Annotated in this window: 57 protein-coding genes (2 of these 57 running past the window's edge); 30 read left to right on the plus strand and 27 right to left on the minus strand. The window is 57.9% G+C overall.

Features of this window, described 5'->3' with window-relative positions:
- Window positions 1-31, minus strand: the 5' end (the start) of a protein-coding gene (locus Q0Y21_RS03030; RefSeq protein WP_297791404.1) for an FAD-dependent oxidoreductase. The gene continues 2,540 nt to the left of window position 1, outside the view; only the first 31 of its 2,571 coding nucleotides appear in the window; it begins with the start codon at window positions 29-31; its stop codon lies beyond the left edge, outside the window.
- Between the two features lie 105 nt (window positions 32-136).
- Here Q0Y21_RS03030 and Q0Y21_RS03035 point away from each other — a divergent pair, with 105 nt between their 5' ends.
- From Q0Y21_RS03035 to Q0Y21_RS03045, 3 genes are all read left to right on the plus strand, one after another.
- Complete coding sequence (locus Q0Y21_RS03035) at window positions 137-1,867, plus strand: chloride channel protein (RefSeq protein WP_297791406.1); 1,731 nt, start codon at window positions 137-139, stop codon at window positions 1,865-1,867.
- Window positions 1,854-2,975: an ABC transporter substrate-binding protein gene (locus tag Q0Y21_RS03040; protein WP_297791407.1), complete on the plus strand. Its 1,122-nt coding sequence runs from the start codon at window positions 1,854-1,856 to the stop codon at window positions 2,973-2,975. The genes Q0Y21_RS03035 and Q0Y21_RS03040 overlap by 14 nt, the downstream gene beginning before the upstream one ends.
- A gap of 81 nt (window positions 2,976-3,056) precedes the next feature.
- A complete protein-coding gene (locus Q0Y21_RS03045; protein WP_297791409.1) occupies window positions 3,057-3,365 on the plus strand; it encodes a lipoprotein in 309 nt (102 codons plus the stop codon).
- 3 nt (window positions 3,366-3,368) lie between these two features.
- Here the strand turns inward: Q0Y21_RS03045 and Q0Y21_RS03050 are convergent, their stop codons facing one another.
- Entirely contained in the window at window positions 3,369-4,427 is a 1,059-nt protein-coding gene (locus tag Q0Y21_RS03050; protein WP_297791411.1) for a malate dehydrogenase, read from the minus strand.
- Between the two features lie 104 nt (window positions 4,428-4,531).
- Here Q0Y21_RS03050 and Q0Y21_RS03055 point away from each other — a divergent pair, with 104 nt between their 5' ends.
- Window positions 4,532-5,404: an AraC family transcriptional regulator gene (locus Q0Y21_RS03055; RefSeq protein ID WP_297791413.1), complete on the plus strand. Its 873-nt coding sequence runs from the start codon at window positions 4,532-4,534 to the stop codon at window positions 5,402-5,404.
- Here Q0Y21_RS03055 and Q0Y21_RS03060 read toward each other — a convergent pair.
- The gene (locus Q0Y21_RS03060) at window positions 5,366-5,953 is read right to left on the minus strand and encodes a LysE family translocator (protein ID WP_297792488.1); all 588 of its coding nucleotides are present in this window, start codon (window positions 5,951-5,953) and stop codon (window positions 5,366-5,368) included. The genes Q0Y21_RS03055 and Q0Y21_RS03060 overlap by 39 nt on opposite strands.
- A 231-nt stretch (window positions 5,954-6,184) precedes the next feature.
- On the opposite strand from Q0Y21_RS03060, the gene Q0Y21_RS03065 reads away from it, so the two are divergent.
- Window positions 6,185-6,820 (plus strand): DUF1326 domain-containing protein, encoded by a 636-nt coding sequence (locus Q0Y21_RS03065; RefSeq protein WP_297791415.1) that lies wholly within the window; start codon window positions 6,185-6,187, stop codon window positions 6,818-6,820.
- Window positions 6,821-6,844: 24 nt separating this feature from the next.
- On the opposite strand, the gene Q0Y21_RS03070 is transcribed toward Q0Y21_RS03065, so the two are convergent.
- Complete coding sequence (locus tag Q0Y21_RS03070) at window positions 6,845-7,297, minus strand: Lrp/AsnC ligand binding domain-containing protein (RefSeq protein WP_297791416.1); 453 nt, start codon at window positions 7,295-7,297, stop codon at window positions 6,845-6,847.
- Between the two features lie 159 nt (window positions 7,298-7,456).
- Between Q0Y21_RS03070 and Q0Y21_RS03075 the strand changes: the two genes are divergently transcribed.
- Both Q0Y21_RS03075 and putA read left to right on the plus strand, forming a co-directional pair.
- Entirely contained in the window at window positions 7,457-10,969 is a 3,513-nt protein-coding gene (locus Q0Y21_RS03075; protein ID WP_297791418.1) for an NAD-glutamate dehydrogenase domain-containing protein, read from the plus strand.
- Between the two features lie 170 nt (window positions 10,970-11,139).
- Entirely contained in the window at window positions 11,140-14,769 is a 3,630-nt protein-coding gene (putA, locus tag Q0Y21_RS03080) for a bifunctional proline dehydrogenase/L-glutamate gamma-semialdehyde dehydrogenase PutA (RefSeq protein WP_297791420.1), read from the plus strand.
- 63 nt (window positions 14,770-14,832) lie between these two features.
- Here the strand turns inward: putA and Q0Y21_RS03085 are convergent, their stop codons facing one another.
- The gene (locus Q0Y21_RS03085) at window positions 14,833-15,984 is read right to left on the minus strand and encodes a hypothetical protein (protein WP_297791422.1); all 1,152 of its coding nucleotides are present in this window, start codon (window positions 15,982-15,984) and stop codon (window positions 14,833-14,835) included.
- Between the two features lie 193 nt (window positions 15,985-16,177).
- Between Q0Y21_RS03085 and yeiP the strand changes: the two genes are divergently transcribed.
- The gene (gene yeiP / locus Q0Y21_RS03090; RefSeq protein ID WP_297791424.1) at window positions 16,178-16,744 is read left to right on the plus strand and encodes an elongation factor P-like protein YeiP; all 567 of its coding nucleotides are present in this window, start codon (window positions 16,178-16,180) and stop codon (window positions 16,742-16,744) included.
- Window positions 16,745-16,814: 70 nt separating this feature from the next.
- Window positions 16,815-17,174 (plus strand): thiol-disulfide oxidoreductase DCC family protein, encoded by a 360-nt coding sequence (locus tag Q0Y21_RS03095; protein WP_297791426.1) that lies wholly within the window; start codon window positions 16,815-16,817, stop codon window positions 17,172-17,174.
- Window positions 17,175-17,177: 3 nt separating this feature from the next.
- Here the strand turns inward: Q0Y21_RS03095 and Q0Y21_RS03100 are convergent, their stop codons facing one another.
- The gene (locus Q0Y21_RS03100; protein ID WP_297791428.1) at window positions 17,178-17,603 is read right to left on the minus strand and encodes a GFA family protein; all 426 of its coding nucleotides are present in this window, start codon (window positions 17,601-17,603) and stop codon (window positions 17,178-17,180) included.
- A gap of 196 nt (window positions 17,604-17,799) precedes the next feature.
- Between Q0Y21_RS03100 and Q0Y21_RS03105 the strand changes: the two genes are divergently transcribed.
- The gene (locus tag Q0Y21_RS03105; protein WP_297791430.1) at window positions 17,800-18,300 is read left to right on the plus strand and encodes an acyl-CoA thioesterase; all 501 of its coding nucleotides are present in this window, start codon (window positions 17,800-17,802) and stop codon (window positions 18,298-18,300) included.
- Here Q0Y21_RS03105 and Q0Y21_RS03110 read toward each other — a convergent pair.
- Window positions 18,294-18,866, minus strand: coding sequence for a DUF2845 domain-containing protein (locus Q0Y21_RS03110; protein WP_297791432.1), 573 nt, complete (start codon window positions 18,864-18,866; stop codon window positions 18,294-18,296). The two genes, Q0Y21_RS03105 and Q0Y21_RS03110, sit on opposite strands and share 7 nt — an antisense overlap.
- Window positions 18,844-19,548, minus strand: coding sequence for a lytic transglycosylase domain-containing protein (locus tag Q0Y21_RS03115; protein ID WP_297791434.1), 705 nt, complete (start codon window positions 19,546-19,548; stop codon window positions 18,844-18,846). The genes Q0Y21_RS03110 and Q0Y21_RS03115 overlap by 23 nt, the downstream gene beginning before the upstream one ends.
- 185 nt (window positions 19,549-19,733) lie before the next feature.
- Between Q0Y21_RS03115 and Q0Y21_RS03120 the strand changes: the two genes are divergently transcribed.
- On the plus strand, window positions 19,734-20,540 hold the full coding sequence (locus Q0Y21_RS03120) for an SDR family NAD(P)-dependent oxidoreductase (RefSeq protein ID WP_297791436.1): 807 nt from the start codon (window positions 19,734-19,736) through the stop codon (window positions 20,538-20,540).
- Window positions 20,541-20,542: 2 nt separating this feature from the next.
- On the opposite strand, the gene Q0Y21_RS03125 is transcribed toward Q0Y21_RS03120, so the two are convergent.
- Entirely contained in the window at window positions 20,543-21,244 is a 702-nt protein-coding gene (locus Q0Y21_RS03125) for a pseudouridine synthase (RefSeq protein WP_297791438.1), read from the minus strand.
- 152 nt (window positions 21,245-21,396) lie between these two features.
- Between Q0Y21_RS03125 and Q0Y21_RS03130 the strand changes: the two genes are divergently transcribed.
- Window positions 21,397-22,281: a DMT family transporter gene (locus Q0Y21_RS03130; RefSeq protein WP_297791440.1), complete on the plus strand. Its 885-nt coding sequence runs from the start codon at window positions 21,397-21,399 to the stop codon at window positions 22,279-22,281.
- Here Q0Y21_RS03130 and Q0Y21_RS03135 read toward each other — a convergent pair.
- Window positions 22,265-22,741, minus strand: coding sequence for a DUF4112 domain-containing protein (locus tag Q0Y21_RS03135; RefSeq protein ID WP_297791442.1), 477 nt, complete (start codon window positions 22,739-22,741; stop codon window positions 22,265-22,267). The two genes, Q0Y21_RS03130 and Q0Y21_RS03135, sit on opposite strands and share 17 nt — an antisense overlap.
- Before the next feature lie 85 nt (window positions 22,742-22,826).
- Here Q0Y21_RS03135 and Q0Y21_RS03140 point away from each other — a divergent pair, with 85 nt between their 5' ends.
- Window positions 22,827-23,507, plus strand: a complete 681-nt coding sequence (locus Q0Y21_RS03140; protein ID WP_297791445.1) for an NAD-dependent epimerase/dehydratase family protein — start codon at window positions 22,827-22,829, stop codon at window positions 23,505-23,507.
- 35 nt (window positions 23,508-23,542) lie between these two features.
- Here Q0Y21_RS03140 and Q0Y21_RS03145 read toward each other — a convergent pair whose 3' ends face one another.
- Both Q0Y21_RS03145 and Q0Y21_RS03150 read right to left on the minus strand, forming a co-directional pair.
- Window positions 23,543-25,213, minus strand: coding sequence for a GMC family oxidoreductase N-terminal domain-containing protein (locus Q0Y21_RS03145; protein WP_297791447.1), 1,671 nt, complete (start codon window positions 25,211-25,213; stop codon window positions 23,543-23,545).
- Between the two features lie 88 nt (window positions 25,214-25,301).
- On the minus strand, window positions 25,302-25,580 hold the full coding sequence (locus tag Q0Y21_RS03150; RefSeq protein WP_297791449.1) for a SelT/SelW/SelH family protein: 279 nt from the start codon (window positions 25,578-25,580) through the stop codon (window positions 25,302-25,304).
- Window positions 25,581-25,610: 30 nt separating this feature from the next.
- Here Q0Y21_RS03150 and Q0Y21_RS03155 point away from each other — a divergent pair, with 30 nt between their 5' ends.
- Both Q0Y21_RS03155 and Q0Y21_RS03160 read left to right on the plus strand, forming a co-directional pair.
- Window positions 25,611-26,396, plus strand: coding sequence for an ABC transporter substrate-binding protein (locus Q0Y21_RS03155; RefSeq protein ID WP_297791451.1), 786 nt, complete (start codon window positions 25,611-25,613; stop codon window positions 26,394-26,396).
- Window positions 26,397-26,526: 130 nt separating this feature from the next.
- On the plus strand, window positions 26,527-26,766 hold the full coding sequence (locus tag Q0Y21_RS03160; RefSeq protein WP_297791453.1) for a TIGR02647 family protein: 240 nt from the start codon (window positions 26,527-26,529) through the stop codon (window positions 26,764-26,766).
- A gap of 26 nt (window positions 26,767-26,792) precedes the next feature.
- Here Q0Y21_RS03160 and Q0Y21_RS03165 read toward each other — a convergent pair whose 3' ends face one another.
- On the minus strand, window positions 26,793-27,302 hold the full coding sequence (locus Q0Y21_RS03165; protein WP_297791455.1) for a DUF2244 domain-containing protein: 510 nt from the start codon (window positions 27,300-27,302) through the stop codon (window positions 26,793-26,795).
- A 120-nt stretch (window positions 27,303-27,422) separates the two neighbouring features.
- On the opposite strand from Q0Y21_RS03165, the gene mtgA reads away from it, so the two are divergent.
- Both mtgA and Q0Y21_RS03175 read left to right on the plus strand, forming a co-directional pair.
- On the plus strand, window positions 27,423-28,118 hold the full coding sequence (gene mtgA / locus Q0Y21_RS03170) for a monofunctional biosynthetic peptidoglycan transglycosylase (protein ID WP_297791457.1): 696 nt from the start codon (window positions 27,423-27,425) through the stop codon (window positions 28,116-28,118).
- Window positions 28,119-28,232: 114 nt separating this feature from the next.
- On the plus strand, window positions 28,233-29,114 hold the full coding sequence (locus tag Q0Y21_RS03175; RefSeq protein WP_297791459.1) for a chemotaxis protein: 882 nt from the start codon (window positions 28,233-28,235) through the stop codon (window positions 29,112-29,114).
- Here Q0Y21_RS03175 and Q0Y21_RS03180 read toward each other — a convergent pair.
- Window positions 29,111-30,745 (minus strand): L,D-transpeptidase family protein, encoded by a 1,635-nt coding sequence (locus tag Q0Y21_RS03180; protein ID WP_297792490.1) that lies wholly within the window; start codon window positions 30,743-30,745, stop codon window positions 29,111-29,113. The two genes, Q0Y21_RS03175 and Q0Y21_RS03180, sit on opposite strands and share 4 nt — an antisense overlap.
- 109 nt (window positions 30,746-30,854) lie before the next feature.
- Here Q0Y21_RS03180 and Q0Y21_RS03185 point away from each other — a divergent pair, with 109 nt between their 5' ends.
- A complete protein-coding gene (locus Q0Y21_RS03185; RefSeq protein WP_297791461.1) occupies window positions 30,855-31,049 on the plus strand; it encodes a hypothetical protein in 195 nt (64 codons plus the stop codon).
- A gap of 42 nt (window positions 31,050-31,091) precedes the next feature.
- Here Q0Y21_RS03185 and Q0Y21_RS03190 read toward each other — a convergent pair whose 3' ends face one another.
- A complete protein-coding gene (locus Q0Y21_RS03190) occupies window positions 31,092-31,757 on the minus strand; it encodes a hypothetical protein (RefSeq protein ID WP_297791463.1) in 666 nt (221 codons plus the stop codon).
- A gap of 207 nt (window positions 31,758-31,964) precedes the next feature.
- Here Q0Y21_RS03190 and Q0Y21_RS03195 point away from each other — a divergent pair, with 207 nt between their 5' ends.
- Window positions 31,965-32,630, plus strand: coding sequence for a protein-L-isoaspartate(D-aspartate) O-methyltransferase (locus Q0Y21_RS03195; RefSeq protein ID WP_297791465.1), 666 nt, complete (start codon window positions 31,965-31,967; stop codon window positions 32,628-32,630).
- Between the two features lie 3 nt (window positions 32,631-32,633).
- On the opposite strand, the gene Q0Y21_RS03200 is transcribed toward Q0Y21_RS03195, so the two are convergent.
- Together Q0Y21_RS03200 and Q0Y21_RS03205 are read right to left on the minus strand one after the other, a co-directional pair.
- Window positions 32,634-33,440, minus strand: a complete 807-nt coding sequence (locus Q0Y21_RS03200; protein WP_297791467.1) for a DUF1338 domain-containing protein — start codon at window positions 33,438-33,440, stop codon at window positions 32,634-32,636.
- Window positions 33,430-34,524: an arginine N-succinyltransferase gene (locus Q0Y21_RS03205; RefSeq protein WP_297791469.1), complete on the minus strand. Its 1,095-nt coding sequence runs from the start codon at window positions 34,522-34,524 to the stop codon at window positions 33,430-33,432. The genes Q0Y21_RS03200 and Q0Y21_RS03205 overlap by 11 nt, the downstream gene beginning before the upstream one ends.
- Window positions 34,525-34,666: 142 nt before the next feature.
- Here Q0Y21_RS03205 and Q0Y21_RS03210 point away from each other — a divergent pair, with 142 nt between their 5' ends.
- Window positions 34,667-35,095, plus strand: coding sequence for an Lrp/AsnC family transcriptional regulator (locus Q0Y21_RS03210; RefSeq protein ID WP_297791471.1), 429 nt, complete (start codon window positions 34,667-34,669; stop codon window positions 35,093-35,095).
- A 56-nt stretch (window positions 35,096-35,151) separates the two neighbouring features.
- On the opposite strand, the gene Q0Y21_RS03215 is transcribed toward Q0Y21_RS03210, so the two are convergent.
- Entirely contained in the window at window positions 35,152-35,430 is a 279-nt protein-coding gene (locus Q0Y21_RS03215) for a YebG family protein (protein WP_297791473.1), read from the minus strand.
- Between the two features lie 124 nt (window positions 35,431-35,554).
- Window positions 35,555-36,469 (minus strand): glutathione S-transferase family protein, encoded by a 915-nt coding sequence (locus Q0Y21_RS03220; protein WP_297791475.1) that lies wholly within the window; start codon window positions 36,467-36,469, stop codon window positions 35,555-35,557.
- Between the two features lie 323 nt (window positions 36,470-36,792).
- Between Q0Y21_RS03220 and Q0Y21_RS03225 the strand changes: the two genes are divergently transcribed.
- The gene (locus Q0Y21_RS03225; RefSeq protein ID WP_297791477.1) at window positions 36,793-38,475 is read left to right on the plus strand and encodes an AMP-binding protein; all 1,683 of its coding nucleotides are present in this window, start codon (window positions 36,793-36,795) and stop codon (window positions 38,473-38,475) included.
- A 114-nt stretch (window positions 38,476-38,589) separates the two neighbouring features.
- Here the strand turns inward: Q0Y21_RS03225 and Q0Y21_RS03230 are convergent, their stop codons facing one another.
- A complete protein-coding gene (locus Q0Y21_RS03230; RefSeq protein WP_297791479.1) occupies window positions 38,590-38,787 on the minus strand; it encodes a hypothetical protein in 198 nt (65 codons plus the stop codon).
- Between the two features lie 130 nt (window positions 38,788-38,917).
- On the opposite strand from Q0Y21_RS03230, the gene Q0Y21_RS03235 reads away from it, so the two are divergent.
- Complete coding sequence (locus Q0Y21_RS03235) at window positions 38,918-39,817, plus strand: LysR family transcriptional regulator (RefSeq protein WP_297791482.1); 900 nt, start codon at window positions 38,918-38,920, stop codon at window positions 39,815-39,817.
- Here Q0Y21_RS03235 and Q0Y21_RS03240 read toward each other — a convergent pair whose 3' ends face one another.
- The gene (locus Q0Y21_RS03240) at window positions 39,818-40,501 is read right to left on the minus strand and encodes a lysozyme-like domain containing protein (RefSeq protein ID WP_297791484.1); all 684 of its coding nucleotides are present in this window, start codon (window positions 40,499-40,501) and stop codon (window positions 39,818-39,820) included.
- 124 nt (window positions 40,502-40,625) lie between these two features.
- Between Q0Y21_RS03240 and Q0Y21_RS03245 the strand changes: the two genes are divergently transcribed.
- The gene (locus Q0Y21_RS03245) at window positions 40,626-41,447 is read left to right on the plus strand and encodes a DUF2059 domain-containing protein (protein WP_297791486.1); all 822 of its coding nucleotides are present in this window, start codon (window positions 40,626-40,628) and stop codon (window positions 41,445-41,447) included.
- Window positions 41,448-41,522: 75 nt separating this feature from the next.
- Window positions 41,523-42,710 carry a Xaa-Pro peptidase family protein gene (locus Q0Y21_RS03250; protein ID WP_297791488.1) on the plus strand — a complete coding sequence of 396 codons (1,188 nt, stop codon included), beginning with the start codon at window positions 41,523-41,525 and terminating at the stop codon, window positions 42,708-42,710.
- Here the strand turns inward: Q0Y21_RS03250 and Q0Y21_RS03255 are convergent.
- Together Q0Y21_RS03255 and Q0Y21_RS03260 are read right to left on the minus strand one after the other, a co-directional pair.
- A complete protein-coding gene (locus Q0Y21_RS03255) occupies window positions 42,696-43,646 on the minus strand; it encodes a succinyl-CoA synthetase subunit beta (RefSeq protein WP_297791489.1) in 951 nt (316 codons plus the stop codon). The two genes, Q0Y21_RS03250 and Q0Y21_RS03255, sit on opposite strands and share 15 nt — an antisense overlap.
- Entirely contained in the window at window positions 43,646-43,924 is a 279-nt protein-coding gene (locus Q0Y21_RS03260) for a peptidylprolyl isomerase (protein WP_127333342.1), read from the minus strand. The genes Q0Y21_RS03255 and Q0Y21_RS03260 overlap by 1 nt, the downstream gene beginning before the upstream one ends.
- Before the next feature lie 183 nt (window positions 43,925-44,107).
- Here Q0Y21_RS03260 and Q0Y21_RS03265 point away from each other — a divergent pair, with 183 nt between their 5' ends.
- The 3 genes from Q0Y21_RS03265 (at window position 44,108) to Q0Y21_RS03275 (ending at window position 47,254) form a co-directional block, all read left to right on the plus strand.
- Complete coding sequence (locus tag Q0Y21_RS03265; RefSeq protein WP_297791494.1) at window positions 44,108-45,694, plus strand: ABC-F family ATPase; 1,587 nt, start codon at window positions 44,108-44,110, stop codon at window positions 45,692-45,694.
- Window positions 45,695-45,873: 179 nt separating this feature from the next.
- On the plus strand, window positions 45,874-46,464 hold the full coding sequence (locus Q0Y21_RS03270) for a DUF1415 domain-containing protein (RefSeq protein WP_297791496.1): 591 nt from the start codon (window positions 45,874-45,876) through the stop codon (window positions 46,462-46,464).
- A complete protein-coding gene (locus tag Q0Y21_RS03275) occupies window positions 46,424-47,254 on the plus strand; it encodes an NAD-dependent protein deacetylase (RefSeq protein WP_297791498.1) in 831 nt (276 codons plus the stop codon). The genes Q0Y21_RS03270 and Q0Y21_RS03275 overlap by 41 nt, the downstream gene beginning before the upstream one ends.
- Window positions 47,255-47,264: 10 nt before the next feature.
- On the opposite strand, the gene Q0Y21_RS03280 is transcribed toward Q0Y21_RS03275, so the two are convergent.
- The 3 genes from Q0Y21_RS03280 to Q0Y21_RS03290 form a co-directional block, all read right to left on the minus strand.
- On the minus strand, window positions 47,265-48,092 hold the full coding sequence (locus tag Q0Y21_RS03280; protein ID WP_297791500.1) for a metal-dependent hydrolase: 828 nt from the start codon (window positions 48,090-48,092) through the stop codon (window positions 47,265-47,267).
- 167 nt (window positions 48,093-48,259) lie between these two features.
- Complete coding sequence (locus Q0Y21_RS03285; RefSeq protein WP_297791502.1) at window positions 48,260-49,672, minus strand: sodium-dependent transporter; 1,413 nt, start codon at window positions 49,670-49,672, stop codon at window positions 48,260-48,262.
- Between the two features lie 85 nt (window positions 49,673-49,757).
- The gene (locus Q0Y21_RS03290) at window positions 49,758-50,858 is read right to left on the minus strand and encodes a Glu/Leu/Phe/Val dehydrogenase (RefSeq protein ID WP_297791504.1); all 1,101 of its coding nucleotides are present in this window, start codon (window positions 50,856-50,858) and stop codon (window positions 49,758-49,760) included.
- A 606-nt stretch (window positions 50,859-51,464) separates the two neighbouring features.
- Here Q0Y21_RS03290 and Q0Y21_RS03295 point away from each other — a divergent pair.
- The 3 genes from Q0Y21_RS03295 to Q0Y21_RS03305 all read left to right on the plus strand — a co-directional run bounded on the left by Q0Y21_RS03295 (window position 51,465) and on the right by Q0Y21_RS03305 (window position 53,141).
- Window positions 51,465-52,007: a hypothetical protein gene (locus Q0Y21_RS03295; RefSeq protein ID WP_297791506.1), complete on the plus strand. Its 543-nt coding sequence runs from the start codon at window positions 51,465-51,467 to the stop codon at window positions 52,005-52,007.
- Between the two features lie 70 nt (window positions 52,008-52,077).
- A complete protein-coding gene (locus Q0Y21_RS03300) occupies window positions 52,078-52,833 on the plus strand; it encodes an AzlC family ABC transporter permease (RefSeq protein WP_297791508.1) in 756 nt (251 codons plus the stop codon).
- Window positions 52,830-53,141, plus strand: coding sequence for an AzlD domain-containing protein (locus Q0Y21_RS03305; protein ID WP_297791510.1), 312 nt, complete (start codon window positions 52,830-52,832; stop codon window positions 53,139-53,141). The genes Q0Y21_RS03300 and Q0Y21_RS03305 overlap by 4 nt, the downstream gene beginning before the upstream one ends.
- Here the strand turns inward: Q0Y21_RS03305 and Q0Y21_RS03310 are convergent.
- A protein-coding gene (locus Q0Y21_RS03310) for a DUF3750 domain-containing protein (protein WP_297791512.1) crosses the window boundary here: on the minus strand, window positions 53,129-53,874 show its 3' portion. Its footprint extends 25 nt past the window's final position; the window shows 746 of its 771 coding nt (coding positions 26-771); the start codon falls outside the window, past its right edge; the stop codon is at window positions 53,129-53,131. The two genes, Q0Y21_RS03305 and Q0Y21_RS03310, sit on opposite strands and share 13 nt — an antisense overlap.

Genomic DNA, 53,874 nt, shown 5'->3' on the forward strand with positions numbered 1-53,874 from the left:
CCACTTTTGCGCTTTTCGGTAGTTGTGCCATTTCGATTGCCCCTTCCGCACACGGCTTTGTTTCAATGTGGCCCCGATTCCGGGAGGTTGCTACATTGAATACGACATACATAAGTCCAAAAACGGCACAGGGATCATGGACAGACCGGACGTTCGGCAGACGGTGTATCAGGTCACCATGGTGACGGTGGTGGCTGTTGCCGTGGGTGCGGTGGCGTCCCTGGCGGCCATTGCCTTTGTTGAGGCGGTCCTGCTGCTGAACGATTATCTTCTGGTGTCGCCTTACGCCCGTATCCAGGCGGAGGACCGGCACCTTCTGGTGATGGCCGCGACCATTGCGGTGCCGGCGTCCGGTGGGTTGATCGTCGGGTTGATCGTTCGCTGGTTTGTGCAGGAGCGCCGCGCCCTGGCGCCCCCCGATGTCATCCTCGCGGCGCAGACCCAGCGATCGGGACCAGGCTTCCGCAGCGGCCTGGCGTCCACACTGGCGGCGCTGGTCTCTCTTGGCAGCGGGGCATCGGTGGGGCAGTACGGGCCACTGGTCTACCTTGGGGCCATGTTCGGCAACCTGGCCGGTCACCTCAAACTCAAGCTTCGTCACCAGCGCTCCATCGCCATCGCCTGTGGTGTGGCCGCCGCGATTGCCACCGCATTCAACGCGCCTATCGCCGGGCTGGTCTTCGCTCACGAAGTGATCCTGCGTCACTATTCCCTGAGAGCATTCGCCCCGGTCACTGTGGCCTCCGCCACCGGCTATATCATCGCCAACGTGATCTTCGACCGGCCGGCGATGTTCCTGGTGAGTTTCGGCCATGTGGAACACAGCTACGAGTTTGTGTTCTTCGCCCTGGAGGGGGTGCTGAGTGCCGGGCTGGCCTGCTGTTTCATGTGGCTCCTGCGAGCCAGCACTGACGCGGCCCGTCGATTTCCCGTGCCGCAGTGGTTGAAGCCGGCCTCGGCAGGACTGGTGCTGGGCCTGGTCGCATTATGGATTCCGGAGGTTTTGGGGATCGGTCAGGAAACCCTGCGTTTTGCCACCATTGAGGGGGCCTTCGGCATTGGTGAGCTGGCGCTGATCATTGTCGCCAAGCTGGTGCTGACGGCACTGTGTATCGGCTTCGGTTTTGTGGGTGGGGTATTCAGCCCGGCCCTGCTGGTGGGGATTCTGTTCGGTGCTTTCTACGGCCTGGTTCTGCCTTACCTGCTGCCGCTGCCATACTCCGGGCTGGAGGTGTATGCCATCTGCGGCATGATGGCGCTGGCCAGTTCCGTTATCGGTGCCCCCCTGACCACGATCCTGATCGTATTCGAGCTGACCCGCAGTTACGACCTGACCATTGCGGCTATGGTCGCCGTGGTGTTCTCGAACCTGATTTCCTACCGGGTGATCGGGCGATCGTTGTTCGACCTTCAGCTCCGTGCCCGTGGGTTTGATCTTTCCCTCGGGCGGGATAAGGCGATCCTGGAGACCCATCCAGTCCGTGATTATTGCAGCCAGGCCTACACCACAGCCTACGTGGATGAAAACCTGGGAACCGTTCGCCAGCGCCTGGTGGATGATGACCGGGGCGAGGCCATGGTGCTCACTCGTGAGGGGAAATTCCGGGGTGTCGTGCGGCTGCAGAAACTGGTCAATGGCCGCGCCGATGCACCGCTGGATGCCATGGTAGTGACCGGGGCAACGCAGTTTGGTGATGACACCACGGTCTGGCAATCCATGGAGATGCTGCGGGGATTCCTGGGGGAGGCTGTACCGCTGATCGGAGCCGATGGCCGCCTGATTGGGGTGGTGCCCGAGGAGGCGGTGATTCGGGCCTATCTGGAAATCGTCCATGACCTGCGCGAGGAAGAAAATGAAGCCGCTTAGCAAGTGCCTGGCAATCGTCTCGTTTATATTGCCGGGGCTGGTGGCTGCCGAGGACCAGGTGCTGACGGTGGCGACCTGGGGCGGCGCCTATGAGGAAAGTCAGAGGGCGGCCTATTTTGAGCCGTTCACCGAACAGACCGGTATTGAAGTGCGTACGGTGGTCTATAACGGTGGCCTGCAGGTGCTTCGCGAGCAACTGGCCAGCGGAGAGGTGGAATGGGATGTGATTGACATGATTCAGTCGGACGCCAGTGCCGCTTGTGAGGAGGGGCTGCTGGAGAGTATTTCCCCGGCCATTCTGGCGCCGGCTCCTGACGGTACGCCCCCGGAAGAAGATTTCATGGCTGGGGCCATTGATCCGTGTTTTATCACCCAGATTGTATTCTCCACGGTGATTGCCTACGACGATCGAGCCTTTCCTGGCGTCAAGCCTCGCACGGTGGCGGATTTCTTTGATCTGGAGACCTTCCCGGGAAAACGCGCCCTACGACGCGCGCCGGTGGGCATGCTTGAGTGGGCTTTGCTGTCGTTGTCGGTGCCGAGAGAGCAACTCTATGACTTGCTCAGTACCCGGCGCGGGCTGGAGCTGGCGTTTCGACGCCTGGACGAAATTCGCGACGACATCGTCTGGTGGACCGGCGGTGCCGAGTCCGTGGAGTTACTCACCAGTGGCAAGGTGGCCATGGCAACGGGGTATAACGGGCGGTTTTTCGATGCGCAGGTGAACGAGGGAGCGCCGATTTCAGTGATCTGGGACGGACAGCTGATCGGTTTTAACAGCTGGGCCGTTCCCCGGGGGACAGATCAGATGGCTATAGCGGAACAATTTATCGGATTTGCCACCCGCACGGAGAATATGGCCGCTCAGGCGAACCGGATCAGCTATGGTCCTGCCCGTCATTCGGCACGCCAGCATATCGGTCTCCATGTGGAGACCCGTGTGCCGATGCGTCCTCACATGCCAACGGCCCCGGAGCACATGGCAAATGCCGTTATCCGGGACCACCGTTGGTACTCCCAAACGGTTCGGTTAAGGGAGCAATGGTTCCGCGAATGGCTTGAACGGAATGACGAGGATTCTCCGCCCCGGCGGGAACCGGGGGAATGACTTTGGCGTGTATTGACGTTGCCCGAGCATGGGGGTTGAGGTAAAACTCACCCCGCTTTCAATAATCCGGAGGAGTATCCATTGAAGAAGGTTTTCTTGTTCCCGCTTTTTCTGACAACCGCCCTGGCCGGCTGCCAGACATCCGGCTATATGTCTTCTGCCGCCACCGATGGTGACGGTGTGACCTGCGGTGAAATCTACCAGGCTTTCGATACCTACCAGCAGGACAAGCAGTCCGCCCAGTCGCTGCAGGCGTTGGCTGCCCTGGTAAACCCGACTGCTGGCTCTGTGGCTCAACAGGGCGTCAGCTCCGCTGAAGGGTACGAGGAGCAGATCAAGGCCAGCGCCAACATTGCGCTTGCAGTCCGTGGCTGCCAGCCAGTCGGATAAAGATTAACGCACCCGGTCGGTCTGCAGATACTGCCCCGACCGCAGGCCCACCGAGAGATTCTGGTGTGACGCTTCCGTTTCTTTGGGAAGCAGATCGGCGACGGTCTTCATTTCCGAGAGCAACTCCTGCTCGGTGGCGGTCATTTTTTCCCGCGCAAAGTCACTGATCTCCAGCCCCTGCACAATCTGGTAGCGCCCGTAGTCACAGCGCACCGGGAAGGAATAAATGATTCCCTTTGCGATTCCGTAACTGCCATCGGAGACGATGGCCATACTGACCCAGTCATTTTCGGCGGTGCCATTGATCCAGTCGTGCATGTGGTTGATGACCCCCTGGGCGGCGGAGGCCGCACTGGAACGCCCGCGGGCTTCAATAACAGCCGCTCCACGCTTCTGGATCTTCTCGATAAAGTGATCGCGATACCAGCTCTCATCCACCTGCGACATCGCCGGCTCACCGTAGATGGTGGCGTGGCCAAGATCGGGGAACTGGGTGTTGGAGTGGTTGCCCCAAATCGTGATGCGGCGAATGTCCTTGGGGTTGGCGCCGGTGTGGTTCGCCAGAATGCCCCGGGCGCGGTTGTGATCCAGCCGGGTGAGGGCGGTAAACTGCGCCGGTGACAGGTCCGGGGCGTTGCGGCTGGCGCACAGCGCGTTGGTGTTGGCGGGATTGCCCACCACCAGTACTTTCACGTCCCGGTTGGCGAACTGATTGATGGCGCGGCCCTGGCTGGCAAAGGCTGGAGCGTTTGCAGCAATCAGTTCGCTGCGCTCCATACCCGGTCCACGGGGCTTGGCGCCCAGCAGCAACACATAGTGGGCACCAACAACGCCTTCCTCAAACTTATCGTACAGGCTGATGCTGTGCAGCAGTGGGAAGGCACAGTCTTCGAGTTCCATGGCGATGCCGCGCAACGCGTCCATGGCCTCGGGCACCTCGATGAGCTGCAGAATAACGGGCTGATCCCGGTCGATCATTTCGCCGGTGGCAATCTTGAAAAGCAGGGAGTAGCAGACGCTACCAGCGGCACCGGTAATTGCGATTTTGACGGGACGTTTCATGCAGACCTCCCTTACGCAGATGGATGTTCCATGTAAACTCTAGCACTGTGAGGTGGGAAATTCCTCCACAAACCAACCCCCACAAGTCGGAGGCGAGTTACGGTATGAGCCGGTCATCCACCCCCCAACCGATATTCTGGCGTGACAGTCGGCTGCCCCATGTCGAACTTCGGGTTGTCGAGGACGGCCGAAAGGTGTGTTACGCACCTCATACCCACACCCAGTGGTCGATGGGCGCCATTACCGCCGGGCAGAGTACGTTTGTCTATGTGGATCGGCGTTATCGAGTCAGTGCCGGGGCACTGGTATTCATGAACCCCGAATGGGTACACAACTGCAACCCCATTGAAAATCAGCCATGGGCCTATCTGATGCTGTATGTGGATGCCGAATGGCTGGCCGGGCTCAGGTTTCGGTTGGGTTTGTGTGACGAGCCGGTCTGGCAGGACCTGGATTGCGATGTCAGCCGGTCGGAACCGCTGTTCCTGGGGTTCCGGGATCTGGCGGATTGTCTGTTGGATGAACAGGTGTCGATACAGCAGAAACGGGACCGGACGGAAGCCTTTCTGTCTGAGGTGATGGTGTCGGTTTCGGCGCCATCCGCACACTCTGATGGGCCATTCCCTCCTGCGCCTGGTCCCATTCAGGCACTCGCCCGCTATCTGGATGATCATTGTGTGGATGAGCTGTCCCTCGAGTGGATGGCAGAGCGTGTGGCGTTGTCGCCCTCGCATCTGGTGCGGGTGTTTCGCAAACACTTCGGGATGACGCCCCACGCCTATCAGATCAATCGACGCATCCAGCTTGGGCAGCGCGCCCTGAAGCAAGGCGCGCCGATCGCCGATGCAGCCCTGGCCGCGGGCTTTTTTGATCAGCCTCACTTCCAGCGGGTATTCAAGCGTCTGGTTGCCGCCACTCCAGGGCAGTACGGTCGACCGTTAATCGAGGATCAGGTACAGGCAACTCGCCGCAAGTAAGGCGGCAAGGGCACGATTAACCGCACGCAGGAGCGAGGGGCGCCGGATATGCTGGCGGAGAAAGCGCCCGGTCAGTACCCATGTGGACAGGGACAGCCAGCAGATCGGTAGATACAGCGCGGCAAAGATCGTCAGTTGGGTCAGATCACCACCGGAAGTGTATGCCCCGATGCCTGAGACCGAAGCCAGCCACGCCTTTGGATTGAGCCATTGCATAAGTGCGCCGGTCCAGAACCCGGGGGCCCTGTCGGGGGCTTCTTCGGAAATTTGCCCATCATCCACGGCCAGGCGATAGCTCAGGTAAAGCAGAAATGCGATACCGGCCCAGGTCAGCAACCGTTCAAATCCGGGAATCCAGGCAAGTGCCGAATGCAGCCCGAAACCGATAGCAAGGAAGAGGGCGATAAATCCCAGCGTGGCGCCGGTGACAAACCACAATCCTCTGTTCAGGCGATAGCGGGTGCCGCTGCTCAGGCACACAAGGTTCACCGGCCCCGGCGATATGGAGGCGGCCAGTGCAAAGGCGGACATAGGCAAAATCAGGGACAGGGTCACGGTCAGCTCCTTTCAGTGCAGAGTGGTCCGAAGGAGTCTGACGCCATAATCAAAACGGGTATTGCACAAAATTGTGCTGGGCCGGAATCGCGCACAAAGCAGAATAGGCCGGTTAATACTGACGATTATATCCGGTCGATTCTGGGTCCGTAATCGTCTAATACCATTCCTTGATCTGAACTACCCTTTTACCCACACACTGCGTTGCTTACAGGAGTGACGGCGATGAACAAGGTTGATTGGCGCATCAAGGGATTGGAGTTCGTAAACTGTAACTGTGAGGTGGGCTGTCCCTGCCAGTTTATGGGGCGGCCGACCCATGGTGACTGCAAGGCGTTTGCAGCGGTGAGGATTGAAGAGGGGTTTCTTGGCGATACCCGTTTGGATGGATTGTCGTTTGCCATGACACTGCACTGGCCCGGTGCCATCCACGAGGGCAATGGCCAGGGTCAGGCATTTGTTGATGAGCGGGCGACGCCAGAGCAGCGCGAGGCGCTGATGTTGATCCTTTCCGGTGATAACTCCGAGCCCGGAGCCACGTTTTTTAACGTGTTTGCCAGTACGTTGACTAAAATGCACGATCCGGTGTTCTGTCCGATCCAGGTGGACTGTGACGTTGAGGGGCGTCGCGCCAGTGTCCGTGTGGCTGACATGATTGACGCATCCGGGGAGCCCATCCTCAATCCGATCTCAGGTGAGGAACATCAGGCGCGTATCGACTTGCCCGGTGGTTTTGAGTATGCGGTGGCGGAAGTGGCCCGTGGACGCACGAGTGCCCATGCGGGAATCCCCCTGGAAATGGATGCCAGCCATTGCCATCTGTCCCATCTGGATATTGGACCGAGCGGCGTTTATCGATAGCTGAATCGGGGCTGTGGCTTTCGCTTACAGCCCCGCATCCTTGACACTCTCCATCACCACAAACGTGCTGGTCTGCAACACATGGGGCAGGGCTGAAATCTGTTCCCCCAGCACCTGTCGATACTCTGCCATGTTTCGGGTCCTGACCTTCAGCAGGTAGTCGAAATTGCCGGCGATCATATGGCATTGCTCGACGGCCGAGATCTGCTTCACGGCTTTATTGAAAGCGGTGAGCGACTGGCTGCTGGTGTCGTGCAGGGTGACCTGGGCGAAGGCGATATGGCTCTGCCCGAGTTTGGTCTGGTTAACCAGTGCGGTGTAGCCGGTGATATAGCCCTGTTCTTCGAGCCGACGCATGCGAACCTGACACGGTGTTTTTGACAATCCTACACGGGAGGCAAGCTCGGTAACGGTGATCCGGGCGTGCTTCTGAAGTTCGCGAATAATGGCGTGATCGATTCTGTCCAATTCGACCATAAATATGTTTCCTGGCTGGATGAACGGCTATATCAAGACCTAAATATAATCAAAATACCTGTATTTTGAAACTATATGGTCAAAGGGACTTTGGGGAGTTGAGTATACTGGAGCTTCCTCCATTCCATATACCCAGTTGAATGTATCCGGAGACGCTTCATGTCACAGTCCCGCCCATCACAACAACAAACCTTGCTGGAACAACTCGCTGACGCCCTCCAGGATCAGGAGTCGGATCCTCACGGCACGAGGAACCTGCGGGAAATTGTCGCGAAGATGATGACCGAGTCCCAGTCCTGGGACGATGATCTGCACGCCCAGTTGGTTGAGTCGTTTGGCGAGACGTCTGGTGGTTTGTGTGCGCAGATGTTCAGTGGCGGCTTTCCGTCAGCATACCGGGCACGTTTCCCCGTGGCGGAGGCGATTGGCGACATCCACCAGATCCAGTCCATCGCCGTCAGTTCCGATGTACCCATGCGTTTCTACCAGCTTGCAGAGCCATTGTCCGACGGAGAGCTCAACTTCAAGCTTTATAGCCAGGGCAACCCGGTGATTCTCTCGGATGTCATTCCGATTCTCGAGAACCTGGGGATGCGGGTGCTGGGGGAGCATCCGTATCGGGTTCAGCGGCGGGACGGGCAACATTTCGGCGTCAGTGACTTTACCGTGGAGTGCCACTCCCATTGCCGTGACGCCGACCTGGAAAAGGCCAGGCCTCTGTTGCAGGAGGCGTTTCGTGAAATCTGGAATGGCTTCGCGGAAAATGACGACTTCAACCAGCTCATCATGGCTGCGGGGCTGGGGTGGCGCGAAGTCGCGCTGCTGAGGGCGTATTCCAGGTATATCAAGCAGATACGTTTTGGCTTCAGCCAACCGTTCATTGCCGACACCCTGGCACGTCACCTGAATATCACCTCAATGCTGGTGCTCTACTTCAACGCGCGTTTTGATCCGGATATCCCGGCGGAAACCCGGGAGGTGATGGTCGGGCGAATTGAGAGCGATATTCTTGGCGCACTGGAAGCCGTGGAAAGTCTGGATGACGACCGTATCCTCAGACGGTTCTATGTGCTGATCAAGGCAACGCTGAGAACCAACTACTACCAGCGCCAGCACGGTGGCCAGATCAAGGGCTACCTGTCCTTCAAGCTCGACCCCGGCGCTATTCCCGACATCCCCAAACCCTGTCCGCGCTTTGAGGTGTTTGTGTATTCGCCACGGGTGGAAGGCGTTCATTTGCGGGCGGGGCCGGTCGCCCGGGGCGGTTTGCGCTGGTCCGATCGTGTCGAGGATTACCGCACCGAGATCTTGGGGCTGGTCAAGGCGCAGCAGGTCAAGAATTCGGTGATCGTGCCAGTTGGAGCCAAAGGCGGTTTCATCGTCAAGCAGCCGCCTCGGGACGGTTCCCGGGAGGACATGCGAGCCGAAGGCATCGCCTGCTACCAGACCTTTATTCGGGGGCTGCTGGATCTGACGGACAATCTGGACGGTGGCGTCGTTGTGCCTCCGCCCGATGTGGTTCGCCATGATGAGGACGATACCTACCTGGTGGTCGCCGCCGACAAGGGGACCGCCACGTTTTCCGACATCGCCAACCGGCTGTCGAAGGAATACGGTTTCTGGCTGGGCGATGCGTTTGCCTCCGGTGGCAGCGAGGGCTACGATCACAAGAAGATGGGCATTACCGCACGCGGTGCCTGGGAATCGGTGAAACGCCATTTCCTGGAAAAAGGGCTGGATACCCAGAAGGATGAATTTACCGTGGTTGGCATCGGGGATATGGCCGGCGATGTTTTCGGGAACGGCATGCTGCTGTCCTATCGTATTCGCCTGATAGGTGCGTTTAACCACCAGCATATTTTTATCGACCCGGTGCCGGATGCCAGGGCTTCCTTTGCCGAACGCCAGCGACTGTTCCAGACGCCTGGCTCGAGCTGGGCCGATTACGACGCCCGGCTGATCAGTGAGGGCGGCGGGGTATTTCCCCGCTCCATGAAATCGATCCCGCTTTCACCGCAGATGCGCGCCGTACTCAACGTTGAGGCCACCCGGTTATCCCCCAACGAGTTGATCAGCGCGCTGCTCAAGGCGCCGGTGGACATGATGTGGAACGGCGGTATCGGCACTTATGTGAAGGCCAGGGATGAGTCCCACGAAGACGTGGGCGATAAATCCAATGACGGGTTAAGGATCAATTGCGACCAGCTGCGCTGCAAGGTGTTGGGTGAGGGTGGCAACCTTGGGGTGACCCAACTTGGTCGTATCGGTTTTGCCCGCACCGGCGGTGCCGCCAACAGTGACTTTATCGATAATGCCGGTGGGGTGGATTGCTCGGACCATGAGGTCAATATCAAGATCCTGCTCAACGATCTGGTCCAGCAGGGGCGGCTGACGCTGGACGAACGCAACCGGATGCTGCGGGCGATGACGCCCGAAGTGGCCGATCTGGTGCTGCAAAACAATTACCGGCAGGCCATGACATTGAGCCTGGCCCAGAGTGGCGTTGTGGCCTCGGTAGACGAATACGAACGTCTGATGAGACGTCTGGAGACCGAGGGCAAGCTGGACCGGGCACTCGAATTCCTGCCCGACGATGATGAGCTTCAGACCCGGCGTGAACGCGCAGCGGGCTTTACCCGTCCGGAGCTGTCGGTGCTCGTTTCCTACGCCAAAATCGAGCTTAAACAGGCGCTGCTCACTGCTCCCATTGTTCACGATCACCGTTTTGCCCCGGCGCTCCATTCGGCCTTTCCTGCGTCGTTGCTGGAGACCTTTCCCGATGCCGTTGAGGCACACCCCCTGCGTGCCGAGATCTCCGCGACCCAGATCGCCAACGATATTGTCAATCGCATGGGAATTACCTGGGTCGACAGAATTCGCAACGCCACCGGGGTCGACTGTGGCCGCCTGGCCGCTGCGTATCTGATCTCCCTGCGCGTCCATGGCGTAGATGCCAAATGGGCCGACATTGAAGCGCTGGACGGCAAGGTCAGCGCACAGGTCCAGGCCGAGATGTTCGGAGATGTCATTCGCCTGGTTACGCGGAGTACCCGCTGGTTGTTGCAGAACCGCTGGCACGGCCTGGATCCGGACAACTGCCTGGGGCGTTATCAGGAACCTCTGGCCGAGGTGTTGGCGTCCAGAGAGCGGTTGGCAACGGTGATTCCGGAAAGTCGTTGGCAGGAAACTTATGAGGAGTACCATAAGGAAGAGGTGCCGGAGCATCTTGCCGCCTATTGTGCCTCGGCCGAGAGTCGCTATTGGCTGATGGATATGATCGAGATATCCCATCAGCTGGATCAGCCTCTTGAGTCCGTGGCATGGGTGTACTTCCGGCTGGGAGAAAGTCTGAACCTGACCTGGCTGGACAGGCAGATGCGAATATTCCGGGCGCGGGGGCATTGGCAGGTACTGGCAACCATACACTACCGGGATGAACTTGATCAGAAACTGCGGGATCTCACATCCAGTGTGTTTACCGCAGGAGCTGACGAGGTTCCCGGGGCGCATTCTCCGGAGCAGTTGCTGGAGGTCTGGCGAGAGGACAAACAGCCTTTACTGGGACGCTGGAAACGGATGCTGGGGGATATGCAGGCTGCCAACGAGGTTGATTGTGCGGTTTTCTCGGTTGCTCACGGCGTGCTTCGCGAGCTGGCCTCGAAGACCGGGTGATAAAGTGCCCTTGGGAAATGTATCTAGGTTTTAGTCTTTTAATGGGCAATTAATAAAATTTTAACTGGCAATAAAGACAAAAAGGTATGCAAGTACGGTTCTAATAGAGAAACAGTCTTTGTTGATCTCGGTAGAATGCGAGACAGATAAACAACTAAGAGGGTACAACTATGAGACCGCAGCAGTCAGTGACTCCCGCACTTATCGATAGCCGGCAGGCCATTCGTGAATACTACCTGGCTGACGAATACACAGTGATTCGTGAGTTGATTGCCGGCGCTCAGTTGTCCCAGACAGAGCGCGACGCCATTTCTGCCCGAGCCGCCGATCTGGTGCGCGGCGTCCGCAAGAACGCCAAATCCACCATCATGGAAAAATTCCTGGCGGAATACGGCCTCACCACCAAAGAGGGCGTTGCCTTGATGTGTCTGGCGGAAGCGCTGCTGCGTGTACCAGACAACATGACCATCCACGCGCTTATTGAAGACAAAGTCACCTCCGGTGCCTGGGGCGCCCATGTGGGTAAGGCGTCCTCACCGCTGATCAACACCGCCACGGTTGCCTTGCTGATGACCAGCAACCTGCTGCGGGATTCGGAGCGTCACACCGTGGGCGATACCCTGCGCAAGCTGCTCAAGCGTTTCGGTGAGCCAGTGATCCGTACCGTGGCCGGTCAGGCGATGAAGGAAATGGGGCGCCAGTTCGTGCTGGGCCGTGACATCGATGAAGCCCAGGACGAAGCCCGAGAGTACATGGCCAAGGGCTACACCTATTCCTATGACATGCTGGGTGAAGCCGCCCGCACCGATGACGACGCCAAGCATTATTTTGATGCCTACTCCAACGCTATCGACAGCATCGCCAAGGCCTGCGAAGGGGATGTGCGCAAGAATCCGGGGATTTCCGTCAAGCTCTCCGCATTGCTGGCCCGTTACGAGTACGGCAACAAGGAACGGGTGATGGACGAGTTGCTGCCCCGCGCCCGCACCCTGGTCAGGAAGGCAGCGGCGGCCAACATGGGCTTTAACATTGACGCCGAGGAACAGGATCGTCTGGATCTGTCTCTGGATGTGATCGAAGCCCTGGTGTCTGATCCCGAGCTGGCCGGCTGGGAAGGTTTCGGCGTGGTGGTTCAGGCATACGGCAAGCGGGCTTCCCATACGCTGGACTGGCTCTACGGGTTGGCTGAAAAATACGATCGCCGTTTCATGGTTCGTCTGGTCAAGGGCGCCTATTGGGACGCCGAAATCAAGCGTGCCCAGGTGATGGGCCTGAGCGGCTTCCCGGTGTTTACCCGTAAGGCGTGCAGCGATGTGTCATTCGTCTCCTGCGCCACCAAACTGCTGAACATGGCCGATCGGATCTACCCGCAGTTCGCCACCCATAACGCCCACTCGGTTTCCTCGATTCTTGAACTGGCCAAGGTCAAAGGCGTGGATAGCTACGAATTCCAGCGCCTGCACGGCATGGGTGAATCTCTGCACGATGAGGTGCTGAAAGTCAGTGGTGTTCCGTGTCGCATTTATGCGCCGGTCGGCCCCCACAAGGATCTGCTGGCGTATCTGGTTCGTCGCCTGCTTGAGAACGGCGCCAACAGCTCGTTCGTAAACCAGATTGTCGATACCAGCATCACCCCGGAAGAGATCGCCAAGGATCCGATCCTGAGCGTGGAAGAAATGGGCAACAACATTTCCAGCAAGGCGATCGTGCATCCGTTCAAGCTGTTCGGGGAACACCGCCGCAACTCCAAGGGCTGGGACATCACCGATCCGGTCACGGTGAAGGAGATCGATGAAGGTCGCGATGTCTACCGGGATTATCGGTGGAAGGGCGGCCCGGTGATTGCCGGTGAGGTGGCCGGTACAGAGGTTCAGGTAGTGCGTAATCCCGCCAACCTGGACGATCTGGTCGGGCATGTGACCCAGGCTTCCGATGCGGACGTGGATACCGCTATTACCGCAGCTACATCAGGTTTCGGTAGCTGGTCCAAAACACCCGTTGAAGAGCGGGCGGCGTTAGTGCGCAAGGTGGGTGACCTTTATGAAGAGCATGCTTACGAGCTGTTCGCGCTGACTACCCGGGAGGCCGGCAAGTCCCTGCTGGATGCGGTTGCCGAGATCCGCGAAGCAGTGGATTTTGCCCAGTACTACGCCAATGAGGCCATCCGCTATAAAGACAGCGGTGATGCCCGTGGCGTGATGTGTTGTATCTCGCCGTGGAACTTCCCGCTGGCCATCTTTACCGGCCAGATTCTGGCCAACCTCGCTGCCGGTAACACCGTGGTTGCCAAACCCGCCGAGCAGACGTCTCTGCTGGCGGCACGGGCGGTGGAACTGATGCATGAAGCCGGTATACCCCGCGATGTCATTCAGTTGCTGCCCGGCACGGGCGCGACCGTCGGGGCCGCGCTGACCGCCGATTCCCGGGTGGCCGGCGTGTGCTTCACCGGCTCCACGGCAACGGCCCAGAGTATTAACAAGATGATGACCGAAACCATGGCTCCGGATGCCCCGCTGGTGGCGGAAACCGGCGGTCTCAACGCCATGATCGTGGATTCCACTGCGCTGCCGGAGCAGGTGGTGCGGGATGTGCTGGCCTCCTCCTTCCAGAGCGCGGGGCAGCGTTGTTCGGCGCTGCGCATGCTCTACGTGCAGAAAGACATCGCCGACAACCTGCTGGAGATGCTTTACGGCGCCATGGAGGAACTGGGCATTGGCGATCCATGGCTGTTGTCTACGGATGTGGGGCCGGTTATTGATGAGACGGCGAAGAAGAAAATCGTCGATCACTGCGATAAGTTCGAGCGTAATGGCCGCCTGCTGAAGAAACTCCCGATTCCCGACAAGGGGCTGTTCGTATCGCCGGCGGTACTCAAGGTCAGCGGTATCGAAGAAATGGAAGAAGAGATCTTTGGCCCGGTGCTGCATGTGGCTACCTTTGCGGCCAAGGACATCGACAAGGTGGTGGATGACATCAACGCCAAGGGTTATGGCCTGACGTTTGGTATTCACAGCCGGGTTGACCGCCGGGTTGAGCGGATCTCAAGCCGGATCAAGGTGGGCAACACCTACGTCAACCGCAACCAGATTGGTGCCATCGTCGGCTCCCAGCCCTTTGGTGGCGAGGGGCTGTCCGGGACGGGGCCCAAGGCGGGTGGTCCGCAGTACGTTCGTCGCTTCCTGAAGGGGGCAACGGTCGAACGTCCGGCGGACTCCGGTGCCAAGTCCGTTGATATCAAAAAGCTTGAAGGGCTGATTGGCAAGCTGCGCGACATGAAGGCGCCGGCACCAGAAGTGAGAATCGAGGCCATGAAACCGATCTTCGGTGAGGTTCCGGAGCCGCTGGATGCCCATGCCGAAGAGTTGCCAGGCCCAACCGGCGAGCTGAACCGCCTGTCCAACCACGCCCGTGGCATTGTTCTCTGTCTCGGACCGGACAAGCAAACCGCGCTGGAGCAGGCCACGATGGCGCTGTCTCAGGGCAATAAAGTCGTTGTGATCGCGCCAGGCGTGGAAGACACCGTAAATCGTGCTGCCGAGGCCGGCCTGCCGATCGTTGGTGTTGAAGGGTTGTTGGAGCCCGAGGCATTGGCAATGGCCCGTGGTTTCCAGGCAGTGGTGAGTTGTGCCGAGCAGTCCCTGCTGGGGGAATACCGCCAGGCACTGGCGAAGCGTGACGGCGCGCTGTTGCCATTGATCACGGAACATACCCTCGACCAGCGGTTCGTGATCGAGCGCCACCTGTGTGTGGATACCACCGCCGCCGGTGGTAACGCCAGCCTGATCGCTGCCTCCGAGTAAGGATCGCACAGGCCAGGTGACGACTCCCCAGGGAAGGGGAGGCTATACTCCTGGCCGGTTCTGTTAGTTGCGCTGGTAAAAGGCCCGGCTCTTCTCGTGCACCGGCCCCATGTCGACCATTGAGAATCCCATCACCGGCCGATGCAGGTAAAACACATACTCACTACCCGTCGGCACCGTTTCCCAATATTCCGGGATATGGCTGCTCCGTTGGTCGATGGTCGGATGTCCGGGATGCTCGAACAGTGCCGTGGCGGTTGATTGGTAAGGGACCGCAATCGGCTGCGGAGAAGCGAGCAGGCTATAGCGTTGCAGGCCGGGGTAGGTGGCGGCAACGGCGGCCAGGGTGATCAGTGCCGTGACGCCAAGGCGTTCCGCCATCGGTGCACCCCGACCCAGGCGAATGCCGAGCGCCGCAGTTAGCATTCCGGCGGATACAAAGGGCCAGAGGGGGAGATTGCCCAGCACCAGATAATCGGTGAGCAGCACGAAATCCGCTACCCCATAGAGGCCGAAAATGGCCAGCAGGGCCAGTTGTGCCACCATGCCCTTGTGAGTCATCAGGTTGTACTGATTGGCCAGTGGACCGCTGGAGGCGGGCTCGGACAGAGTAATTGCCTGGCCGGTGGCTGCGGACAGCGACTGCACCAGCGGTGCCTCTTTCAGCAGGCCGGGGAGCTTGTCCCCGGGTTTGCCAAAGACATCTCTCAGGCCCATACGATGGTCTGGTCCCTGCAGGCGGAGAAAGTTATAGGGCTGTAAGCGGTAGGTCTGTCTCGCCGTGACAACTTCCAGTCGTGAATGATGGAGTGCCGGAGTCAGCGCTTTCGGCGCGGTGGCGGCCCTGAGCCGGATCTCCTGGATGCTGTGAATCAGGATGCGATGATCGCCGGTGGTCAGGCCCATCAGTCCCATGCCGGTCAGCCGGGGTATGTGGATCTTGAGGGTGGACGAATCCAGTTCTACCCGGACTTTCCGGTTACTGACAACAATGAAAGGCAGCAGTGCCAGTAGCGCCATTACCAGAATGCTCTCGTAGCTCAGGGAGCCATCGTCCGAATGCATCAGTTTTGATAAATCACCGGTTTCACTGATCCCCAGCCAAGCCAACACCACGAATACGCCCAACATAGGCAGCAGAATCACGCTGAGCAGGACAGCCATGTGAGTGGTTCGCAGAATGCCGGGGGAGTATCGAAAGTGTTGGGTGGTCATGGTCTGCTACGTCCCTGATAGTGTTTCTATAGGCCATTAACACGGCGAGGATAGCATGGAGCCCCGGGGGTGGTTTGTGACGGGCTACCTATTGGGTGGTTGTGCAGAACACAAGCACCTATCGCTTTGTCGCCCGTCTTCATGGTATATCAGCAACTCTTTTGTCCCATTCTTTATTCCGGAACCAGAAACAATGCCAAAAGCCAGTGAAATCAAGAAGAACTCAGCGGTCGAGTATGAAGGCAGGGCCTATTTCGTAAAGGACATCGAGCGGTCGGTGCCACAGGGGCGTGCCGGCGGCAGCCTGTACCGCATGCGGATGTATGACGTAGTGACAGGTAACAAGATAGACGAGACCTTCAAGGACTCGGACATGCTGAACCTGGCAGACCTGGTTCGCAGACCGGCGACCTTTTCCTATTCCGATGGCGACGAGTACGTCTTCATGGACAGTGAAGACTTCACGCAATACAGCCTGAACCGGGAGTCCATCGCGGAAGAGCTGCTGTTTATCAGCGAAGACACCGAGGGCCTGATGGTGATTCTGGTGAGTGATGCCCCGGTCGCACTGGGTCTTCCGCCGACGGTGGACCTGGAAATCGTGGAAACCGATCCATCCATCAAGGGCGGTTCGGCAACGGCGCGAACCAAGCCGGCGACATTGTCGACCGGGCTGGTGATCCAGGTGCCCGAGCACATTTCCACCGGCGACAGGATCAAGGTGAATGTAGAGGAGCGCCGGTTCCTGGGGCGTGTCTGACCTGATTTGAAAGGGGCGCCCTTCGGAATTGATAATGGGGGTAACGCCAAGATTTCTGAAGGAGGCGATTATGACTACCTCAGCCAGCAAACTGGTGGTGTTCTACGATGGCTCCTGCTCCGCCTGCATCAAGGACCGCCGGTGGTACGAAAAGCTGGCGGGGAGGACAGGAGAGTCCGTTGAGTGGCTGGATATTACCGGGCGTGATGAAGAGTTGCGCCGTCAGGGCATTGACCCTGACAAGGCCCTCCGGGAGCTGCACGTCAAGGACGACCAGGGCAGGGTACACCGGGAAATGGATGCCTATATCCTGCTGATGTCCCGCGTGCCCGCCCTGAAACCCCTGGCGTGGCTGATTGGCTTGCCGGTGATTCGGCCCGCTCTTGCTTGGCTGTATCATCGATGGGTGGCCAAGCGCCTCAGCAGTTGATCTTCATTCGGGCAGGGTTTCTCCCGAGCCCCCCATCTCCGCTGGCACGTCCTTCATTTTGGGCAGGCCGTCGTGGATGGGCAGTACGGATTCCTGGTAGTGAACATGCAGTGCCGGTTTGAATTCCAGGTCGGGCAGGTTGGCTACGTAAACATCCACCAGCCCCATTGTCGGGTGGTCGGTAAAGACGTGCCCACCGCACTTCTTGCACCATTTCCGGTAGCTTTGTTCAGTCAGGTGGAAAGTGCCAATCTGATCCTCGCCGGCAAGAACTTCGAAGTTGCTGGGCGGCCATAACGAGAACGCGTTCACGGGGCCCGCTGACCAACGCCGACAGGAATCGCAATGGCAATAGCCCATGGCCGCTGGCTCACCACTGACCTGAAATTTCACCTCACCACAGAAACAGCTGCCTTGATGCTGGCTCATAATGCTCTCCCTCAATTGCCTGGATACGGAACGTTTCCATATTTACCGTTATTAATGGCGCTCGGGTTAATATTCCAGAGACATATTGTTGATGTAAATACTTCGAAAGTGCCGATAGCGGGCCACAGCTGATTTGCTCTGTTATCTGTGGGGTTGTTTCAGTACGCTTGGCAACTTGGCTCATCAGGAGGGAAGCATGCCCAGCCCTAAATCCAAACCCGTTTCCGCGTCTGCCATTGAGCAGCATGTCTATAAAGTTTTTCCCAATGACATGAACTCCCATAACACGGTGTTCGGCGGCATGATCATGGCCAAGTGTGATCGCCTGGCACTGGTGGTTGCCGAGCGTCACTCGGCCCATGTCTGTGTGACGGCCGCAGTGGATTCCATTCACTTCCGCGCGCCGGCGAAAGGGAACGATACCCTGTTGTTCAGCCTGTCACTGAACCGAAGCTGGGGTTCGTCCATGGAAATCGGCGCCCGGGTCGAGGCTGAAAACAGCTATACCGGAGAGGTTCGGCATATCCTGTCGGCGTTCTTCACATTTGTGGCGCTGGATGAAGAGGATAAGCCGGTCGATGTCCCTGAAGCGATACCGGAAACCGACGAGCAGAAACGTCGGTTCGAGAATGCGGAAATTCGGCGAAAAGGGCGTTTGCAGACTCGGGAAAAGTTATCCAGTCGCACGGGTCAGTAGGGTTTTTTGGTGGACTCCACATCCACCACCCGGCCATTACGCAGAGTGACCACCCGGCGGAACTGGGTATTGCTCAGTTCGTACAGCCATTCTTCCACGGGGACCGGATAGCTCCGGTGTGCGAGCCTGGAGCGACCGGGAGTAACGACCTGCCAGGTCACCTGCCTTGACAGGGGCTGGCCACAACGGGCGACGACTTCGAATTCGCTGATACCCTCCTGCAGGGCGCCTGTATCGCAGGGGCCCGCGTTATCCGGGTAAAAGCCGTAACCCAGGCTGTCTTCCCGGTGCAGCTTGCCATTACGAAAAACCAATCGCCGGATAAAGCTCTGGGGGCCGCGGTTGTAGTACCAGTGTTCCTCGGTTTGGACCACGCCAAGTCCCGGTACAACGGCCTGGGGATAGGTCGCAACGTAATCCGGCTCACCACAGCGCTCTTCCACTTCCAGCGGCCAGTCACCCTGGCTCACCAGAGCACTGCCGCAGCGGAAAGAGGCCATCACGGGATTGATGGTCAGCAGTAAGGTAAGGCAGACGAGAACTTTAGTTGCGCGCGTAACGTTCATGGAGAATACCCACCCGCTCTACATAGGCGCGGGTTTCCGCGTACGGCGGGATGCCGCCATGGCGACCAACCGCACCGGGGCCGGCGTTGTAGGCAGCGGTGGCCAGCCTGGTGTCACCGCCGAAACGCTCCAGCATCTGCGCCAGGTAATTGACCCCGCCACGGATGTTCTCGGCCGCGTTCATGGCATTGCTGACAGCCAGTTCCCGGGCCGTTGCCGGCATCAACTGCATCAGCCCCTGGGCGCCCTTGGGGGAAATGGCGCGGGCATTGAATGCAGATTCCGCGTGGATGACCGCGCGAACCAGGGCCGGGTCAATCTGGTATTGCCGGGCAGCTGCCTGGATTTCGTCACGGTAAGGTTCGCGGTAAAGCGGCGTGGTCCGCCAGTTAACCCTGGAATTCGGATCGCAGGCATAGCAGTGGAAGCGGATGACATCAAAATCAGCCCCTGCCGGTTGGTTGCTGCTGTAGGCGACCACGCCATTGTCATCCCGGTAGCGATAGACCACCTCATTCTTGCTGGAAGCACGCCGCTGTTCGCTGTTTTTGACATTGGTGTACTCCACCGTGCCGTCGGGGTGGACAATACGTTTCACGCCACCAGCAGCAACCGGTTGGGACAGTAATGCCAGCAACAGGGTTGCCAGAATTGGTGTGGAGAGAAGATTACCGCTTGTCATTGTGCACTCGTGAGAAATCTGAACGGATATCTGCATGATAAACGCCAGTATACGTCGTTGTGGTATGGAAGAAACGTAACGATAAGTGTCGATATTCGCAAATGTGATGGTGTCTCCAGTCATTGTATTTTCACAGGCTTTGATCATAGGCTTTTGATTCATTCACAAGTGTGGGAAAAACGATCATGGGCGTGGCAGGTAAAACGGTGGTCATCACCGGCTCTTCCAGTGGTATTGGCGCGGTTGCGGCGAGACAGTTAGCGAAGCAGGGCGCCAGGGTGTGCCTGGTGGCGCGAAGGGAGGAAGAGCTGGCCAGTGTTCAACGTGAGATCACCGGCGATGGCGGGCAGGCATGGATCTACCCGGCGGACCTGACCGATGAGGCGTCCCTCAGCCAGTGTGCCGAGCGTATTCTCAATGAGCATCAACGGGTGGATGTGCTGGTGAACAACGCAGCCCATTCGATTCGACGTCCAATCACCGAGGCCCTGGACCGACTGCATGATTACCAGCGCACCATAAACATCAACTACATTGCCGCAGTGGGACTGACCCTCAAACTGTTGCCCCGCATGCTCGAACAGGGGGAAGGGCAGGTGGTGAACATCTCGACGCTGTCGTCCCAGGTGCCGATCCCGCTGTTTTCCGCCTACCTTGCCAGCAAGTCGGCGCTGGAGTCCTTTTCCCGATCCCTTCTGGCGGAGCTTGGCCACAAGGGGATTGATGTCACGGTGGTGTACTTTCCGATGGTGCGGACGCCCATGTCCTCGAGAACCAGCATCTACCGGCATATGCCAATGATGAATGTGGACAAGGCGGCGGGGTGGATTGTAAAGGCGGTGAACAAACGTCCGGCGCGGGTGGGAAGTCCGGTGGGCACCCTGGGCAGTCTGGCATTGGCGGCGTTGCCGGGCCCGGTGACCCGGCTTACTCAGCCAGCCTTCCGCCAGATGGATCGTATGTTGAAGCAGAAAATGCGCAAGGACAGCTGACCTTACCGGCGGGGGATGGACTGGGTTTCCTGATGGCTCAGCGCGCGATACTCACCGGGTTGAAGTTTCCCGTCGAGGGTTATGGCGCCCATCTGCTCCCGGTGCAGGGAGACGACACGGTTACCTACGGCATGGAACATTCTCTTCACCTGATGATAACGCCCCTCGTAAATCGTCAGCCGGGCGTTGGTGGCATCCATCTGTTCAATGTGTGCGGGCGAGGTTGTCAGTTGTTCGTATTCGAACCAGATGCCCGCGGCAAAGCGTGCCTCGGTGTCGGGCGACAACGGGTATGCGGTGGTCACCCGGTAGACCTTGGGAATTCTGACCCTGGGTTCGGTCAGGCGCCGGGACCAGGTGCCGTCATTGGTCAGTATCAGCAGGCCGGTGGTGGCTCGGTCCAGGCGTCCCGCTATATGCAGGCTCTCCCGCAGGTCCGGAGCAATCAGGTCCAGCACTGTGGGGTGAACGGCGTCGACGGTGGCGCTGAGGTAACCGGCGGGCTTGTTCAGCATCAGGTACCGGGCCTGTGAGCCAGGCTGGATGATATTGTCATCAACGGCAACGGTGGTGAACCCGTCAACATCGAGAGAGGCGTTGGTACACACTTCGCCGTTCACCATGGCACGGCCGGCGGCAATCAGCGCATTGGCCTGTTGACGGCTGACACCGTTCTGGTTGCTGAGGATTCGGGAAAGTTTCATGGCGTGAATGATAGCGGGTTGCTTCGGGGCAGGACAGCGTCACGAGTCTGTGACTGTGATGGTGGTAAAGCCCTTTACCTGTACCTGTATTGATTCCCTGCTAACTTTTAAAGTTGCTGTACTCTGGAATCTTTCTGCCTGGTTGAGTCGTCATGCGTTCAGTTTTCTTTACCTTTCTGGTGCCTGCGTTGTTTGTGTGGTTGTGGAGCACCGGATTCATTGGCGCCAAGTACGGGCTGCCGTATGCGGAGCCTTTCACCCTGCTGTTGATCCGCATGCTGTTCACCCTGGTGTTGCTGGCAGGGCTGGCGTGGCTGATGAAAACCCACTGGCCGGGATGGCGGGGTGCGGGGCATCTGGCCATTACCGGACTGCTGGTCCATGGCTGCTACCTGGGTGGTGTGTATTACGCCATTCAGGGCGGTATGCCGTCAGGTATTGTGTCTCTGATTGTTGGTCTGCAACCGTTGGTGACGTCGGCCGCAGCGGTGATTGTGCTGAAGGAAGGTGTCTCGGGGCGACAATGGCTGGGGCTGACTCTGGGGCTGGTGGGCGTCACACTGGTGTTGCTGGAGAAGTTTGTCGGCGGTGATGGCAATACCTCGGATTTCCCGTTATGGACCCTGGTCTGGGCCGGGTTCTCCCTGGCAGGGATATCCCTCGGTACGGTGTATCAGAAGCGCAACGGCACCCAGGCGGATCTGGTGGCGGGCACGTTGATCCAATACAGCGCTGCGGCGGTGTTTTTTGCCATCGGGGCTTTCACCCTGGAAACCCGGGAAGTGGAATGGGCGCTTCAGCTGCAGCTCTCCATGGCCTGGCTGGTGTTTGGTGTCTCCATCGGCGCGATCCTGTTGCTGATGTGGCTGATCCGCCAGGGGGCCGCCTCGCAGGTGGCGAGCCTGTTTTACCTGGTCCCGCCGGTGACTGCGCTGGAGGCGTTCCTGCTGTTTGACGAGCGGCTGGGTGTTCTCGCCATGGTTGGTGGTGCGATTTCCATCACCGGGGTGGCCCTGGTGGTTACCAGGCGAGCATGATCACACTGCTGAGTATGGCCAGCAGGATGACCAGGACTACCAGCTGCATCCAGGGAAACCGGGGTTGTGGTTCCGTATTCAGCTCCTGTTCCAGATACTCCCGCAGCAGGCGTGTATTGCGGGTGTTGGCTTTATAGACGATATCAAACGCGTCCCCCACCACAGGCACCATGCCGCCGAAAGTCTCAATCAGCATATTCTTGACCATGTGAGCCTTGATGCGCTTGCCGGCGCCGGCACGATGCGCTTCCAACAGCACATACAGGGACAACATCAGGCCTATCAGGTCACCCACCACCGGTAACAACCCGATGATGGGATCCAGGCCGAGACGAATCCTCGTAAAGGGAATCCGGATGGCAGTGTCAGTTACCCGGGAAAACTTGTCGAGCCGGGCAAGTGTCGCCTGTTGTCGGGTTCTCAGATCGGATTGGCCGGTGGTGGTTTCCCCATTGGGCATGTCAGCTTTTTCCTCGGAAGTTCTTGGGTGTGGAGTGAGGTAGAATGTTAGCTTTCTGCCAGGATGGATGCGAGGACTTGGGTAAATGACGACGATCAGGGTTATGGTTTTGGGTGCCACGGGGTTCACCGGCAGCATGGTGGTGGACGGACTGCTGCCAAGGGATGAGGTGGCCTCGGTGGTTACTCCCGTGCGGCGGGAAGCCGACAGGCAGCATCCAAAACTCGTGCAGCGGGAAGTGAATTTTGACCGCCTGGATGAGTACGCGGATTTGTTCGAAGTCGACGTCATTGTCTGCTGCCTCGGCACGACCATTCGCAAAGCCGGTTCCCAGCAGGTGTTTCGTAAAGTGGATTATGGCTACCCCCTCAAGGCGGCGGAACTCGGGCGGTCCCGTGGGACTCGGGCGTTTGTACTGATGTCTGCAATTGCCTCGTCGTCATCCTCAAACGTATTTTACAATCGTGTAAAAGGGGAGCTGGAGGACAGTGTCAGCGGGCTTGGCTACCCCTTCCTGTCGATCTATCGTCCCAGTCTGTTGCTCGGAGATCGCGAGGAACACCGAACGGCTGAGGCCCTGGGCATGAAGGCCATGCCCCTGCTCAACCGGGCGATGATTGGGCCACTGGAAAAATACCGTGGCATTGAGGCTGACACCGTTGCCCGGGCCATGGTGAACGAGGTCTGTGGGCTGTCATTAACCACGGATGTTAAGGATGTGGTCCGGATTCATGAGTATCCGGACATCGTCGCCCTGGCAAGATAGCGTGCGCCCCCGAACCCTTCTTCTTCCCGGCCGGCTTATTTGCCGGCCAGTATCCAGGCGGCGGCTTTCTCCGCGATCATCAGGGTGGGCGAGTTGGTGTTGCCGCTGGTGATGGTGGGCATGACACCGGCATCCACTACCCGCAAACCGTCGATCCCCCGAACCCGAAGATGGGAGTCCACCACCGCCATATCGTCATCCGCGCGCCCCATGCGAGTGGTGCCGACGGGGTGGAAGATGGTGGTGCCGATGTCTCCGGCCAGGCGGGCCAGTTCGTCGTCGGTCTGGTATTGCAGACCAGGTTTGTATTCTTCCGGCTGATACCTGGCAAGAGCCGGTTGTTCGGCAATGCGACGGGTGACCCGCAATGAATCGGCAGCTACCTTGTGGTCTTCCGGCGTGCTCAGGTAGTTGGGGGCGATGGCGGGCGCTTCACGGGGATCCCGGCTGCGGATGCGGACGGTGCCGCGGCTGGTAGGGTTCAGGTTGCACACACTGGCGGTAATCGCCGGGAAGTCGTGCAGGGGCTGCCCAAAAGCATCCAGACTCAGCGGCTGCACATGATATTGAATGTTGGCGTAGTCGTAGTCGTCGGAGCTGCGGGTGAAGGCGCACAGCTGGGACGGCGCCATGCTCATGGGGCCTGAGCGTTTGAGCAGGTACTCAAGACCGATTTTAGCCTTGCCGAACAGGGAGCCGGCCAGGGTGTTGAGCGTGTTCACGCCGTGGACCTTGTAGACCGAGCGAATCTGCAGGTGATCCTGAAGATTTTCTCCAACACCAGGAAGCTCCCTGATCACCGGGATACCATGCTGTTTGAGCAGGTCCGCCGGTCCGATGCCGGACAGCTGCAGCAGTTGCGGTGAGCCGATCGAGCCGGCGGAGAGAATGACTTCCCGTGAGGCGACGGCAAGCGTCTCGCTGTTGCCGGGACCAGAGATTCGCACGCCGGTACACCGGGGCTGGCGGCGCGTCCCGGTGTCCATTTCGAGCCCGAGCACCTGGGTGGAGTGACGGACAGTCAGGTTGCGGCGTTTTGCGACGCTTCGCAAGAAGGCCTTGGAGGTGTTCCAGCGCCAGCCGGCGCGTTGATTAACCTCAAAATAATCGACACCTTCGTTGTCGCCTCGATTGAAATCCCGGGTGCGGGGAATGCCCGCCTGCACCGCGGCCTCGGCGAAATCCTCCAGCACCTGCCATTTCAACCGCTGGTGTTCCACCCGCCATTCACCGCCGTGGCCGTGGAATTGCGCGTGGTGATCGTCCGCATCTCCGCCGGCATCGAGCCGGTAATGGTCTTCGTGGCGCATGAAGTCTGGCAGGCAGTTGTCCCAGCGCCAGGCGTCGTCTCCGGTTACGTCCGCCCAATGATCGTAGTCGCGGCGCTGGCCACGGATGTAGAGCATGCCGTTAATGCTGGAGCAGCCGCCCAGGGTCTTGCCTCGCGGATAGATCAGTGTGCGGCCATTGAGGCCGGGCGATGGCTCGGTCCTGAAGCGCCAGTCGGTGCGGGGATTATCGATACAGTAGAGATAACCCACGGGGATGTGAATCCAGTGGTAGTTGTCCCGACCACCGGCTTCAATCAGCAGTACCCGGTAGTCAGGGTTGGCGCTGAGGCGATTGGCGAGCAGGCACCCGGCGGTGCCAGCACCCACGATGATGTAATCGAAGTGTTCTGAGGCAGGTCTTGTGCTGTCATTCATGCCGTTTAACCAGGGTGTTTTTGTTGTAGTGGTCGTTGGTTTTGTAGCGTATAACGCAGCCAATTACACCCTGACTTAGACTAATTCATCAGGCCTGCCTGTCGGAGTGCCCTAAGTCCCTCTGTGGGTTGATTTTATCGCGGACCAGTTGCTTGAGTTGCTTGATATCCGGGAATCCACCCCGTTCCTTGCGCGACCAGATTTGTGTACCGTTTACCCAGACCTCGAAAATGCCACCCGTACCCGGGTGCAGTGTCAGCTCATCCAGTTCGCCTTCAAAGGTGGTCAGCAGTTCCTGGGCCATCCAGGCTGACCGCATCAGCCAGCGGCAACCGGTGCAGTAGTGAATATCAACTCGATTGGTCATGGCTCCCCACAATATTTTAAGGACACGAACATGTCTACCCTGATAACCGCGCTCTTCTCAAGGATACTGAAAGGCAGCCTGTCGGGCTTTGTTGCGCTTAGTACCGTCATCCTGAGTGCCGCCGGCGCAAACGCCTCGGAGCGCCTGTACATATTTACTGAAAACTATCCACCTTACAACGAGGCAGTCTCCGGCAAAGGTTTCGCCCATGGTGAGGACGAGATTACTGGTATTTGCAGCGACATGGTGAAGGCCATGCTCGCGCGCGTGGATTACCAGTACGTGATGAAAATGCGGGACTGGAGTTATGCCTATGATTGGGTTCAGGGGCGCGAGAATCATGGCCTGTTCTGCACGGCCCGAACCGATGAGCGTGAAGACCAGTTCCAATGGGTCGGGCCACTGGCGCCGATACAGTGGACGCTGTTTGCAGCTCCGGGGTCGGATATCACGCTGGACTCCCTGGAGGATGCCAGGAAATATCGCATCGCTGGATACAAAGGCGATGTGATGTCTGACTACCTGGTCAGCCAGGGTTTTGAAGTGGTCATGAGTATCTCGGGGGATGTTAACCCCCGCCGGCTCGAACTGGGAGAGGCGGACCTGTGGGTAACCGATGGACTTGTCGGTCCCCTGGTTGCGGAGCAGGAACATGGTATCAGTGGCCTGAACCCCGTCCTGGTGTTCCGTGAAACGCCCATGTATCTGGCGTTGAGCAATGAAACATCGCCTACGATAGTGGCTGCCCTGCAGAATGCTCTGGATCAGGCGCGTGAGGCGGGCGAATTCGATCATCTGATCAGTCAGTACCAGTAACGAGTTGAGTGATGCCGGCGAGACCTGGAGGGAGTCGGGGCTCGCGCACTTTGTGCAGAAATGTTTTGTAGATTCCCCGATCCTCGTATAGAACTAGTAGGGTAGCTCCACTATTTTATGAGGATTATCCATGGCTTTTTCCCCTGATCATCTTGCCGAACTGAATCTGCTCACCCTGTTCGGTTCTTCCTCAGCGCAGGAGGGCATCAAGGTCCACCAGCACTCCGCACCGGAGGACACAGTGAAAGCTGCCGAACGCTTGCACCAGAAGGGGTTGATCACCCAGCAGGATGGCGGTTATCTGACCAGTCTGGGCAGTGAGGCAGTGGAGTTGGCCCAGAAACTCCAGTCCATTCTCTCCAGCCAATAATTTCGGTCTGTCAGGGGCCGGAGCCATTACCATAATCCAATGTCCGGTTCCGGTGCCCTGCGATCGATCGTCACCCCCTTGCCCTCCAGAATGCGTAGCAGTATCTGAGTGTCTTCCACATTGAGAAACGCCCCCAGGGGAATGTGCTCCTCGCGGTAGGAGAGGAACAGCTTGGGGGGCGTGAAGGGATGTCGCGGCATGTTGGCGCGAACCCTTGCATAGTGTCGAGGGAGTGTCCATTCGGCCTGCTTGACTCGTCTGCCTTTCTCCAGGGTAAGACTGTCAGGGTAAACGGACAGTATTTCCCGCGTCTGGCAGGCCTGCGCCGTGTAGTAAATACCGGCTGCCAGGGCGATGAGCTCCAGTCCCGCAAAGGGCATCACAACCCAGGCGCCGGCCAGGGCCATGCCGGTGGCAATCACCAGTGACACAGAAAACAGTGCCAGCCAGACCTGAACATTGCCCCGCCAGCTGAGTGACTGGTTAGGCGTCAGTAACAGCCTGAGCCCTTTCTTGCATTCGAGGTGTTTTACCATTGCCCTTATCCCGCAAGGGGTATGATTACCGCCGCCTGACAGACCTGTAATTCAAAAGGGGCGGAAACCACGACATACTGTCTGCTTTTAGCATAGCTGCAAGTGCATCGGAGTTTCCATTTGGCGAAAAAAACTTTCCCGCGCCGTATTTTCCGGCTCCTGTCCTGGTGTCTCGCCAGTGTGCTGGGCCTGCTGGCTGCTGTCCTGCTGGTGTTGAGATTCATTGATCCGCCCACCACAGCGTTCATGCTTGCCCACAGTCTCAGTCACCGGGACGACAGCATTCTGCAGCAGTGGGTGGACTACGCCGATATATCCCCGTGGATGCCACTCGCCGTGATCGCCAGTGAGGATCAGCGCTTTCCCGATCATTGGGGGGTGGATTTTGCCGCGATCCGCAAAGCCCTGGCCGAATATGAGGCTGGCGAGGGATTGCGGGGAGCAAGCACCATTACTCAGCAAACCGCCAAGAACCTGTTTCTCTGGAACGGTCGAAGCTTTGTCCGAAAATCGCTTGAGGCAGTGCTGGCGCTGGGGCTTGAAGCGCTTTGGCCAAAACAGCGAATTCTCGAGGTATATCTGAACATTGCAGAATTCGGGCCGGGTATATACGGCGTGGAGGCGGCCAGCCGGGTCTACTTCGGCACCAGCTCCCGTTACCTCTCACCGTCCGAGGCCTCAAGGCTGGCGGCAGTGCTGCCCAATCCGAAAGTGCTGAGCGTGGATAATCCCTCACAATACGTGTGGGAGCGTGCGGCCTGGGTGCAACGGCAGATGCGTCAACTATCGGGGCCGGGGTATATCCAGGGGCTTTGACCCGGACTTCCGGGGCAGGTGTAACGAAATCAATACATTCTTTCAGATACCCCGTCCGGGGCGGCTCTGCTAGAGTATTGAGGTCGTCATCTTGCCACAGGAACTGCGCCTGATATGTCCAGACAAACCGCCCACTCCCAGAAACTGTTGCTGTTTAACCTGACTGGACGAAAGCAGTTCGCGCTCGGAACGCTGAAAATTCGCGAAATCCTGCCATACACCCGGCTGACAAGATTGCCCCACAGTCACGCCGCCGTGCTCGGCACCATGTCGTTTCGAGGTGCCGCTGTACCGGTCATTGATATGGCTGCCGCCGTAGGCGGGCGTCCCCTCACACCCGATGAACAGAAAGCCGGTTCCATCATTGTGACGGATATCCAGCGCCAGGAAATCGGTTTCGTGGTGCGCAGTGTCAGCAAGATCATTGAGGCCGATTGGAGTCAGGTTCAGTCACCGCCCGCGGCCCTGGGTGATCAGGCCTTTGTGACGGGGTTGCTCGACCTGGACGGGGAACTGGTTCAGTTACTGGATGTTGAACTGCTGCTGTCGAAAGTCTATCCCTCTGCGGTTAATAGCGATGGGGCAACCCTGACGGATCTGGAAAGCGAAACGCTCAGGGCCCAGCGAATTCTGCTAGTGGATGATTCCCAGGTGGCTCGCAAACAACTCTCCGATGTGCTGGATAGTAAAGGCATTCCCTACGAAGTGACCAGTAATGGCCAGAGTGCTCTGGAAATAATCCAGGAGGCGGATTCCATTGGTGAGCCCGTAGACATTCTGGTGAGCGACATAGAAATGCCGGGGCTGGATGGCTATGAGCTGACATTCAATCTCCGAGATCAGGGTTCACTCAAGCAGCCTTTTATTATCCTTCACACGTCCCTGAACAGTGAAATGAGTCTCAGCTATGCCAACCAGGTGGGCGCCAATGAGGCCCTGACCAAGTTTGATGCCCAGGAGCTGATGCAGGCGATGCTGCGGGGTGCCGGGCACTAGTTGGTACTGGCCTGATCGGGAGACAGTGTCCGTGGGTGTTCCGTCAGCTTTGAAATGAGGCGAGGGTTACGCTCATAGATGTCATTGCGGTAATGCAGGGTGCCGTCCTCGTCCACCCAGGTGGTCCAGTATTCCAGATGTACCGGTACAGGCTCTTTCAGGTATACCGTGGTCTGTTGGCGGGAATTGACCACGCGGTCGATGTGATCCCTTGACCATCCATTCTGGCCTTGAAGCAACAGGCTGGCGAGCCTGAACGGGTCTTCCACTCGAATGCAGCCGGAACTGAAGGTACGTTCGCTGCGGGAGAACAGGCTGCGGGCGGGCGTGTCGTGCAGGTAGATATCAAATTTGTTCGGAAACATGAACTTGACCCTGCCAAGTGCATTGTGCGGTCCGGGCTCCTGGACTAGCTGGAATGGAAAGTTGTTCTCGGAAAGCAGCCACCAGTCAACAGTTTCCGGATCGACTCGGACACGATCCGCACCCCACCCCCGATACACTGTGAAATCCATTTTCTGAAGATAGTCCGGGTCTCTTCGTATGGCGGGCAACTGGTCCTCGGTCATGATAGTGCGTGGAACTGTCCAGGTTGGGTTGAAGACCAGATAGCGAATGCGATCACTGAATACGGGGGTCTGCCGGTAGGGGCGCCCGACGATCACCCGCGTTTTCAGAATCTCTTCGCCCTTCCTTATCATGCGCAGTTCGAATCCGGCAATGTTTACGATGATGTAGGTATCGCCGAGCTCGGGTAGCCACCGCCAGCGTTCAAGATTGGCGTCCAGTTGCGCCAGCTTTTCCTGTGGGGAGATGTTTAGGCTGGCGAGGGTGCCTCGCCCGATCAATCCGTCGGTGGCCAGCCCGTGGCGAGCCTGGAACCTGGTGACGGCCGCCACGACCCTGTCAGTATAGCGGCGTTCGATTACCTGTTCTTCCAACGATATAGTGGGCATCAGGTCGCCCAGGGCAATCAGGCGCTGGCGGATAAGCGGTAGCCGATTATCGATCATGCCGGGGCGGATGGTGGGGCCGTCGACAATTGGCTCCCATGGGATGGAGAGCAGTGATTGCAGGAATTCCCTGGCTGTCAGTAACTGCTGGTAACCGCTTTGGGAAGGGGTCAAACGATCGATCAGGGTCGGGATCTGCTGATACTCCAGGGCCTGGCTCACGATTTCGTCGATGCGTTGAACCTGGCGGTTCGCTGTCCATTCTGCCTCAAGTGAATCTCTGTTTACCTTGCCATGAAGTAAGTGCGAAGTAAGCAGTAGCAGACTGTCAGTCAGTAACAGATCAAGATCCGCCCTTGCCTCGGGGCCCAGGTCGTCAGGGGATCGCGCTGCAAACGTCGCCAGCAGGTTGTAGTGATAGTCCGACGGTGTCAGGCCATGGCGTTTCGCCGCGTTGATCGTGTCCAGTAATGCTTCTCGATCCTTGTCCCGGTGCCATGCCAGGGCGTAATCCCTGTGACTATAGAACTCGGACAGGGCGTCCAGCGCCAAAAGGGGTTCCCCGAGTGCGCTGATTGTAAATCCCTGATGTATTGCTTCCATGCGTTCACGGATTTCATCATTCGCCAGACTGCCGAAGGACCAAAGACTCAGCACCAACAACAGCACCACTCGCACAGCAGTCAAACCTGAGGACATCCTTTCTCTCTCCAGGGCGGGTAAGAATTGAACAGCCCTGTTATTAATCCTAGACTTTTATTGGGCGGTAAAAAAGGAGGTATGCCCGATGAACACGACATTGAACGGACACTATGAGGATATTGATCAGGCAAAAAACACCGAAGAGGATTTGCTCGCGACGGGACTGCCCCGGGAATCAGTCTATGTGGACAAGGAAAACAAAGTAATCAGGGTGATGATTCCCTCGGAGGAGGAGCGGGAAGTCCGCGAAATCTTCGACCGGCACCGCGTTACCTATTGAGAGGGCTGGACCCCGGCCAACAAGTGGTCGGGGCCCTGTTGCTCAGCCGGTCCGACCGAATACTCGTTCGAAGAAGCCCACCTCCCTGGTGTCGGGGATGGGTAAAGTGTCCAGTTCCGCCATTGCGCGCCGCCAGAAATGTTCCGGGTTATCCAGTGAAGCTACTTTGCTTCGTTCCTCGGCGCTGAACGAATTGTGTTCCCCTCCAATGCCGAACGCCATGAGTTCCTGAGTCCACAGGTAGATCGCTGCTCGAACGGTTTTGAGGACGCCGGAGTATGTATCACGGCTGACATTGATCGCCAGCTCGGCGCTCAGGTTGATCCGGGATTGCAGGTCCGCCATTTCTGCGGGAGGCAGGGGGACCCTGTTGCCATTGCCTTTTTTGCAGTTTAAGCAGATTTTTTCCAGTGTCTTGACGCCATCGTCCAGGTCCAGGCGGCCATGATCTGCTTTCTGTTGGTCATCCACTGGGGCGGGAATCCAGCCGTACTGGGGCGAGCGGGCAACGATGTGGCCAGGAAGTTCCCGTCGATAGGGAGGCGTTGGTGTACTCTCGCTGTAGCCTTCGAACTCGGTGCGTAGCCAGGTGGCCATTTTGCGGTGACGAATCATCATCGCCAGGGTAATGGCAGAGGGCATCATCCCCTCCAGAAGCTCATTGGCATCCCGTGTTCGTTCCTCCAGGTGATTCACTGGTGCGGGCATTCCGGATCTCCTCATGGATAAACGGCAGCGCTGGCTGCCTTGTTGTTTTTGTTGGTGGTCCCGTTTTCTATTGCGCAGGCTATGGATGAAAAGTAGTCAGGAGGTGAACAATCGTCCATAGTAAAACATGAGTGTTTTGTTACTGAAGGTAAGGCAGGATCTGTCGCCTTGAGGCTTGGCAATGCTCAGCGGAATCGGGGGAATGCCATGAACGAATCCGACTTTACATCACGCAGGATGTCGATGGTGGAGCTTCAGATCCGGGGCAGGGGGATTACCTCGCCCCTGGTGATCGAGGCCATGCGCCGAGTTCGACGGGAGCGGTTTGTACCAGAGGATATGGAGCAGTTGGCCTACGAAGATGGGCCACTCGCGATCGGGGAAGGACAGACCATTTCCCAGCCTTATGTGGTGGCGTTGATGGTCGACGCTCTCAATTTGCAAGGGGGAGAAAAAGCACTGGATGTGGGCACCGGGTCTGGCTATGGGGCTGCAGTGCTGGGCTGTATCGCCGGTGAGGTTTTCGGTATTGAACGACTGCCGGCACTGGCAGCACATGCCCGTGAGGTATTGCGTGCAGAAGGATTCAGCAACGTCCATGTGTACTGTGGCGATGGCTCCCTGGGAATGCCGGAAATGGCACCTTTTGACGGCATTGTAGTCGCCGCTGGCGGCCCGTCGGTCCCGCAGGCATTGAAGGATCAACTGACCGTGGGTGGTCGCCTGGTCATGCCTGTTGGCGGTGAGCACATCAGCCAGGACCTCGTTCGCATAACCCGGGTGTCGACGTCCGAGTACGAGCGCGAGAGCCTGGGCGGTGTGCGATTCGTCCCTCTCCTGGGAGAACAGGGCTGGCCCGAAGGGAGTGCCTAGTCCTCAGCCCGTTGCGTTGGTGCTCTCGAAGATCTTGTCCGCGGAGGCGGCAACAAAACCCGGATACAGTTTGCCACTGGCATCGGGATAGCGCAGTGCAAACTCATAGAAACAGCTGGGAATGGCCTCCGTACGGTCAGAAAACCGAACCGGCACCCTGTCCGCCATGGTGGAAGACTGCTCCAGGAGTTCCTCCGGTGATCCCTTGATCTCCCCGCCGGAGCTGTTCACCCGATAGCCGTTGTCTTTCAGTAACTGGTTAATCTCGGCCACCGTATGATACTGGCTGAGCTGATTGACACTGACGGTGAAGTGGTTGGCGCGGTAACCCCAGGCGGCCAGCCACGCGGCATACTCACTTTCCTGCAGCAGGGCCTCATAAGTGGCATAGTCCACGCTCCAGTGTCGTCCTGAATACAGGAAGTTATCCGCGAGCACGTCCTCCGGGTCGACCTGAGACACCATTTCACCGGCAATGGCCTGTAATTCTTTTGAGCACTGCTCAGTCAGGAGTTCCGATATGAACACTTTGGGAGCCAACGGATCCGGGTGCTCATAATGCCGGGCGTAGAGTTTTTTGGCGTCGAAATGGTACTCACCACCCTGATAGTAACCGAGAGACGTAAAGTGTCTTGCCAGTGCCTCCAGGCCCACGGGCGCCAGGTTGAAGGTGCGCAGGGCGATATGATCGTTAACAATGCTCTGACCCTCCGCGGCTCCAAGGATGCGGTGTATTTCCTCGGCCGAAGGTGTTACCTGGCGGTAGCTGTCCCACAAATGTTGAAACAGTGCGTTCCGATCAGTGTGCATACAGGACCTCCGATGAGTTGATGTGTGGGTTGGCTCCAGCTTTCCCGGTGGTGGCCAGTGGCAAAACGTGCGTCATGCCGCCGTCCGACAGGCCCAACTGACGGGCCAGGGATTCCGGCACAGAAAGCAGGTTGTGATGGGGCAGCCAGGCCGCTGCGCTGGTGACTGTGGCACGGAAATCCGATACAGCAGTATTGGCAATCAGCATAGCATTGTCGCGGTTGCCCGGGTGATTGCGGGTAATGGCGGGCATGGAGTCATCAACAACCTGGACGCGGCAGCGGGTGGACAGTCTGCTGCTGGTGATCTCGTTCAGTTGTGCTTCCACCGTGGGGCCTGCGTCAAACAGGTCGACGAACCCCGTGTGCCGGAATCCCTCCGCTTCCAGCATCTTCAGCGCCGGTCGTGTCTGCTCATGAACCTGGCCGATGACCCGGATTGCTTCGGTGGGCATCGTCGCCGTGGTCAGTGGTTCCGCGGGCAACAAGGCGTCCAGCAGCTCAGGCGTGGCTGCACCTGCCAACCGGGTGACGGTGGCAAAGTCCAGGTTGCCCGCGCGGGGCTTCAGCCAGTTCCAGAAAGGAGACTGGCCACTGGCATCCGAGACGCCCCGCATCTCGGCAATGATCGTGGCGGAAAACCGAAGCGGGTTCTGGGCCATGAACAGGAACCGCACTTTCGACAGCAATTTCCCAGCGTTGGCCCGGCGGTATCTGGGGCGCAGATAGAGGCTACAGATTTCGGTGCAGCCGGTGTAATAAGTGCAACGGGTCAGACGTTCACTCCCTGAAAGTGAGCCGGGTTCGGCTTGCCGCCGGAAGTGGCAGAGCGGCCTGTCATACCCCGCGGACGCTTCGATACCGGTTGTACCCATGATGTCGCCGGTTGTCTCATCTTCCAGGACAAAGAGATAGTGTTCGTCGCCTGGCTGGTGAAGCTCCCGTCGGAAGCTGTCTATGGCGTGCCTGACCTTTCTTTCCAGGTAGACCCGGTCGTCAACCAGAGACGTGAACCCGGGGCCGGATTCCCGTGCAATCTCGAGCAGTGCTTTCAGATCTTTGTGCTGGATTGGGCGGATAATCATGGCCAGTCCCCGCATAGTGGATGGTGTGTCTGTTGTTTTAATCTCTTGCGGATCAGTATGTAAGCGGAGCGCGGTAAGTTGTAGTGGCAAATTGATCGAAATAATGGAAAGATTTAGCAAAATGCTGGTATGAGTTTTCAATATGCTGAATAAGCAGGACCAAAGGCTGCTGTTGTTGTTACGACAGAACGCTCGAACGAGCATCTCGGACCTGGCGCGGGCCCTCCACTTGTCACGGTCAACGGTCCAGAATCGGCTGGAACGTCTGGAGAGCAGTGGGGTAATTAAGGGCTATTCCGTGCAGTTGGGGGATGCTTACGTTGCCAATCAGGTCGAGGCTCATGTGTCGATCAAGGTCTATCAAAAACTGACAGCCCGAACCAACGCGTCTCTGGAAAGTATCAGTCAGGTATCGCAACTTTTTTCAGTGAGCGGGGAGTATGATCTGATTGCGATTGTGCAGGCGCAATCGCTGGAGGAGTTGAGTACGGTCCTGGATGAAATCGGCAATCTGGAAGGGGTTGAGCGAACCAATTCGGCGGTGGTTCTGGAAACCCGTTTTCGCCGTTAGTCGTTACCTGAGCTCGTCCCTGAGCATGTTATCCGGCTTTATTCTGGTGGAACCCTTTATTCTGGCATATTGCTCTGGTTCAGCAGTGACGGCTTCTTCAGGGCCTTGCCAAACAGTTCCTTCTCTTCAGCGATGGCCAGCGCTGCTTTCTCTGCCAGGTGTTCATCCATGCCTTCAACCCGCGACTGCAGGAACTGGGTAATCTCCTCTGCCAGTTCCAGGACCTTATCTCTGGCATCGGCTTCCGCCTTGGATGAGAACAGCAGGGTATCCGGGTGTTTCAACGCCATCTCCAGTCCATCCCTTTCCGAGTAATACAGTGCTTGTACAGCCATGAATCTCTCCATTGGGCACCCACACGCAGGAATCGGGTGTGGGTGATTGTTTACGTATGGCGTGAGTGTACAACACGGAGGCTGTATATGTATACAGTGGTGGGTCGGGCTGGCGAATGATGGGTCACACCGGCGACATGGTAAAGCCCTGAGCAGGGAAGTGAACATGAAGCAGACCCGTGCGTGGGTGCTCGCGCTCAAGGACGATGGTGTCGTCATCGCCGAATACCAACACACCTTGCACGGGCTCCCGGCCATAGTCGTCCGGTTTTACGACAACAGCCTGTCCGGTCAGAGGGTGCTGGGAATCCTTGTCTGGTCCTCTGGGTGCGCTGTTTCTGGCAATGTCCAGGGCCTGATCCTCGGTAATATCAGAGGGGCGTCCATGACCAAAGGCTCTCATGCGGGCCATCCAGTCCCGGACGCGGGGATAGTCCCTGAGCCAGGGCTTACCGGCCAGGTCGCACACAAACCAGAGTCCGTGATAGGCGGAAAAATCGGCAATGCAGGGAGAGTCCCCAAACAGGAAATCCTGCTCCAGCATGGACTCCATGTTTGCCATGTGGGCAAGGACCAGCGCCTTGGCTTCCGGTCCTCGGGCGGCCTTTACCCGGGCTTTACGGCCCATATTGATGCGATCCTTCAGGAACCGGAAGGCGTTCAGCAATGACGTCTCTTTGATCAGTTTTTTCAGCATGCGGCCATCACTGGCGGCAATCACACAGGCCAGAAACAGTTCGAGGTCTGTCTCCCGCACGAAGCCCTGAATATCAGCTGATTGCTGCTCAAGCACCAGTTCATTGCGGCCGGTCAAGCGAGCGATTTCAGCCGATATGCTACGGCTGTCACAGAATATATCGGCACCATTCTGGGCCACCGGAATCTTACGGTAACCGCCGGCAATGATCTCAAGGGTGGGGCGAGGAGGCATCTCCCTGACAGTGACAGATTGCCAGTCTAGGCCGGCGTAGCCGAGCATGACCCGGATTTTCTCCGAAAACGGAGACATGGCGTAGTGGTAGAGAACAAGTTCGTGCATCAGGACGTTAATAACCCCGTAGAAGCGCAGTAAATGAAGGCAGCAGAGCCTATCAGAATAAGCCCCCAGGCTGGGAAAATAAGAGACGAACGGGCAGTGGTTTTCATAGGCATCTCCTGCAATGACCTTTGTACTACGCACAGCCTTTCAATGTAGACCATTCTGACAAAGTGTCACGAACCATGGGCGGGGTCGCGGCATCGAGTACGAATCGGCCATTAGGAGAGGCACGTCCGGCTATTGAGGAAAGCTGAAATACCGGTAGTATGCATTGAAAACAGAATAAGAACCGATGGTCTTACAATAACAACAGGGAGCCGTAAATGGCTGTAGAAAGCGAGAAGCAGACGTCACTCCATTGCCTCTACCACTGGGCGAGGCACATTCCAGATAACGTATACCTGACTCAACCGTTCCCCGATGGCCGGGTTGAAGACATTACCTGGAAGCAGGCGGCTGACCAGGTGTCACGCATGGTTTCACACTTGAACAGCCTTGGTCTGCCCGAGCGTAGCAATATAGCCATTCTGGGAAAGAACAGCGCTCACTGGATTCTGTCTGATCTGGCAATCTGGGGGGCGGGCCATGTTTCCGTACCTCTTTACCCGACACTGAACGGTGATACCGCTGCCTATGTCCTGGAGCACAGTGAGGCGAAGCTGCTGTTCCTGGGCAAGCTTGATGGCACGGCCGACGGCTGGAACGATATAAAGGGGCATATCCCCGAGGATTTGCCGATCATCTCCCTGCCATTGTCTCCACGGGATGACACGCCAAAGTGGGTGGACATCATTGCCCAATGTGAGCCGGCGGAGCCGAAACTGCCGCACCCGGACGATCTCGCCACCATTGTTTACACCTCCGGCAGTACCGGGCGCCCGAAAGGCGTCATGCACAGTTTCCGCACCATGATTTCTGCGGCCCACGGTTTACAGCAGTTATTTCCGGTGAGTTCGGACGAGCGCATGCTGTCTTACCTGCCGCTGGCTCACGTGGCGGAACGGGCGGCGGTGGAAACCCAGTCGCTCTACTATGGCTTCCATCTGTATTTCGCCAACTCGCTGGATACGTTCCAGGAAGACCTGCAGCGGGCCCGGCCGACGTTGTTCTTCTCGGTACCGCGCCTGTGGATGAAGTTCTACCTGGGCGTGAACGCCAAGCTGCCCCCGAAAAAGCAGAGGCTGTTGTTCAATATTCCCATCCTCAAGGGCATGGTGAAGAAAAAGGTGCTCAGGCAGCTGGGGCTGGATCACTGCCGTGCCGCACTGACCGGCGCGGCTCCCTTGTCAGCGGAGATAATTGACTGGTATCGGAACCTTGGCCTGGAGTTGCTGGAGGTCTACGGCATGTCGGAGAACTTCGGGTACTCCCATGCCAACCGGCCTGGTCAGGCAAAAGTCGGCACCGTTGGCATGGCCAATCCCGGCGTGGAACATCGTTTGGGAGACGGCGGTGAAATTGAGGTCAAGAGCCCTGGGCAGATGCTGGGTTACTACAAGAATGAAGAGAAAACCCGGGAAGACGTCACCGATGACGGCTTCCTGAAAACCGGTGACATGGGAGAAATCGATAACGACGGTTGTCTGCGCATTACCGGTCGGGTGAAAGATCTGTTCAAAACGTCGAAGGGCAAGTACGTGGTGCCCGTGCCGATCGAGAACCGTTTCAATCATCCGAAGGCGGAAGTGGTATGCGTTGCGGGTGCTAACCAGCCACAGCCGTGCCTGATGGTGTTGCTGTCGGATGAGGCAAGGGCCGAGCTTGAAGCCGGTGGCAGCCGTGGCGAGCTCGAACAGGAGCTGGCACATGAGCTGGATGCGGTGAATGCGCTGTGCGAAGGCCACGAAAAGCTGGCGTTTGTGGTGGTGGTGAAAGAGCCGTGGACCATGGAAAACGGTATGCTGACTCCCACCATGAAGATCAAACGCAACGTAATCGAAAACTACTACAACCAGAAAATGGATGAGTGGTTCGGCCAGAGGGCCAAGGTGGTCTGGGAATCCTGAGCCCATAACGTAAAACACCGGTGGCCCGCGTTTGCGTTGCCACCGGTGTTTACAAATTCCTTTTCTACGTCCCTGTTTACTTCACTTCGAACTCACTGAGCATTGCCTGCAGTGTCAGTGACCGCCTTGGGGCACCTGCGGCATGTCCGGAGTTGCAGTCCGGGCTTTCCTTCCCATAATGCGCATCTTCCTGCTAATCAGTTGAACCGCCTGCTTTGCTGCAGCACGGGTATACTGGCGCCTGACCTCAACACTGTTGTGGAGGATGCTGGACGGCAGGGGTTGAACGGTTGCGATATGTCTTGGTGTCATAGCGCCTTCCTCCTTTTGATCTGATGGATTGATTAGCGATCTATCTTTAATTTATATGCAATTCTAAGGGTTCTTTTTTGCAGTTTGAATACGTTAAAATCCGTACTCACGTTGCAAATATGCAGTAATTATGGACTGGGATTATCTTCGATACATACACGCACTGGCAATAGGCGGAACGCTCGCCAAAGCCGGAGAAATACTGGGTGTGCACCAAACCACTGTTTTAAGACGACTTGATCAGATGGAAGAGTCGTTGGGTGTGCAGTTTTTTGAACGCAACAGGGATGGGTTACAGCTTACGCCGGTGGGGGAGACGGCATTTCGGGAAGCCGCCCGGCTCTCCACCGAGATGGAAAATCTCGAACGCAAGCTTGTAGGGCAGGACTCTGCCCCTGTAGGCAAAGTGCGTCTGGCCGCCGAAGACCCCATGATGAACGAGCTGCTAAGCCCGATTCTGGCTGAGCTGGTGCGCGAGTTCCCGGACATTGAGCTGGAACTCCTGACGGATAACGATGTGGCCAATCTCAGTCACCGGGAAGCGGACCTGACCCTGCGCCCGGAAAACAAACCCCAGGCAACGCTCGAGGGGGAGCGCATTGCCGCCGTCGAGTCAGCGGTCTATGGCTCGGCACGATACTGCCGCCGCAATCGCAACATGGATGTTGAAAATCGCCCGGAAGAGTGTGTCTGGATTATTCCCGATGAGACCTTCAGCCATCTGGCGACCGGTCGCTGGTATCGCAAGCACCTGAAGAATGTGTCATCGGTTATTCGCTGCAACAGCCTGCAGTCCATGCATGCCCTGGCCAGGGCCGGTGCCGGTCTTGCGGTATTGCCCTGCTACCTGGGAGAAAGCACCCGGGAGTTGCGGCGCCTGTCCGACCCTCTGGAAGGTGAGAGTGTGGATCTGTGGCTGCACGTCAATCAGGACACCCAGCAAATGGCCCGGGTTCGTATCGTGATGGAGTATCTGGTGGACCGCCTTCAGTCGCTAGAGCCGGTGATTGAGATCAGTACGACGTTCTAGCTAGCCGCAGAATGGCCAGAACTGGTACCAGCGCCAGCACTGGAACTCCTGCTCGCAGGTTTTGAGCTGGTTATCGTAGCGGAAAGCCCGGGTTTGCACCCGGGCAGCCAGGTCAACCACGTCGGGTTTGGCGTCGTAACTCCGGCGTGCGTAGCCCGTTCTGCCCTCATGGTAGGCCAGATACAGCTTTTGCGGGTTGTAGAATGAAACGCCCAGCTTTCGATTGGTCAGGTAGTTGTACCAGCCGACAAAATCGAGCGCGTGTTCCATATGGGTACGTACCACGAACAGGCCGTCTCCGTTAGCTTCCCGGTACTCTCCCCAGGCCGGATCCAGTGCCTGGGCGTAACCGTAGGCGGTTGTGGGCCGCGTCCAGGGGATGACCCCCCATAACTTGGTTCGTGGTGGTCGCGCGTGGCTGCGGAATGAGGACTCGTAGTAAACGAAGGCCATCTGGGTAGCGATGGGCGTGCCCCACTTCTCTTGCGAGGCTTTGGCATAGTCGTACCAGACTGGATGTTCACGGAAAATCTCGCAGACATTGTCCTGCCGCAATGGTGGAGCGGGAGCCAACAGACTGAATCGCAGGGTTGCCCAGGTGGCGACAACCAGTCCCAGGGTTGGCAGGCCAAACCACTTGAGCCGCGACTTCCAAACATTAAGACGTTTTTTGCGCTTCCTCATGGGCTGGAGAACCACGACTTCCTTTCACCATACCAATTTGTCATCAAACTCCCCTCGTAATGGCTTGCAGGCGGCAAGTTCGTCATGGCATAAACCGCCCATCAATCATTCCGGATGATAGGCCATGAAAGCATTTTCCCAAATTAAACCCGTTTTAGTATCCATCGCCTTGCTTTGGGGCACCGCCCACGCTGCCCCTTCCGCGGAAACCGTGCTGGAGGCTTCACCCATTGATGACATCGTCGCCCAGTACCCGGCGATGATGAGCCAGGGCATCCGCCAGGGTCTGAAGCAAAGCGGGCGCATACCTCCTTTCGCTGCTGATTCCATCGGCCATGTGGTGAGCAGTAGTTACAGCGCTGCGGAGATTCAGGCGCGGATTATTTCCGGCCTGGAGACGTCTCTCAGTGATGAGCAGTTACAGTCGGTCATGGAATGGTACGAAACCCCCGTGGCGAAAAAGATTGCGAAGGCGGAAGTGGCCGCCTCACGGCCGGAAGCCTGGGTGGAGATTCAGGCCCGGGCGCCGGAGCTGAATCGTCAGTTCCGCGGCAGTGAGCGCGCGGGGATGTTTGACCGTTTTGATAAGGCATCCCGGGCAACGGAGAGTGCAGTGGATACCTCCATTGCCGTGCAACTGGGGCTGGCGTCGGCGTTGGCTGCGTTCAAGGGTGACAATGCCGCTTCCTACGATCAGATCAAGCGTCAGATTGAGGGCCAGCGCGGCATGCTGGAGGGCATGGTGAGCCAGCAGGTGTATGACAGCTACCTGTTCACCTACCAGAATGTCAGCGCCGCCGAACTGGGCCTGTACATCCAGTTCCTGGAGAGTGATGCGGGATCACAGTTCTCACGGGTGGTGACCAACAGTATCCAGCAGGCGATCACTGATCCCATCGAGTCCATCGGCAGTCAAATGGGGAGAATGCTCAGCCCGGCCAACTGAGAGTGTGTAAATAGTTGAATAACTCATCATTTGGGTCCACCCTCAAGTAGAGGGCTATGCTTGAGGAGTGCCCAGATGGACTTTAATGCGTACCAGAAAGTGTTATCCGGTACCGCCAGAGGTAAAGAATGTCCGTTTCCACCTGAAGAGTTCGAGCAGCGACTGGCTCGGGTTCGTGCCCGCATGTCGGAAGATGATGTCAGTGCTCTGTTATTGACGGATCCTGCCGATATTTTCTACCTCACTGGCTACAGCACCTTTGAGGTGTCGGTGCATGTTGCACTGGTTGTGACGCCTTCCGATTTACTGCTCCAGGTGCCGTCCATCGAGATGGGACCGGCCATGGTGACCACAAGGGTGGCGCGCGTGGTCGGCTATCGTTGGGAGGGTATCGGAGAGGTCCTGATACCCTTGGTTGAAGCGCTGACCGGCTATGAGGACCGGGTAGGTGTCGATTTCTGGCACGGCTCCCTGCGCCATGGGGTCATTGAAGGAATTCGGGCGCGCCTGTCAGATGTCCGTTTTGTGGACAGTGGGGCACTGCTGAAAAAGATCCGCAAGGTGAAGTCTGCCGCCGAGCTGGAGTACCTGCGGCAAAGTGCCGGCATCACGGCGATCGGGTTGGAGGCGGCTGTTTCAGCGATTCAGCCCGGAATGACTGACAATGATATTGCCGCGATCGGGGCGGAAGCCCTGTTGTCCGCTGGCAGCGAGTTCATGAGTATGCAGCCCATCGTCACGGTGGGTTCCCGAAGTGGGGTGATTCACGCCAACCACAAGCGACAACCGGTGGGAGCCGGAGATGTGGTGTTCCTGGAATTCGGTGCCGCCTGGCAGCGTTATACCGCCCCCATGATGCAGACGGTCGTAGCGGGGGAGCCGACCCGGCATATGCAAAAGGTTTTCGATGGTTGTCGCCAGGTGGTGGATGCTCTGCTAGCGAACATCCGGCCCGGAGTCACCTTCGACTTTGCGGCGCAGGCGGCCGAAAGGGCATTGGCGCCACTGGCCAAAGAGGTCTTTTTTTCAGGGGTATTTGGCTACACGGTCGGGGCACAGTTTCCGCCTTCCTGGGTTGAAGGGTCCGGGTTTATTGCCCGGGGACAGTCGTCCGCGTTCCAGCCAGGCATGGTCTTCCACCTGCCCATTTGTCTGAGAGTGCCTGGGCAATGGGGTATTGGCTGCAGTGAGACCGTTGTGGTGACGGACAAGGGATCGGAGTGCCTCACCGATAACCCCTGGAGATTGTCACCGCAACCGTAAGTCCAGCAGATAAATCGTTCTCGGTGCGGGTAGCCGGGTCGTAAAAATCCCCAGTCTCCGGATGTTGTCCATGTTCATGGAACGGTTGTGCGGTGCGTTCTCAATATCCCTCAACTCCAGCGTGAAGGTATTGAGCCCCGGCTCCAGCAACAGTTGCGCATTGAACCGGTCTCGATAGACATTGCTGCCGCGCTCATGCTCCACATCGTTGACTCTCAGTGTCAACGGAAGATCTGTCTCATCCGGGTTAAACAGGGTGACCGTCAGTTGGTCATAGCCGCGCCAGTCGACAGGCAAATTGTCCAGGGTGACCCCGGAATACAGGCGGGTACTCAAGGAGATTTTCAGGCTCTGTCCGTTGATGTCGCTGTGGGCATCTGACGGTGTCAGATTCCCCCGCCACAATGTCAAAGGGTCGGTACGACTGAAGTCATACAGCAGCGGTAGCTGTTGGTTGATCTGGAACTGCTTCACAGCGACGCTGCCGGTTAAGCCCAGCTCGAAAACGACCAGTACAACCGCCATCAGGGTCCGCATGCGCTGACGTGCGTTGAGACGCGAGGCAGACGTAAAAACAGGGTGGCAGGCCAGAACCAGCCAGGTGCCCACCAGGTTCCGCCAGACATCATGCCAGTCGTCCTGTCGCCCCAGCCCGGATTGCAGAAATTCAATAACGAGGCCGACTGCCAGCACAAGCGTAGTTGTCGCTAGCCACAGTTGTCGCCCCCTGAGCCAGCGCCAGGGTTGGATGGCGTAGGTCAGAAGTGCAAAGTACAGGATGTGGCCCAGATTCCATACGGATTTGTGCACCGGGCCAGAGCTCCAGTCCGGGCCACCGATGAAAAACAGTGGGGCAATCACCAGAGTGCCCGCAAGGGCCAGCCATCTCAGTCGCCGGCCTTCGTGGGCATTCATGGATACGGTATCGGGACCCATTAGCTCCGGCTGGTCACTTCCAGCAAGTGGTAGCCGAACTGGGTCTTGATGGGACCGATAACGGTGTTCAGGTCACTGCTGAAGACAGCTTTGTCGAATTCGGGAACCATCTGGCCAGGGCCGAACGAGCCCAGGTCACCACCGTTACGACCGGAAGGGCAGGAAGAGTGTTGCTTCGCGACTTCGGCGAAGTCCTGACCGCCTTCGATGGCTTTCTTCAGTTCTTCGCATTTTGCTTCGCTGTCTACCAGGATGTGGCGTGCGGTTGCCTGTGTCATGGCTGTTGTCCTGTTGGTTTCAATGAATGTGCACTACAGGGTAGGAATGCTGCCCGCCTGGCGGGCCGGAGGCAAGTGCTTTTTATCCGTGTTTCTTCTGTCTCACGGTTGGCTTGCCAAACCTGTACAATACCGGGTTTTCTTAGCCGGCGTGGCCGGCCCTCACATAGACAGGTCTGTTTCTTGATTTCCACCGCTAATATCACCATGCAATTCGGGGCGAAGCCCCTGTTTGAAAACGTATCCGTCAAATTCGGTAATGGCAACCGCTATGGCCTGATCGGCGCCAATGGCTGTGGCAAGTCCACGTTCATGAAAATTCTCGGTGGCGATCTGGAGCCCTCCGGGGGACAGGTTATGCTGGAGCCCAACACCCGTTTGGGCAAGCTCCGCCAGGACCAGTTTGCCTATGAAAGCTGTTCGGTGATGGACACGGTAATCATGGGGCACGAGGAGCTGTGGAGCGTCAAGAAAGAGCGTGACCGCATCTATTCCCTGCCGGAAATGAGCGAGGAAGACGGCATGGCGGTGGCGGATCTGGAGGTGCAGTTCGCCGAGATGGACGGCTACACGGCGGAATCCCGCGCCGGTGAACTGTTGCTGGGACTGGACATTCCCCTGGAGCAGCACGAGGGGCCGATGAGTGCACTGGCGCCGGGCTGGAAGTTGCGGGTATTGCTGGCCCAGGCGCTGTTCTCTGACCCTGACGTGTTGCTGCTGGATGAGCCGACCAACCACCTGGACATCAATACCATTCGCTGGCTGGAAAACATTCTGGTGGCTCGCAACAGCACCATGGTCATCATTTCCCACGACCGTCACTTCCTGAACAGCGTCTGCACCCACATGGCGGACCTGGATTACGGTGAATTGCGGCTGTTCCCGGGTAATTACGACGAGTATATGACCGCCGCTACTCAGGCCCGCGAGCGGATGATGGCAGACAACGCCAAGAAGAAGGCGCAGATTGCCGAGCTGCAGCAGTTTGTCAGCCGCTTTTCTGCCAACGCGTCCAAGGCCAAGCAGGCGACGTCTCGCGCCCGCCAGATCGACAAGATCCAGCTTGAAGAAGTGAAGCCTTCCAGTCGTGTGAGCCCGTTTATTCGTTTTGAACAGACCAAGAAGCTGCACCGCCAGGCTGTGACTCTGAAGGATCTGACCAAGGGGTTTGATGGCGAGCCGCTGTTTAACAAGCTCAACCTGCAGATCGAAGCGGGTGAGCGGGTGGCGATCCTGGGCCCGAACGGTATCGGCAAGACGACGCTGATGCAGTGTATGGCCGGTGCCCTGGCGCCGGACAGTGGCGACGTCAAGTGGACGGACAGTGCCCAGGTCGGCTATTACGCTCAGGACCATTCTGCGGACTTCGCTGAGGACATGAACCTGACTGACTGGATGGCTCAGTGGACCACCGGAGGTGAGCAACTGGTTCGCGGTACCTTGGGGCGCATGCTGTTTTCCGGGGATGATATTGGCAAGATGGTGAGTGTGATTTCCGGTGGTGAGCAGGGGCGTATGCTGTTTGGCAAGCTGATTCTGCAGAAGCCGAATGTGATGCTGATGGATGAGCCGACGAACCACCTGGATATGGAGTCCATTGAGGCGTTGAATCTGGCGCTGGAGAATTATCCGGGGACGTTGGTGTTTGTCAGCCACGATCGGGAGTTTGTTTCCTCTTTGGCGACCCGGATTATTGAGCTTAAGGCCGATGGCATAACGGACTTCAGTGGGTCTTATGATGATTACCTTCGGAGTCAGGGTTACCTCTGATTTTGTTTGGACTATGGGTGGTGGCGGACGGGTGGGTAGGCCTTTCCAAAACACGCTCCTTCGGCACATCCGTGTGACGCTTGGGCTCCGCCATCCATGGCTCCGCACAGTTTTGGAAAGGCCTACCCACCCGTCCGCTCATACCTTTGAGTGGCCTTCGAACAAACCGGGGAAACAGCGTGGCTGAGACAGAGATTGTTAACGCGACCCGCAAATGGGTCGAAGATGTAGTTGTCGGCCTTAATCTGTGCCCGTTTGCCAAACGGGAGCTGGTCAGGGACCGGGTTCGGTTTGTGGTATCGGATGCGCAGACCGAGGACGAGCTTCTGCAGGCACTGCATGCCGAGCTTCAGCGTCTGGAGGACGAGCCGGATGTTGAAACCACGCTGCTGATCCATCCGGGTGTGTTGCAGGATTTTGCGCCTTACAATGAATTTCTGGACGCGGCGGATGGGTTGTTGGTGTATCTGGAGCTGGAAGGCGTTTACCAGGTTGCCAGTTTCCATCCGCAGTATCAGTTCGGTGGCACTCAGCCGGATGATGCGGAGAATTACACCAATCGATCGCCATTTCCTATGCTGCATCTGCTGCGGGAAGAGAGTCTTGAACGGGCGATTGAGGGTTATCCCGATCCGGAGGGGATTCCGGAGCGTAATATCCAGCGGGTAGAAGAGCTGGGTGTTGAGAAGATGCGGTCTTTGCTGGCCGCCTGTTTCCGTGAGGAGTGTGATGATGGAGAATCCGGAGGTGGCCGGCCAGCAACTGGCTGAGTTCATCCATAGTTATCCCCGCCTGATGATTCTCACGGGCGCGGGTGTCAGTACGGATTCCGGTATTCCCGATTATCGCGATCACGAGGGGGCCTGGAAGCGCAGGCAACCGGTGCAGCATCAGGAGTTTATGGCCAGTGTGGATGTGCGTCGTCGTTACTGGGGGCGTAGTCTGATTGGCTGGCCGGTGATTCGTAATGCCCGTCCCAATCCTGCTCATCATTATATTTCCGATCTCGAGCTACTGAATCACAGCACCCTGGTGGTGACTCAGAACGTGGATCGTCTGCATCAGCAGGCGGGCACGCGGGCGGTTAATGACCTGCATGGTCGTGCGGATCAGGTGGTCTGCATGGAATGCGGGTATCGCTGTGAGCGGGATGAGGTGCATGATCGGTGCGCCGATCTGAATCCGGGTTTTCGTCACTTTACTGCGCAAACGGCTCCGGACGGGGATGCGGATCTGGAGGTGGATTTTTCGGAGTTTCGCCTGGCGGATTGCCCCCGGTGCGATGGGATTCTCAAGCCGGATGTGGTGTTCTTTGGGGATTTCGTGCCGAAAGAGCGGGTGACAACAGCGTTGGATACTCTCAGGGCCAGCGACGGTTTGCTGGTGATTGGCTCATCCCTGATGGTGTATTCCGGGTTCCGTTTTTGCCGTTATGCCAAGGAGTGGGGCAAGCCTATCGCGGCATTGACGCGTGGTCGTACCCGTGCGGATGAGATGGTCGAATTGAAACTTGATGCCGGAATCGGCGAGACCCTTAGGGCCTCGCTCGACCGGCTTTAACAGGCGGGCTTCAGTCGTAACCGAGCTGCTTGCGCCACTTCCGCAGCAGGAAGTTGGTGTCGTGCTGCCAGGGGTGGAAGCTTGGCTTGAAGTAGTCCAGGTACTCGGGAATGATCGCAGTGAACATGCCATTCGGGCCCCAGACGCGGTTCAGGCCCTTGGCCCAGGAGCGCAGGTTCAGCAACTGCTTGTCTTCGCGCATCAATTCCACGATGAAGGAGTGGATCGCGACCATGATCAGGGTAGTGATCAGAGCCATGGTGCCCATGCGGATAGCGTAGTCCACCACACCTTTGTCATACAGCGTCTCGTAGGTGTCGAAGGCGACGGCCTTGTGCTCGTTCTCTTCGATGCAGTGCCAGGCCCACAGGGTGCGCATGGAAGGATCGATGGCCTTGACCAGGTCTTCACGCTTGAGCAGCTGTGCGGACAGGATGCCGGTGAAATGCTCCAGCGCTACGGTCGCGGCCAGGTGAACCCGCTTGTTGTTCAGCCCCGGCAGATTCTTCACTGACAGGAAGTTGCGGGTCCAGCCTTCCAGTTTCTTGATATCAAAACCCTGGTTGATCGCACCTTCGTTGAAGTGACCATGCTCTTTCGCGTGCATGGCTTCCTGGCCGATAAAGGCGCCGATGTCTTTCTGCAACTGGGGATCGTTGATCTGATCACGCACTGCGCGAACACTGTCCACGAAGAAGCGCTCGCCATCCGGAAACAGCGCGGACAGGGCGTTGAACAAGTGTGTCATGAAAGGGTCACTGTCGACCCAGTGCCGTGGCACTTCATCAAAACCGAAGTCCTGGCGACGTACGGGAAACGATGCGGTTACTGCAGTCATGGTGTGACCTCTCTGATTCATTGTTCGATAAGGCCAACAATACGGCTATTGAGCTCGATCCGTCTGGTTATAAAGGGACAGAATCCGGTCATTGCCGAAAAAAAACAGGGATCAAAGGAGTTGAGCCAGAGGAGAGGGGAGGCGGCTAATGCCGCCTCCCCGCGGCGTTACAGCAGGTTATAGATAAATACCACCGCGACCGCGACAGGGGTAACAAAACGGACGGTCACGAACCACAGGTTGAACATGGCCGGTGACAGCGACAGCTCCTTCTCCATGGCCTGACGGGACATCACCCAGCCCGCGAACAGGGCAACCAGCAGTCCGCCCAGCGGCAACAGGATGTTGGCGGTGAAGAAGTCCAGCAGGTCGAAGATGGTCTTGCCTTCCAGCATCGGCACAAAGCCAAGAGGCGCGAAGTCGGCCCACAGGTTCAGGGACAGGATCGAGGCTATGCCCAGTGCCCAGCAGACAAAACCCGCACCCAGGGTGCTGACCATGCGGTTCATGCCTTTCTGCTCTTCCAGCCATTCCACGATGGGCTCCAGCAGGGAAATGCCTGAGGTCCAGGCGGCGAAAATCAGCAGCACGAAGAACAGGGTGCCAAACAGTGAGCCCATGGGCATCTGGCCGAAGGCCAGCGGCAGGGTCTGGAAGATCAGGCCGGGGCCTGCGCCCGGTTCAAGACCGTTGGCGAAGACAATCGGGAAAATGGCCAGGCCGGCCAGCAGGGCAACGCCGGTATCGATCACCGAGACGGTGATGGATGTCTTGGCGATGGAGATTTTCTTGGGCAGATAGGAGCCGTAGGCCATCATCACCGCCATACCCAGGCTCAGGGTGAAGAACGCGTGGCCGAGGGCTACCAGAATACCGGACGTGGTCAGTTTGGAGAAATCCGGCTGGAACAGGAAGGCGGCAGCCTGACCGAAGTGCCCGGTAGTCATCGCGTAGCCCACAACGATCAGCAGCAGAACGAACAGCGCGGGCATGAGGATACTGACCGCCCGCTCCAGCCCGGAGCGCACACCCCGTGCAACCACAAACATGACCAGCGCCATGAAAAGGGTGTGCCAGGCCAGCAGGGTTCCCGGGTTGCTGAGCAGCCCGGAGAAGATAGCCCCAACCGCGTCGGCGGATTGCCCGGAAAGTTGGCCGCTGGCCGTGGTGCCTACGTAGGAAATGGCCCAGCCGCCAATCACCGAATAGAACGAGAGAATCAGGAAGCCTGCCAGGACACCCACGGCGCCTACCAGTTTCCAGGCGGGCTTCAGGCCATCCCGTTGGGTAATCGCACGCAGACTGTTGACCGGACTGTGGCCGCCGCGCCGACCAATCATGACTTCCGCCATCATGATGGGGATGCCGACAATGGCGATACAGAGAAGGTAAACGAGAACAAAGGCGCCGCCGCCGTTCTCACCGGTTACATAGGGGAATTTCCAGATATTACCGAGGCCAACGGCAGAACCGGTGGCGGCGAGGATAAAGGCAAGACGCGATGACCAGAGTCCGCGTGTGGCGTTGGAGCCTTCCAGCTCCCCGGAATAGGTGGCGGATCCTGACTGTGATACAGACATAGCTGTCTCCTGCTTGGTACTTGTTTTTGTTGGGGAAGCAGAGGCCGCGAATGGCTCGCGGCCTCAAAGACATGGCCCCGGTGTATTACCCGGCATGGGCCAGATGTTCCGACATCGCATCGGCGCGGGCGGAGTGTTTGCGGAACCGCTCCTCGGCCAGTTCGTTGGCAATGGCCCCGGTGGGTGTGCCGCTGCGGTCGGAGCGGGTAAAGATTTCGTTCAGCGTGTCGCCGATGGTTTCTACATGGGCGCAGACCGTCTCAGGGGGTGCACCGGTTCGCTCGTAGGAGACATCAATGATGCCGCCGGCATTGATGGCGAAATCCGGAGCATAGAGAATGCCGCGATCCATCAGTGCCTGATCGTGGTCCGGGCGTTCCAGCAGGTTGTTGGCAGCGCCGGCGACGACAGTGGCCTTGATCTGGGGAATGCTGTCATCGTTCAACACCGCGCCCATGGCACACGGGGCAACCACGTCCACCGGTAGAAACAGGATGTCCTCTGCGGTGGCCGGTTTGGCACCCAGTTCATCAATGGCTCGTTGCATGTTGTCGGCGTGGATATCGTAGACCCACAGCTCGGCTCCGGCCTCTTTCAGGTGTCGGGCGAGGCGAAAGCCCACGTTTCCGATGCCCTGGATGGCTACCTTGAGTCCCTTGAGGTCGGACCGGCCAAGTTTATGTTTTACGGCTGCTTTCAGGCCAATGAAGGTGCCGTAGGCCGTGGCCGGTGAGGGATCGCCATTGCTGGGCTTACCGTCGAAGCCGATGTGCTGCGAAATCCCGGCCACATGGCGGGTATGTCTGCCCATGACCTTCAGATCGGGCACGCTGGTGCCGGAATCCTCGGCCGCGATGTATCGGCCACCCAGGCTTTCCAGGTGGCGGCCCATGGCCTCCATCAGCGTTTCTGTCTTGTCTTTGCGCGGGTCACCGATGATGACGGACTTGCCTCCACCCAGATCCAGGTTCGCCAGGGCGGATTTGTAAGTCATCCCCTTGGACAGGCGCAGGACATCCCACACGGCTTCCTCGTCGCTGGCATACGGGAACATGCGGCAACCACCCAGAGCAGGTCCCCGGGAGGTATTGTGAATGGCAACAATGGCTTTGAGTCCTGATTCCGGATCGCAGAAGAAGGACAGGTGTTCGTGGTTATCGAACTCGGGATGGCTGAATACGTTCATGGCGTTTCACCTCTCTCTGAAGGCCACCGCTACCCTTTTGGGGTCTGCGGTAACCGGTTTTGTTAGGAATTAGACAGCAGCACTGGCAAATGGTTGATGTCAGAATATGCCTGAGGGCAGCAGCGATTACAGAGTTGAGCAGAGTGTCACAGGGATAATTGCCGGGAACCGGGGAGGGTTCTGGCTGCGCGTGCAGGAGAGGCTTGTCCGCTGAAAGTGCGGAATTGAACATGTTGAAATCCTCTTCCGACTCGCCGGGTCGCGGCATGAGTGGATGTATTGTTCTTGTCGTCCGGCTTGTGGCCGGCGGTTTGATTTCAAGTGCCCATGTTTCCCGGTTGGGGAAAGCCCTTTTGGGGCTGGACGGAAAATAAACTAATTTCTTTTGACGTAAACGTCAACTTCAATTTTGCGTTTCAGCACAACGCGTCACGGTAAAGCCCTTACAAAGTTCTGTGTTAAGTGGAAAAAAGGCCGTTAGAGGAATTTGCCATATCAGGAGCCTGCTTATCCTGAATCGATTTGAGCAATACAGAGGAACGGGGGTTGGTTGTTTTATAATCAAGTCATAGTTTCGCTCCACCTGTGATGAGTGAAGGGGGAATTATGAAACGGCTATTTTATCTGGTGGATTCCATCGACAGTGTTCAGAGTATTTCCGATGATCTCCACCAACGTGGTGTTACGGATTGGCGATTTCACATCGTCAGTAAAGATGAAGCAGGTCTTTACACCCACCGTCTGCACTCTGCCAGTGTGCTGGACAAGACCGACCTGCCGAGGTTTGTCGAGCGTGGAATGCTGATCGGGGCATTGTTCGCCCTGTTTTTTGTGGTTCCACTGGCCCTGTGGGGCGGTCTTGAATGGCCGATGGCGGCCTACGTCGCCATGGGGGCATTTGCGATTGTCGCTGGTGGCTGGCTGGGCGGCTTCGGTGGTATCAGTACCGAGAATTACCGGATAAGGAAGTTCCATGGTGATATCGAAGCGGGCCGCTACCTGGTCATGGTGGATGTGCCGAAGAAACATGTGGCACAAATGGAAGAGTTGATGGCCCTGAATCACCCGGAAGCGGAACTGCAGGGTGAAGGCAGTAGTGTTAACAACCCGCTGGCAGGGGCCGATGGCAAGATTCACGTGGTGCATTAACGACGGCGTCGAACGAGGGCTTCGGCATTTACCTATACGCATGTCGGGGTATCTGCCTTAGTTTCATTGGATGTCTGTCGCTTCCTATTCTTATAGACTCCAGGCGCGCAAAGTGCGTCTGGAGTTTTTTCGTCTGTTCCCCATCTCCTTGTTTGTGGTGGCATTCGGTGCTGCCTTTGGTTTGGCTGCCACGCAGAAAGGCCTGCCGCCCCTGGACGCCATACTGATGAGTACCACGGTATTCGCCGGGGCCTCCCAGTTTGCGGCTATTGAAATGTGGGGCAACGAAGTGTCAGTTCTGCCGTTGGTGGCGGTGGTGTTTGCGATCAATTCCCGTCATCTGTTGATGGGGGCCTCCCTCTATCCGATGCTGAAGGATGTCTCCCCGGGCAGGCGTTATAGCCTGCTGCTGTTGTTGACGGACGCCAACTGGGCCGTATCGGCCCAGGATTACCAGAATGGCAAGCGTAACCTGGAAGTCATTCTGGGTGGTGGGCTGGTGCTCTGGCTGGCCTGGATTGTCGGAACCTGGCTGGGCGTCTACTTTGGCGGGTTATTGCAGAATCCCAAAAGCCTGGGGCTGGATATGGTGCTCGGTTGCTTCCTGTTGGCAATGGCCCTGGGGGGCAAAAAATCCCCGAGGGTATTGGTGGCCTGGACGGTTGCCGGGCTGGCATCTCTGGCAGCCTGGCGTTGGTTGCCACCCAATACCCACGTTGTGGTGGGGGCGCTGGCGGGTGGTGCTGTTGGCTTCTTCTGGCTGGAGAAACAGGACGCCGAAGCATCCGATGAGTCTGCCGAGGCAGAGGATGGCGCCGTCCCATGACCATTGAAACAACCACTACCGGTATCCTGGCGCTGATTGCAATCATGACAGTTGTGACTCTGGCTACCCGATTTGGTGGCGTGTTTGTCATGTCCTTCGTGCGGATCAGCCCCCGAATCGAGAGCTTTATCAATACCATGGCCAGTTCGGTGTTGATTGCGATCATCGTTCCCATGGCGTTCAGTGGCGACGCCGGTGCGGTGGCTGCATTGTCTGTGACCGCAGCGCTTATGCTGGCCTTGCGCAAGCCGCTACCGGCCATTGCAGCCGGCATTGTGGCGGCTGGACTGGTTCGTTATCTGGTGTAGGCTGGCATCGGGTTGGTGTTGCGCAAGGACAGTTCGCCAACACCGGGCAGTTTGATGCCCAGGCCCAGTGGGTTTATCCCCAGTGATAAACCCAAGACATTCAACTCAACCCCCTCCCGGACACCCGCCAGCACACCGAAATAACCACCCAGTGAGAATTGATAGCCGGTGCCGCCCGGAACTTTGGCGATCACCCTGTCGCCCAGGTAGTCCTTACCGATCGCATGGTTTGGCAGTGCTACTTCCAGTCCTGGCACTTCGCGGATGACCCAGGCCACGAACGTGTTGCTATTGGGGCCGGGCCAGGCTTCATACTCTTCCGGAAAGGGGTAGGATGCGACCGCCTCGTAGATGGCCGGAATCAATTGCTCCGCTTCTTCTCCACGAATGTCCGCGTACAGCGTTGGTCTGGCGCCATACCAGTGCCGGTCAGGGTCACCAGGGCCGGTGTTGACCACATAGCGACGCCAGCCGGTTACTTCGTGAACCCGGTAGTGATCCGCTCCGGCTTCCTTGGTGCTTATCCAGGTGTGTACCGCAAAATACCCACGCCAGCTCCAGGCCCTGGCTCCGTACACCTGAATGATGGCTTCTTCGGTGTCCTCCGGACGGGGCGAGATGCCGGCACTGTCCCTGGATGCGGTTTGCCAGCTTTCCGCGCTTTGCAGGGACCCGCTGGTTGCCAGCAACAGCGGGCCAGCCAGCAGGAGAAAGAGTCCGGCAACAAACCAGA

Source organism: uncultured Marinobacter sp., assembly GCF_947259545.1.
Lineage (GTDB): Bacteria > Pseudomonadota > Gammaproteobacteria > Pseudomonadales > Oleiphilaceae > Marinobacter.

What these genes read in the sequence shown, in the direction of transcription:
- Q0Y21_RS03230 (WP_297791479.1), bottom strand. Translation starts at nt 38,787, where the DNA reads ATGACACCAAGACATATCGCAACCGTTCAACCCCTGCCGTCCAGCATC.
- putA (WP_297791420.1), top strand. Translation starts at nt 11,140, where the DNA reads ATGAGACCGCAGCAGTCAGTGACTCCCGCACTTATCGATAGCCGGCAG.
- Q0Y21_RS03065 (WP_297791415.1), top strand. Translation starts at nt 6,185, where the DNA reads ATGAACAAGGTTGATTGGCGCATCAAGGGATTGGAGTTCGTAAACTGT.
- Q0Y21_RS03125 (WP_297791438.1), bottom strand. Translation starts at nt 21,244, where the DNA reads ATGAAACTTTCCCGAATCCTCAGCAACCAGAACGGTGTCAGCCGTCAA.
- Q0Y21_RS03095 (WP_297791426.1), top strand. Translation starts at nt 16,815, where the DNA reads ATGACTACCTCAGCCAGCAAACTGGTGGTGTTCTACGATGGCTCCTGC.
- Q0Y21_RS03120 (WP_297791436.1), top strand. Translation starts at nt 19,734, where the DNA reads ATGGGCGTGGCAGGTAAAACGGTGGTCATCACCGGCTCTTCCAGTGGT.
- Q0Y21_RS03300 (WP_297791508.1), top strand. Translation starts at nt 52,078, where the DNA reads ATGTCTGTCGCTTCCTATTCTTATAGACTCCAGGCGCGCAAAGTGCGT.
- Q0Y21_RS03075 (WP_297791418.1), top strand. Translation starts at nt 7,457, where the DNA reads ATGTCACAGTCCCGCCCATCACAACAACAAACCTTGCTGGAACAACTC.
- Q0Y21_RS03290 (WP_297791504.1), bottom strand. Translation starts at nt 50,858, where the DNA reads ATGAACGTATTCAGCCATCCCGAGTTCGATAACCACGAACACCTGTCC.
- Q0Y21_RS03085 (WP_297791422.1), bottom strand. Translation starts at nt 15,984, where the DNA reads ATGACCACCCAACACTTTCGATACTCCCCCGGCATTCTGCGAACCACT.
- Q0Y21_RS03155 (WP_297791451.1), top strand. Translation starts at nt 25,611, where the DNA reads ATGTCTACCCTGATAACCGCGCTCTTCTCAAGGATACTGAAAGGCAGC.
- Q0Y21_RS03195 (WP_297791465.1), top strand. Translation starts at nt 31,965, where the DNA reads ATGAACGAATCCGACTTTACATCACGCAGGATGTCGATGGTGGAGCTT.
- Q0Y21_RS03100 (WP_297791428.1), bottom strand. Translation starts at nt 17,603, where the DNA reads ATGAGCCAGCATCAAGGCAGCTGTTTCTGTGGTGAGGTGAAATTTCAG.
- Q0Y21_RS03185 (WP_297791461.1), top strand. Translation starts at nt 30,855, where the DNA reads ATGAACACGACATTGAACGGACACTATGAGGATATTGATCAGGCAAAA.
- Q0Y21_RS03280 (WP_297791500.1), bottom strand. Translation starts at nt 48,092, where the DNA reads ATGACTGCAGTAACCGCATCGTTTCCCGTACGTCGCCAGGACTTCGGT.
- Q0Y21_RS03175 (WP_297791459.1), top strand. Translation starts at nt 28,233, where the DNA reads ATGTCCAGACAAACCGCCCACTCCCAGAAACTGTTGCTGTTTAACCTG.
- Q0Y21_RS03245 (WP_297791486.1), top strand. Translation starts at nt 40,626, where the DNA reads ATGAAAGCATTTTCCCAAATTAAACCCGTTTTAGTATCCATCGCCTTG.
- Q0Y21_RS03130 (WP_297791440.1), top strand. Translation starts at nt 21,397, where the DNA reads ATGCGTTCAGTTTTCTTTACCTTTCTGGTGCCTGCGTTGTTTGTGTGG.
- Q0Y21_RS03110 (WP_297791432.1), bottom strand. Translation starts at nt 18,866, where the DNA reads ATGAACGTTACGCGCGCAACTAAAGTTCTCGTCTGCCTTACCTTACTG.
- Q0Y21_RS03200 (WP_297791467.1), bottom strand. Translation starts at nt 33,440, where the DNA reads ATGCACACTGATCGGAACGCACTGTTTCAACATTTGTGGGACAGCTAC.
- Q0Y21_RS03225 (WP_297791477.1), top strand. Translation starts at nt 36,793, where the DNA reads ATGGCTGTAGAAAGCGAGAAGCAGACGTCACTCCATTGCCTCTACCAC.
- Q0Y21_RS03305 (WP_297791510.1), top strand. Translation starts at nt 52,830, where the DNA reads ATGACCATTGAAACAACCACTACCGGTATCCTGGCGCTGATTGCAATC.
- Q0Y21_RS03145 (WP_297791447.1), bottom strand. Translation starts at nt 25,213, where the DNA reads ATGAATGACAGCACAAGACCTGCCTCAGAACACTTCGATTACATCATC.
- Q0Y21_RS03275 (WP_297791498.1), top strand. Translation starts at nt 46,424, where the DNA reads ATGATGGAGAATCCGGAGGTGGCCGGCCAGCAACTGGCTGAGTTCATC.
- Q0Y21_RS03220 (WP_297791475.1), bottom strand. Translation starts at nt 36,469, where the DNA reads ATGCACGAACTTGTTCTCTACCACTACGCCATGTCTCCGTTTTCGGAG.
- Q0Y21_RS03055 (WP_297791413.1), top strand. Translation starts at nt 4,532, where the DNA reads ATGAGCCGGTCATCCACCCCCCAACCGATATTCTGGCGTGACAGTCGG.
- Q0Y21_RS03160 (WP_297791453.1), top strand. Translation starts at nt 26,527, where the DNA reads ATGGCTTTTTCCCCTGATCATCTTGCCGAACTGAATCTGCTCACCCTG.
- Q0Y21_RS03210 (WP_297791471.1), top strand. Translation starts at nt 34,667, where the DNA reads ATGCTGAATAAGCAGGACCAAAGGCTGCTGTTGTTGTTACGACAGAAC.
- Q0Y21_RS03190 (WP_297791463.1), bottom strand. Translation starts at nt 31,757, where the DNA reads ATGCCCGCACCAGTGAATCACCTGGAGGAACGAACACGGGATGCCAAT.
- Q0Y21_RS03165 (WP_297791455.1), bottom strand. Translation starts at nt 27,302, where the DNA reads ATGGTAAAACACCTCGAATGCAAGAAAGGGCTCAGGCTGTTACTGACG.
- Q0Y21_RS03050 (WP_297791411.1), bottom strand. Translation starts at nt 4,427, where the DNA reads ATGAAACGTCCCGTCAAAATCGCAATTACCGGTGCCGCTGGTAGCGTC.
- Q0Y21_RS03260 (WP_127333342.1), bottom strand. Translation starts at nt 43,924, where the DNA reads ATGACACAGGCAACCGCACGCCACATCCTGGTAGACAGCGAAGCAAAA.
- Q0Y21_RS03070 (WP_297791416.1), bottom strand. Translation starts at nt 7,297, where the DNA reads ATGGTCGAATTGGACAGAATCGATCACGCCATTATTCGCGAACTTCAG.
- Q0Y21_RS03115 (WP_297791434.1), bottom strand. Translation starts at nt 19,548, where the DNA reads ATGACAAGCGGTAATCTTCTCTCCACACCAATTCTGGCAACCCTGTTG.
- Q0Y21_RS03240 (WP_297791484.1), bottom strand. Translation starts at nt 40,501, where the DNA reads ATGAGGAAGCGCAAAAAACGTCTTAATGTTTGGAAGTCGCGGCTCAAG.
- Q0Y21_RS03285 (WP_297791502.1), bottom strand. Translation starts at nt 49,672, where the DNA reads ATGTCTGTATCACAGTCAGGATCCGCCACCTATTCCGGGGAGCTGGAA.
- Q0Y21_RS03215 (WP_297791473.1), bottom strand. Translation starts at nt 35,430, where the DNA reads ATGGCTGTACAAGCACTGTATTACTCGGAAAGGGATGGACTGGAGATG.
- Q0Y21_RS03035 (WP_297791406.1), top strand. Translation starts at nt 137, where the DNA reads ATGGACAGACCGGACGTTCGGCAGACGGTGTATCAGGTCACCATGGTG.
- Q0Y21_RS03150 (WP_297791449.1), bottom strand. Translation starts at nt 25,580, where the DNA reads ATGACCAATCGAGTTGATATTCACTACTGCACCGGTTGCCGCTGGCTG.
- Q0Y21_RS03255 (WP_297791489.1), bottom strand. Translation starts at nt 43,646, where the DNA reads ATGGGTCCCGATACCGTATCCATGAATGCCCACGAAGGCCGGCGACTG.
- Q0Y21_RS03250 (WP_297791488.1), top strand. Translation starts at nt 41,523, where the DNA reads ATGGACTTTAATGCGTACCAGAAAGTGTTATCCGGTACCGCCAGAGGT.
- Q0Y21_RS03235 (WP_297791482.1), top strand. Translation starts at nt 38,918, where the DNA reads ATGGACTGGGATTATCTTCGATACATACACGCACTGGCAATAGGCGGA.
- Q0Y21_RS03205 (WP_297791469.1), bottom strand. Translation starts at nt 34,524, where the DNA reads ATGATTATCCGCCCAATCCAGCACAAAGATCTGAAAGCACTGCTCGAG.
- yeiP (WP_297791424.1), top strand. Translation starts at nt 16,178, where the DNA reads ATGCCAAAAGCCAGTGAAATCAAGAAGAACTCAGCGGTCGAGTATGAA.
- Q0Y21_RS03040 (WP_297791407.1), top strand. Translation starts at nt 1,854, where the DNA reads ATGAAGCCGCTTAGCAAGTGCCTGGCAATCGTCTCGTTTATATTGCCG.
- Q0Y21_RS03140 (WP_297791445.1), top strand. Translation starts at nt 22,827, where the DNA reads ATGACGACGATCAGGGTTATGGTTTTGGGTGCCACGGGGTTCACCGGC.
- Q0Y21_RS03105 (WP_297791430.1), top strand. Translation starts at nt 17,800, where the DNA reads ATGCCCAGCCCTAAATCCAAACCCGTTTCCGCGTCTGCCATTGAGCAG.
- Q0Y21_RS03295 (WP_297791506.1), top strand. Translation starts at nt 51,465, where the DNA reads ATGAAACGGCTATTTTATCTGGTGGATTCCATCGACAGTGTTCAGAGT.
- Q0Y21_RS03135 (WP_297791442.1), bottom strand. Translation starts at nt 22,741, where the DNA reads ATGCCCAATGGGGAAACCACCACCGGCCAATCCGATCTGAGAACCCGA.